Source organism: Pseudonocardia sp. DR1-2 (assembly GCF_023717215.1).
Taxonomy (GTDB): Bacteria; Actinomycetota; Actinomycetes; order Mycobacteriales; family Pseudonocardiaceae; genus Pseudonocardia; species Pseudonocardia alni.
On record NZ_JAMQOF010000008.1, the window covers coordinates 57,672 to 113,829 of the forward strand.

The 56,158-nt window shown below is 74.5% G+C and carries 56 protein-coding genes (2 of these 56 only partly in view); 31 read left to right on the forward strand and 25 right to left on the reverse strand.

The window, feature by feature from the left end; translation table 11 throughout:
• Positions 1-1,575, forward strand: the 3' portion of a protein-coding gene (locus tag ND486_RS22725) for a CdaR family transcriptional regulator (RefSeq protein WP_251786517.1). 186 nt of this gene lie to the left of the window's left edge; the window shows 1,575 of its 1,761 coding nt (coding positions 187-1,761); the start codon falls outside the window, past its left edge; its stop codon occupies positions 1,573-1,575.
• 12 nt (positions 1,576-1,587) lie between these two features.
• On the opposite strand, the gene ND486_RS22730 is transcribed toward ND486_RS22725, so the two are convergent.
• Positions 1,588-4,050: an FUSC family protein gene (locus ND486_RS22730; protein ID WP_251786518.1), complete on the reverse strand. Its 2,463-nt coding sequence runs from the start codon at positions 4,048-4,050 to the stop codon at positions 1,588-1,590.
• Positions 4,051-4,140: 90 nt separating this feature from the next.
• Here ND486_RS22730 and ND486_RS22735 point away from each other — a divergent pair, with 90 nt between their 5' ends.
• Positions 4,141-5,040, forward strand: coding sequence for an NADP-dependent oxidoreductase (locus tag ND486_RS22735; protein ID WP_251786519.1), 900 nt, complete (start codon positions 4,141-4,143; stop codon positions 5,038-5,040).
• Here the strand turns inward: ND486_RS22735 and ND486_RS22740 are convergent.
• The 10 genes from ND486_RS22740 to ND486_RS22785 all read right to left on the reverse strand — a co-directional run bounded on the left by ND486_RS22740 (position 5,037) and on the right by ND486_RS22785 (position 13,848).
• Complete coding sequence (locus tag ND486_RS22740; protein ID WP_251786520.1) at positions 5,037-6,005, reverse strand: L-histidine N(alpha)-methyltransferase; 969 nt, start codon at positions 6,003-6,005, stop codon at positions 5,037-5,039. The genes ND486_RS22735 and ND486_RS22740 overlap by 4 nt on opposite strands.
• Positions 6,002-7,024 (reverse strand): iron-containing redox enzyme family protein, encoded by a 1,023-nt coding sequence (locus ND486_RS22745; RefSeq protein WP_251786521.1) that lies wholly within the window; start codon positions 7,022-7,024, stop codon positions 6,002-6,004. The genes ND486_RS22740 and ND486_RS22745 overlap by 4 nt, the downstream gene beginning before the upstream one ends.
• Complete coding sequence (locus tag ND486_RS22750) at positions 7,021-7,236, reverse strand: CDGSH iron-sulfur domain-containing protein (protein WP_073577251.1); 216 nt, start codon at positions 7,234-7,236, stop codon at positions 7,021-7,023. Before ND486_RS22750 ends, ND486_RS22745 begins: the two co-directional genes overlap by 4 nt.
• Entirely contained in the window at positions 7,226-7,876 is a 651-nt protein-coding gene (locus tag ND486_RS22755; protein ID WP_179762242.1) for a HemK2/MTQ2 family protein methyltransferase, read from the reverse strand. The genes ND486_RS22750 and ND486_RS22755 overlap by 11 nt, the downstream gene beginning before the upstream one ends.
• 10 nt (positions 7,877-7,886) lie before the next feature.
• Positions 7,887-8,849, reverse strand: a complete 963-nt coding sequence (locus tag ND486_RS22760) for a ferritin-like domain-containing protein (protein WP_251786522.1) — start codon at positions 8,847-8,849, stop codon at positions 7,887-7,889.
• 87 nt (positions 8,850-8,936) lie between these two features.
• Positions 8,937-9,395, reverse strand: a complete 459-nt coding sequence (locus ND486_RS22765) for a GyrI-like domain-containing protein (RefSeq protein ID WP_251786523.1) — start codon at positions 9,393-9,395, stop codon at positions 8,937-8,939.
• A gap of 61 nt (positions 9,396-9,456) precedes the next feature.
• Positions 9,457-11,343: a S9 family peptidase gene (locus tag ND486_RS22770; RefSeq protein ID WP_251786524.1), complete on the reverse strand. Its 1,887-nt coding sequence runs from the start codon at positions 11,341-11,343 to the stop codon at positions 9,457-9,459.
• Entirely contained in the window at positions 11,340-11,939 is a 600-nt protein-coding gene (locus ND486_RS22775; RefSeq protein ID WP_251786525.1) for a hypothetical protein, read from the reverse strand. Before ND486_RS22775 ends, ND486_RS22770 begins: the two co-directional genes overlap by 4 nt.
• Positions 11,936-13,216: an MFS transporter gene (locus tag ND486_RS22780; protein ID WP_251786526.1), complete on the reverse strand. Its 1,281-nt coding sequence runs from the start codon at positions 13,214-13,216 to the stop codon at positions 11,936-11,938. Before ND486_RS22780 ends, ND486_RS22775 begins: the two co-directional genes overlap by 4 nt.
• Entirely contained in the window at positions 13,213-13,848 is a 636-nt protein-coding gene (locus tag ND486_RS22785; protein ID WP_251786527.1) for a DUF3159 domain-containing protein, read from the reverse strand. Before ND486_RS22785 ends, ND486_RS22780 begins: the two co-directional genes overlap by 4 nt.
• Positions 13,849-13,986: 138 nt before the next feature.
• On the opposite strand from ND486_RS22785, the gene ND486_RS22790 reads away from it, so the two are divergent.
• The 4 genes from ND486_RS22790 (at position 13,987) to ND486_RS22805 (ending at position 19,304) form a co-directional block, all read left to right on the forward strand.
• Entirely contained in the window at positions 13,987-14,712 is a 726-nt protein-coding gene (locus tag ND486_RS22790) for a MerR family transcriptional regulator (RefSeq protein WP_251786528.1), read from the forward strand.
• 31 nt (positions 14,713-14,743) lie between these two features.
• The gene (locus ND486_RS22795; RefSeq protein WP_208826080.1) at positions 14,744-14,926 is read left to right on the forward strand and encodes a DUF4177 domain-containing protein; all 183 of its coding nucleotides are present in this window, start codon (positions 14,744-14,746) and stop codon (positions 14,924-14,926) included.
• Between the two features lie 22 nt (positions 14,927-14,948).
• Complete coding sequence (locus ND486_RS29895) at positions 14,949-16,163, forward strand: DUF1990 family protein (protein ID WP_251786529.1); 1,215 nt, start codon at positions 14,949-14,951, stop codon at positions 16,161-16,163.
• Between the two features lie 69 nt (positions 16,164-16,232).
• Positions 16,233-19,304, forward strand: a complete 3,072-nt coding sequence (locus ND486_RS22805; RefSeq protein WP_251786530.1) for a DEAD/DEAH box helicase — start codon at positions 16,233-16,235, stop codon at positions 19,302-19,304.
• A gap of 73 nt (positions 19,305-19,377) precedes the next feature.
• On the opposite strand, the gene ND486_RS22810 is transcribed toward ND486_RS22805, so the two are convergent.
• On the reverse strand, positions 19,378-19,845 hold the full coding sequence (locus ND486_RS22810; RefSeq protein WP_251786531.1) for a hypothetical protein: 468 nt from the start codon (positions 19,843-19,845) through the stop codon (positions 19,378-19,380).
• Between the two features lie 130 nt (positions 19,846-19,975).
• Between ND486_RS22810 and ND486_RS22815 the strand changes: the two genes are divergently transcribed.
• Both ND486_RS22815 and ND486_RS22820 read left to right on the forward strand, forming a co-directional pair.
• The gene (locus tag ND486_RS22815) at positions 19,976-20,728 is read left to right on the forward strand and encodes a DUF1275 family protein (protein WP_251786532.1); all 753 of its coding nucleotides are present in this window, start codon (positions 19,976-19,978) and stop codon (positions 20,726-20,728) included.
• An 87-nt stretch (positions 20,729-20,815) separates the two neighbouring features.
• The gene (locus tag ND486_RS22820; protein ID WP_073577259.1) at positions 20,816-22,168 is read left to right on the forward strand and encodes an MFS transporter; all 1,353 of its coding nucleotides are present in this window, start codon (positions 20,816-20,818) and stop codon (positions 22,166-22,168) included.
• Positions 22,169-22,177: 9 nt separating this feature from the next.
• Here ND486_RS22820 and ND486_RS22825 read toward each other — a convergent pair whose 3' ends face one another.
• Together ND486_RS22825 and ND486_RS22830 are read right to left on the reverse strand one after the other, a co-directional pair.
• On the reverse strand, positions 22,178-22,777 hold the full coding sequence (locus ND486_RS22825; protein ID WP_251786533.1) for a hypothetical protein: 600 nt from the start codon (positions 22,775-22,777) through the stop codon (positions 22,178-22,180).
• Positions 22,778-22,893: 116 nt separating this feature from the next.
• Positions 22,894-23,328, reverse strand: a complete 435-nt coding sequence (locus ND486_RS22830; protein ID WP_062396533.1) for a MarR family transcriptional regulator — start codon at positions 23,326-23,328, stop codon at positions 22,894-22,896.
• A 58-nt stretch (positions 23,329-23,386) separates the two neighbouring features.
• On the opposite strand from ND486_RS22830, the gene ND486_RS22835 reads away from it, so the two are divergent.
• The 4 genes from ND486_RS22835 to ND486_RS22850 all read left to right on the forward strand — a co-directional run bounded on the left by ND486_RS22835 (position 23,387) and on the right by ND486_RS22850 (position 25,817).
• Positions 23,387-23,908 (forward strand): phenolic acid decarboxylase, encoded by a 522-nt coding sequence (locus tag ND486_RS22835; RefSeq protein WP_251786534.1) that lies wholly within the window; start codon positions 23,387-23,389, stop codon positions 23,906-23,908.
• Positions 23,905-24,780, forward strand: coding sequence for an alpha/beta hydrolase fold domain-containing protein (locus ND486_RS22840; RefSeq protein WP_251786535.1), 876 nt, complete (start codon positions 23,905-23,907; stop codon positions 24,778-24,780). The genes ND486_RS22835 and ND486_RS22840 overlap by 4 nt, the downstream gene beginning before the upstream one ends.
• Positions 24,781-24,789: 9 nt before the next feature.
• The gene (locus ND486_RS22845) at positions 24,790-25,233 is read left to right on the forward strand and encodes a hypothetical protein (RefSeq protein ID WP_251786536.1); all 444 of its coding nucleotides are present in this window, start codon (positions 24,790-24,792) and stop codon (positions 25,231-25,233) included.
• Between the two features lie 92 nt (positions 25,234-25,325).
• On the forward strand, positions 25,326-25,817 hold the full coding sequence (locus ND486_RS22850) for an inorganic diphosphatase (protein WP_062396543.1): 492 nt from the start codon (positions 25,326-25,328) through the stop codon (positions 25,815-25,817).
• Positions 25,818-25,826: 9 nt separating this feature from the next.
• Here ND486_RS22850 and ND486_RS22855 read toward each other — a convergent pair whose 3' ends face one another.
• Positions 25,827-26,684 carry an MmpS family transport accessory protein gene (locus tag ND486_RS22855; protein ID WP_251786537.1) on the reverse strand — a complete coding sequence of 286 codons (858 nt, stop codon included), beginning with the start codon at positions 26,682-26,684 and terminating at the stop codon, positions 25,827-25,829.
• A 560-nt stretch (positions 26,685-27,244) separates the two neighbouring features.
• Here ND486_RS22855 and rraA point away from each other — a divergent pair.
• The 4 genes from rraA to ND486_RS22875 all read left to right on the forward strand — a co-directional run bounded on the left by rraA (position 27,245) and on the right by ND486_RS22875 (position 30,321).
• Positions 27,245-27,742, forward strand: a complete 498-nt coding sequence (rraA, locus tag ND486_RS22860; protein WP_251786538.1) for a ribonuclease E activity regulator RraA — start codon at positions 27,245-27,247, stop codon at positions 27,740-27,742.
• A gap of 1 nt (position 27,743) precedes the next feature.
• Positions 27,744-28,835, forward strand: a complete 1,092-nt coding sequence (locus tag ND486_RS22865; RefSeq protein WP_251786539.1) for a hypothetical protein — start codon at positions 27,744-27,746, stop codon at positions 28,833-28,835.
• 96 nt (positions 28,836-28,931) lie between these two features.
• The gene (locus ND486_RS22870; RefSeq protein ID WP_251786540.1) at positions 28,932-29,933 is read left to right on the forward strand and encodes a hypothetical protein; all 1,002 of its coding nucleotides are present in this window, start codon (positions 28,932-28,934) and stop codon (positions 29,931-29,933) included.
• A 100-nt stretch (positions 29,934-30,033) separates the two neighbouring features.
• A complete protein-coding gene (locus ND486_RS22875; protein WP_251786541.1) occupies positions 30,034-30,321 on the forward strand; it encodes a hypothetical protein in 288 nt (95 codons plus the stop codon).
• Between the two features lie 6 nt (positions 30,322-30,327).
• Here the strand turns inward: ND486_RS22875 and ND486_RS22880 are convergent, their stop codons facing one another.
• On the reverse strand, positions 30,328-30,936 hold the full coding sequence (locus ND486_RS22880) for a TetR/AcrR family transcriptional regulator (protein ID WP_251786542.1): 609 nt from the start codon (positions 30,934-30,936) through the stop codon (positions 30,328-30,330).
• A 77-nt stretch (positions 30,937-31,013) separates the two neighbouring features.
• Between ND486_RS22880 and ND486_RS22885 the strand changes: the two genes are divergently transcribed.
• Positions 31,014-31,862, forward strand: coding sequence for an SDR family NAD(P)-dependent oxidoreductase (locus ND486_RS22885; RefSeq protein WP_251786543.1), 849 nt, complete (start codon positions 31,014-31,016; stop codon positions 31,860-31,862).
• Positions 31,863-31,881: 19 nt separating this feature from the next.
• Here ND486_RS22885 and ND486_RS22890 read toward each other — a convergent pair whose 3' ends face one another.
• The 6 genes from ND486_RS22890 to ND486_RS22915 are packed head-to-tail and all read right to left on the reverse strand — an operon-like array spanning position 31,882 to position 40,065.
• A complete protein-coding gene (locus ND486_RS22890; RefSeq protein ID WP_251786544.1) occupies positions 31,882-33,192 on the reverse strand; it encodes a benzoate/H(+) symporter BenE family transporter in 1,311 nt (436 codons plus the stop codon).
• 45 nt (positions 33,193-33,237) lie between these two features.
• Positions 33,238-34,479 (reverse strand): 2Fe-2S iron-sulfur cluster-binding protein, encoded by a 1,242-nt coding sequence (locus ND486_RS22895; RefSeq protein ID WP_251786545.1) that lies wholly within the window; start codon positions 34,477-34,479, stop codon positions 33,238-33,240.
• Complete coding sequence (locus ND486_RS22900) at positions 34,476-35,342, reverse strand: xanthine dehydrogenase family protein subunit M (protein ID WP_251786546.1); 867 nt, start codon at positions 35,340-35,342, stop codon at positions 34,476-34,478. The genes ND486_RS22895 and ND486_RS22900 overlap by 4 nt, the downstream gene beginning before the upstream one ends.
• Entirely contained in the window at positions 35,342-36,121 is a 780-nt protein-coding gene (locus tag ND486_RS22905; protein ID WP_208819023.1) for an enoyl-CoA hydratase/isomerase family protein, read from the reverse strand. The genes ND486_RS22900 and ND486_RS22905 overlap by 1 nt, the downstream gene beginning before the upstream one ends.
• 1 nt (position 36,122) lies before the next feature.
• Positions 36,123-38,543 (reverse strand): xanthine dehydrogenase family protein molybdopterin-binding subunit, encoded by a 2,421-nt coding sequence (locus ND486_RS22910; RefSeq protein WP_251786547.1) that lies wholly within the window; start codon positions 38,541-38,543, stop codon positions 36,123-36,125.
• A gap of 10 nt (positions 38,544-38,553) precedes the next feature.
• Complete coding sequence (locus ND486_RS22915; RefSeq protein WP_251786548.1) at positions 38,554-40,065, reverse strand: class I adenylate-forming enzyme family protein; 1,512 nt, start codon at positions 40,063-40,065, stop codon at positions 38,554-38,556.
• A gap of 227 nt (positions 40,066-40,292) precedes the next feature.
• Here ND486_RS22915 and ND486_RS22920 point away from each other — a divergent pair, with 227 nt between their 5' ends.
• On the forward strand, positions 40,293-40,859 hold the full coding sequence (locus ND486_RS22920; RefSeq protein ID WP_251786549.1) for a PadR family transcriptional regulator: 567 nt from the start codon (positions 40,293-40,295) through the stop codon (positions 40,857-40,859).
• A 15-nt stretch (positions 40,860-40,874) separates the two neighbouring features.
• Here the strand turns inward: ND486_RS22920 and ND486_RS22925 are convergent, their stop codons facing one another.
• Positions 40,875-41,168 carry a Dabb family protein gene (locus ND486_RS22925; RefSeq protein WP_251786550.1) on the reverse strand — a complete coding sequence of 98 codons (294 nt, stop codon included), beginning with the start codon at positions 41,166-41,168 and terminating at the stop codon, positions 40,875-40,877.
• Positions 41,169-41,328: 160 nt separating this feature from the next.
• On the opposite strand from ND486_RS22925, the gene ND486_RS22930 reads away from it, so the two are divergent.
• From ND486_RS22930 to ND486_RS22955, 6 genes are read left to right on the forward strand one after another with little or no spacing between them, the layout of a single operon-like run.
• Positions 41,329-42,303 (forward strand): LLM class flavin-dependent oxidoreductase, encoded by a 975-nt coding sequence (locus ND486_RS22930; RefSeq protein ID WP_251786551.1) that lies wholly within the window; start codon positions 41,329-41,331, stop codon positions 42,301-42,303.
• Between the two features lie 23 nt (positions 42,304-42,326).
• On the forward strand, positions 42,327-43,091 hold the full coding sequence (locus ND486_RS22935; protein WP_251786682.1) for an enoyl-CoA hydratase-related protein: 765 nt from the start codon (positions 42,327-42,329) through the stop codon (positions 43,089-43,091).
• A 2-nt stretch (positions 43,092-43,093) separates the two neighbouring features.
• The gene (locus ND486_RS22940; protein ID WP_251786552.1) at positions 43,094-44,233 is read left to right on the forward strand and encodes an acyl-CoA dehydrogenase family protein; all 1,140 of its coding nucleotides are present in this window, start codon (positions 43,094-43,096) and stop codon (positions 44,231-44,233) included.
• Positions 44,226-45,266: an acyl-CoA dehydrogenase family protein gene (locus tag ND486_RS29900; protein WP_251786553.1), complete on the forward strand. Its 1,041-nt coding sequence runs from the start codon at positions 44,226-44,228 to the stop codon at positions 45,264-45,266. The genes ND486_RS22940 and ND486_RS29900 overlap by 8 nt, the downstream gene beginning before the upstream one ends.
• Positions 45,263-46,855 (forward strand): AMP-binding protein, encoded by a 1,593-nt coding sequence (locus ND486_RS22950; protein ID WP_251786554.1) that lies wholly within the window; start codon positions 45,263-45,265, stop codon positions 46,853-46,855. The genes ND486_RS29900 and ND486_RS22950 overlap by 4 nt, the downstream gene beginning before the upstream one ends.
• Before the next feature lie 4 nt (positions 46,856-46,859).
• On the forward strand, positions 46,860-47,720 hold the full coding sequence (locus ND486_RS22955) for an SMP-30/gluconolactonase/LRE family protein (RefSeq protein WP_251786555.1): 861 nt from the start codon (positions 46,860-46,862) through the stop codon (positions 47,718-47,720).
• Positions 47,721-47,864: 144 nt separating this feature from the next.
• Here the strand turns inward: ND486_RS22955 and ND486_RS22960 are convergent, their stop codons facing one another.
• Entirely contained in the window at positions 47,865-48,674 is an 810-nt protein-coding gene (locus tag ND486_RS22960; RefSeq protein ID WP_251786556.1) for a GAF and ANTAR domain-containing protein, read from the reverse strand.
• Positions 48,675-48,885: 211 nt separating this feature from the next.
• Here ND486_RS22960 and ND486_RS22965 point away from each other — a divergent pair, with 211 nt between their 5' ends.
• From ND486_RS22965 to ND486_RS22980, 4 genes are read left to right on the forward strand one after another with little or no spacing between them, the layout of a single operon-like run.
• Entirely contained in the window at positions 48,886-50,241 is a 1,356-nt protein-coding gene (locus ND486_RS22965; protein ID WP_251786557.1) for an FAD-dependent oxidoreductase, read from the forward strand.
• Positions 50,242-50,284: 43 nt separating this feature from the next.
• A complete protein-coding gene (locus ND486_RS22970; RefSeq protein WP_251786558.1) occupies positions 50,285-51,607 on the forward strand; it encodes an MFS transporter in 1,323 nt (440 codons plus the stop codon).
• An 8-nt stretch (positions 51,608-51,615) separates the two neighbouring features.
• Positions 51,616-52,350, forward strand: coding sequence for an SDR family NAD(P)-dependent oxidoreductase (locus ND486_RS22975; protein ID WP_251786683.1), 735 nt, complete (start codon positions 51,616-51,618; stop codon positions 52,348-52,350).
• 31 nt (positions 52,351-52,381) lie between these two features.
• Positions 52,382-53,482, forward strand: a complete 1,101-nt coding sequence (locus ND486_RS22980; protein WP_251786559.1) for an alcohol dehydrogenase catalytic domain-containing protein — start codon at positions 52,382-52,384, stop codon at positions 53,480-53,482.
• Here ND486_RS22980 and ND486_RS22985 read toward each other — a convergent pair.
• Positions 53,431-54,171: an SDR family NAD(P)-dependent oxidoreductase gene (locus tag ND486_RS22985; RefSeq protein WP_251786560.1), complete on the reverse strand. Its 741-nt coding sequence runs from the start codon at positions 54,169-54,171 to the stop codon at positions 53,431-53,433. The two genes, ND486_RS22980 and ND486_RS22985, sit on opposite strands and share 52 nt — an antisense overlap.
• 52 nt (positions 54,172-54,223) lie before the next feature.
• On the opposite strand from ND486_RS22985, the gene ND486_RS22990 reads away from it, so the two are divergent.
• The 3 genes from ND486_RS22990 to ND486_RS23000 all read left to right on the forward strand — a co-directional run.
• Positions 54,224-54,937, forward strand: coding sequence for a nitroreductase family protein (locus ND486_RS22990; RefSeq protein WP_251786561.1), 714 nt, complete (start codon positions 54,224-54,226; stop codon positions 54,935-54,937).
• Between the two features lie 57 nt (positions 54,938-54,994).
• Positions 54,995-55,783, forward strand: coding sequence for an enoyl-CoA hydratase/isomerase family protein (locus ND486_RS22995; RefSeq protein ID WP_073577283.1), 789 nt, complete (start codon positions 54,995-54,997; stop codon positions 55,781-55,783).
• 91 nt (positions 55,784-55,874) lie between these two features.
• Positions 55,875-56,158 carry the 5' end (the start) of a phosphotransferase family protein gene (locus ND486_RS23000; RefSeq protein WP_251786562.1) on the forward strand. The gene runs 736 nt beyond the window's last position, so the window shows 284 of its 1,020 coding nt (coding positions 1-284); it begins with the start codon at positions 55,875-55,877; the stop codon falls past the right edge of the window.

A 56,158-nucleotide genomic window follows, 5' to 3' on the forward strand; every position in this document is an offset into this window, starting at 1 on the left:
GCCGACCCCGCCGAGGCGGGCCTGGTCGTGCACGCCCCGGTGACACGGCTGCGGGGACCCGACGGTGCCGGCCTGGTGCGGGAGGTGGTCGCCGCGGGGGCGGTCGCGCTGCTGGTCCGCCTCGATCCCGTCGACACCGCCGCGCCCGCGGTGCTCGCCCGCCTGCTGCCCGAGGCCAGGGCCGCCGCCGACGAGGCACGGCTGCCGCTCGCGCTGCTGCCGTCCGGCGCGGACTTCCGGTCGGTGAGCCGGCTCGTGGCGACCAAGGTGCTGGCCCAGTCGACGCACGTCCTGGAGTACAGCGACCGGGTGCACCGCTCGCTCGGCGAGATCCTGGCCCGCGGCACCGGGATCCCCGCGCTGGCCCACGGCATGTCCCGGATGGCGGGCGTCCCCGCGCTCGTCGTCGACCTCGACGGCACGGTCCTGGCCCACGAGTCCGCCGTCGGGCGGGTGGCACGGGCGCCGGAGCAGGTCGTGCAGGTGCTCCACCGCTACTCCGACACCGTCGGCGTCGCCGCCGGGGGTCACCAGCACGCGGTCTCGCTCGAACCCGTCGGCACCCCGGCGGGGGCGGTGGTGCCGCTGGTCTCACCGGTCGCGATCGGTGGGGAGCCCTGTGGCCTGGTCGCCGTCCTGGAACCGGTCGACGCCACGGCCCACGACCGCGCCCAGCGCCGAGTCGTGGTCCAGGAAGGGGCCGTCCTGATCGGCGCCGAGATGCTGCGGATCCGGTCGATGACCGAGGCGGAGGAACGGACCCGGGGCGACTTCGTCGTGGACCTGGTCCACGGACGCTTCGCCGACGGCCAGCAGCTGCTCGCCCGCGCCCGTCACCACGGCTTCGTGCCCGACGAGCGGTACGTGACCCTCGTCGTCGAACCCGACCCCCCGGTGTCCGACGACGCCCGGACCGTGCGCCGGTTCCAGGCCGCGGCCCGGGCGGCCGAGCGCATCGAGCACCGCGGCAGCGCCCCCGTGCTGGCCGCGCAGCTCGGCGGCAACCTCGTCGTGGTCGCGCCGGTCGGCACCGGAGCCGACGGGAACGAGCCGCGCGCGCTGGCCGGTGCGGTCGCGACGGCGGTGCAGGCGAAGCTGTCCGGCACCGCACGCGTGGCGTTCGGCGCCCCCGGTCCCGGTGCGAGCGGCACCGCGCAGAGCTACCGCGAGGCCCGGACCGCGCTCTCACTGGCCCGGCGGGTCGATGCCGCCCCGGTGATCGGCTACGAGGACCTGCGGATCTTCGTCGCCCTGCGCGAGGTCGCCGACTCCGAGAACGGACGGCGGTTCGCCCGCGAGGTGCTCGCCCCGCTGCGCCGCGCGGACGGGCACAACCGCAGCCTGGAGAGCGTGGTGCTCGCCTACATCGCCGAGTCGGGCAACCTCAACGCGGCCGCGCGACGGCTGGGCCTGCACCGCAACACGACCCTCTACAAGCTCGACCGGGTCTCGCGGGCGATCGGGATGGACATCCGGTCCTCCGACACCCAGTTCATGGTGTGGCTGGCCCACCACGTGGACACGCTCGCGACCGTGAACGACGGGCTCGACGCGGAGCTGGCCCCACCGCCCTGAGCCCGCCCGCGCTCAGGCGTGCCGGACGCACGCCCGCCCGACCGCCCGCGCCGGTCCGCGCAGCGGGGCGCCGACACCGGCCGGCACGGGCAGCGGCACCGGACGGGCGAGGGGCGCGGCCAGCACCACGTCCGGCAGCACCGTCCCCGGCCCGACGTGCACGTGCTCGCCGAAGGGCGCGGGCCCGGCGACGGCCGGTGCGACGACGAGCAGGTGCGTCCCGGCCGGCACGCGGACGGCGAACCCGCCGTCGTCGCCGGTGGTGACGCGGTCCAGCTGACGGCCCGCCCCGTCGACGACGGTGACCGTCGCCGCGGCGGGTGCGCCGTCGGGTCCGCGGACCCGCCCGACCGTGGCCGGGGCGGGCCCGTCGTCGCCGGTCTCCAGCAGCGCCGGGAGCTCGGCGGCCAGCAGCCCGGCCTCGCGGGCGAGCGCGGCGCCGCGTCCGGTCCCGCCGGCCGGGCCGATCAGCAGGTCGAGCACGGCCGCGCAGCTGCCCGCGGGCACCGGCCGCCCGGCGACGGCGTCCGCGGTGAGCTGCGCGAGGCGCGCACAGCCCGCGGTCAGCGCCGGGGTCCCCGACACCCCTTCGGCGGAGCGGGCCAGGCGCCGCGCGTGTTCGGCGACGGCGGTGCAGGCGGTCAGCCCGTGCACGACGTCGCGGTGGGTGGAGCCCAGCCAGGTCCGGGTCAGCGGACGCCCCAGCAGCAGCGTCTGGTGCAGCGCGGCATCGAGCGCGCGCGCCCCGGCACGCAGGTCCTCGCACGGGCCGGGCCGGCGCAACGCCCGGTCGACCGTGCCCAGCAGCTCGGCCAGCGCGTCGAGCAGCCCGCGGCGGGCCTCCTCGGCGGCGGACCGGGTGCGGGTGGGCAGCACGAGCACCGACACCGCGCAGCCGATCAGACCGCCGACCACGGTCTCCTCCAGGCGCAGCACCATCAGGTCCACCGTGAAGGTGCCGAGCAGCGCGTAGAGCTCGCCGAGCATCAGCGTGATGAAGAAGATCATCAGCGCGTAGGAGAGCCGGAACAGGTAGAGCGCGCCGAAGATGCTGAGCAGGATCACCGGCAGCACCACGGCGACGTCGGGTCCCAGCACCGGCACCAGCGCGATCGCGCCGACCAGGCCGATCATGGTGCCGACGATGCGGTGCGCGGCCTTCCGCACCGTCTCGGCGACGGTCGCGGTGCCGGTGAAGGCGATGAACGCGGCCAGCACCGCCCAGTAGTAACGCTGCTCGGACAGCGCGTCGCCCACCGCGATCGCGACCGCGGTGGCCACCGCGACCTGCACGGCCTGGCGGGTGGTCAGCGACAGCCGCGAGGCGGGACGGCCGGGGTCCGGCGGGCGGTGCAGCCGGGTCACCGTGCCCGCCGAGCCGGGCAGGTTGCCTGCGAACAGCTGGACCGCGGGGGCGAACGCGGCTGCCTCCCCGACCGTCGCGGGACCTCCCTCCGGCGCGGTGTCGAGGGCGGCGGTCCAGTCGGCGCGGGCGTCGGCGAGCACCGTGGCGTCGACGGCGAGCCGGCGCGGCCCCGGGGCCGCCACCCGGTCGGCGACCCGTCCGGCCCGCTCGCGCACCGCGTCCCAGCGGCCGCCGTGCAGCGCGGTGAGGACCGCGCGGGCGTCGTCGCAGTCCAGGGCGCCGGGGCCGACCCGGGTCAGCGCGGTGACGGCCAGCTCGGCGTCGAACACCGCCCGGCGGACGATCCGGGCGGCGTCGTCGTCGGCGACGGCGGCCGGGGTCCCCAGCTGCCCGTCGATGACCAGCGCGGCCTCGTTCACCCGGACCAGAAGGCTCGCCAGCCGGGCCTCGGCGCGCTCCCGCTCCGCGGTGCCGGGGGCGTGCCCGTCGAGGGCCAGCACGGTCCCGGCGAGACCGGCGAGCCGCGCCTCGAACGAGCGCAGCATCCGGCGCAGCACCCGGTCGTTGCGGATCGGGAGCAGCACCAGCGTCAGCAGCATCACCCAGACGATCGCGACCGCGACGACGAACGCGACCCCCGGCAGCATCTCCGGACGCAGGCTCAGGAACAGGGCGAAGAAGTAGCCCATGAACCCGCCCATGCCGCAGACGAAGTACCGCAGCCCGAAGCGGCGTACCCAGACCGCGACGAACACGACCACGACGAACGCGGTCAGCGACGCGAGCCGGTTCCGGTCGACGAGCAGCGCCACACTCATCCCGGCGAGCATCGACAGGGCCAGGAAGCACAGCGTGACCGCCTGCCCGGCGCGGGTGGCGTCGAAGATCCCGAACGAGGCCAGCATCGCCACCACCGCCCCGAGCATCATCGGCACCAGTGGCGGGGTGCCCGTCGTCGTCGCGACGAGGTACTCCACGCCCAGCGTGCTGGCGATCGCCAGCACGGCGCGGACCGCCGAGACGAGCCGGACGAGGCCGGGGTCGGAGGCGACGAACCGGTCACGGGCCCGGAGGAGGCGGTCGGACGCGGTCGGCACAGTCCGTTGCATATGCTAACGGTATACCGGATCGTGATCTTCGCGCATCCCGGGCCCGCCGGACGTAGCGTGGGCGCCCAGGACCGATCACGGAGGTGGCGGGTGCGCGGGTACGGGTTCGTGGCGGCGGGTGGCCCGGAGCAGCAGGCGTTCGTCGAGGTCGCAGAGCCGCGGCCCGGGCCGGGTGAGCTGCTCGTGCGGGTCCGGGCGGCCGGGGTCAACCCGGGCGACTGGCGGATGCGCGACGGCGACTACGGCGTCGCCGGGCCCGCGGTGCTCGGCCGCGAGGTCGCCGGGACCGTGCTGGAGGTCGGCGACGGCGTCACCGGGTTCGCCCCCGGCGACGAGGTGTTCGGCGGCTGCCCGGACATGCAGGGCGGCTGGGCGCCGCGGGCTCGGGTCACCGCCGGGTTCGCCGCGCACCGCCCGCCGGAGGTCTCGCCCGAGCAGGCGGCGGCGCTGCCGGTCGCCGCGGGCACCGCCTGGGACACCCTCACGAACCTGGACCTGCCCGCCGGGGCGACGCTGCTGGTCAACGGGGCGGGCGGCGGGGTCGGCCTGCCGCTGGTGCAGCTGGCCCGCCGCCGCGGGCTGACGGTCGTCGGCACGGCGAGCCCCGGCAAGCACGCCCTGCTCGCCGGGTTCGGCGCCGTCCCGGTGGCCTACGGCGACGGCGTCGCCGACCGGATCCGCGCGGCCGCTCCCGGCGGCGTCGACGGCGCCCTGGACCTGGTCGGCGGCGACGCCCTGCGCGCGGTGGCCGGGCTCGTCCCGCCCGCGACGCTGTACTCGATCGCGGACAAGCCGCTGGTCGCGCAGCTGGGCGGCCGCGACGTCACCCGCGACCGCAGCACCGCGGTGCTCGACGCGCTCGCCGCACTCGTCGTGGCCGGGGAGCTCGACCCGCTGGTGCGCGAGGTCCGGCCGCTGGCCGAGGCCGGTGCGGCGCTCGCCCTGGTCGAACAGGGTCACGTGACCGGCAAGGTCGTCCTGGTGCTCTAGTCCCGACGGAACAGGAACAGCCCGTAGCGGTGCTCGTCGTCGACCCACTCGGCCTCGGCCCGCAACCCGTGCCGGGCCACGTCGGTGCGCAGCCGGTCGGTCTCGAACTTCGCCGAGAACCCGACGTTGACGCTGTCACCGCGACGCAGCTCCAGCGTCCGGTCCAGGCCCGGCAGCACCACGGTCTGGTCCCGGCGCGCCCACAGCCGCCCGTCGACGACGTCGGCGGCGGCGTCGTAGTGCGCCGCCGGGTGCAGCGCGTCGAGGGCGACGCTCCCGCCGAACCGGCGTGCCAGGTGGTCGAGGTGGTTGAGCCGGAACCGGGCGAAGGCGTCGTACCCGGGCGGGTCGTTGTAGCAGGACTCGAACACCGCGGCGGGCTTGACGAGGTCCGCGGACAGCAACAGCGCGTCACCGGGGCGGAGCGTGGCGCCGATCCGGGCGAGCAGTGCGGAGCGCTCGTCGGCCGTGGTGTTGCCGATGTTGGCGCCGAGGAACAGCACCGCCACCGGAGCGCCGCCGTCGTCGCGCAGCCGGTCGAGGCCGGCCTCGTAACGCCCCCGCAGCCCGGTGACGGTCAGCCCCGGCAGGTCCGCCATGCGTTCGGCGCTGAGCACGAGCATCTCGCGGCTCACGTCGATCGGCAGGTAGGTCGTCGGCCGGGCCGCCGAGCAGTGTTCGAGCAGCAGCCGCGTCTTCTTCGCGCTCCCGGACCCGAGCTCGGCGACACGTGGGCGGCCCAGCCGGGCCGCGATGTCGGTGCCGTACCGCTCCAGGAGCGCCCGCTCGCACCGGGTCAGGTAGTAGGTCGGCAGCTCGGTGATCTGTTCGAACAGCTCCGAGCCGAGCGCGTCGTAGCCGAACCAGGGCGGGATCCGCGGCAGCGGCTCGGCGAGGCGGGCGCGCAGCTCGTCGGTGTCGTCCCAGAAGGAGCCCTGTTCCAGCTCGACCGGGGCGGCGGTCACCGGCCCGGCCCGTCGTCGAGCGGCCGGCGCAGGCTCGGCTCCCCCGCCGCCCAGCGGGCCAGCACGTGCCCGCCGAGCCGGTCGCCGAGCAGCCCGGCGGCCCGGATCCCGAACACGACGTCGGCGGCCAGGCCGGGCTCGGTCCGCAGCAGCGGGGCGAGGACGTCGCGGCGCACGACCTGCTCGTGCACGGCGTCGGCCTCCACGTGCTCGTCGTAGAAGCGGAGGGCGGCGGGGCCGCAGCCGAGCCGGCGCATCGCGCGGACCAGGCGCTCCGACCCGGGCGAGGAGGTCAGCTCGACCAGCGCGAACTGCCCGACCAGCGCGCCGCGCAGGCTGCGCCGCAGCCCGCACAGCGACATGAAGTTGACCTCGGCGAGGGTCTCGGCACCGACGGCGTCGACGTGCGCGCCGTAGGCGTCGGACAGGCCGAGGTCGCGCATCATGCCGGCGAACAGCACGGCGTGCATGCCCGCGGCGTCGCCCGCGCCGTACTCGTCGTGCTCGACGGTGACCAGGCCCGCCTTGGCGGCCGGGGGCAGCCGCGGGATCACCCAGGCTTGCGGGTCGGCCTCCTTCAGGTGGTAGATCGAGCGGTGCACGACGTACTCGCGCAGCTGCCACAGCTCGCCGCGGCGCAGCAGGTGGTGGGTCACGCCGGTCTCCGCGCCCGGCCCGACCGGCTCGACGAGCAGCTCGGCGACGGTCGCGTCGACGTCGTCGCCGGGCGGGACCGCAGCACGCAGGGCGGCCAGGAACCGGTCCTCCAGCGCCACGCGCAGGCCGAGCAGCGCCACGTCCCACTCGTGCTCGTCGCCGACCCCCGCGAAGCCGCGGTAGTGCAGCTCGTAGCAGCAGTGCAGGGCCAGGTGCAGGTCCTCGCCCCACGGGTCGGCATCGCCCGCGGCGGGCAGCGCGGCGGGGTCGCCGCCCAGCCGGGCCAGGACGGCGCCGGACAGCGGGCCGCGCGCCGCCGGCAGCGGCGCGGTCCCGGTGCCCGGGTGCGGGGGTGCGGTCACGTCGGGTCCTCCTGTCGCACGCGGGTGCGGTGGCTGGTGTCGCAGAACGGCGGACGGCGGGTGCGCCGGCAGGTGCACAGCGCGGTGACCGGGCGCCGCGACGTCACCCGGGTGCCGTCGGGCAGCTCGACCTCCACCGGGCCGGTCACCAGGACCGGGCCGTCGTCGGTGAGCCGCACCCGGGCGGGGCCGGCGCCGGTCTCACGACCCACGGACGGCCTCGATCACCACGAGCTCCTCGTCGGCGGCGCCGGGCTCGACCAGGCCGCGGGCCTCGTGCAGCGCGGTGCGGGCCCGCATCACCGGGCCGAGCGGGATCCGGGACCGGTCGGCGACCCGCACGGTGAGCCCGGCCGCGGCGAGCCGGTCCAGCGAGGCCTGCACCCCGGAGACGGCGCTGTGCACCATGAGCAGCGCGCCGCCCGGTCCGAGGTGGGCGGCGACGCCGTCGCAGATGCGGTCGATCACGGCGCGGCCGTCGCGGCCGCCGTCCCAGCTGCGGGCCCGGCGGTACCGGACGAGCCGGTCGGTGTGCGACGGCACGTACGGCGGGTTGGCGGTGACCAGGTCGAACCGCCGGCCGTCGACGGGGCCGAACAGGTCACCGCGGTGCACCGTCAGCGCGGTGCGGTGCAGCCGGGCGTTGACCCGTGCCGCGAGCACGGCGCGCCGTGACAGGTCGACCGCGGTGACCGCGCCGGCACCGCAGCGGGCCGCGGCGAGCGCCACGGTCCCGGTGCCGGTGCCCAGGTCGAGCACGGCCCCACGGGCCCGCCCGGAGACGGCGACGGCGCGGGCCAGCATCTGCGAGTCCGACTGGGGCCGGTAGACCCCGGGCGGGGTCAGGAGCATGGGCGCCACGTCAGTGCGCGACCGTCTCGCGGGCCACCTCGGCGTGCCGGGTGCGGGCCGCGGTGAGCACGCCCGCCCGGTTCTTGTGCTGCTCCTCGTAGCGCAGCACGGCCTGCACGTCCTCGGGCGTGTCGAGCTCGCGGACGGCGCGGGCCGCGTCGGGGACGGACAGGTCGTCGTAGCCGTCGACCGGGAGCTCGCCGGCGCCGAGCGCGCCGCGGGCCCGGCGGGTGCCGTGCAGCGCCCGGGCGGCGTCGCCGGCCCGCTCGCGGCGGGCGATGTCCTCGGCGCGCTCCAGGGCGGCGTCCAGCCCGGAGCCGAGGACGTCGGCGGCGTCGCGCCCGGCGCGGTCGGCCCCGTCGCCGAGCGCCGACGCGGTGCGCCGCACCCGTTCCCCGGCCCGGGACAGCTCGTGCCCGGCCCGGTTCAGGCCGACGGCGCCGAGGCGGGCCGGGAGCCGCACGACGTCGGTGACGGCGCCGCGCACGACCTGCAGCGGGGTGGCCCGCAGCGGCGCGGGCCCGCCGACGGCCTCCTCGGCGAGCACGGTGGTCAGCCACTCGACGGTCTCGGTGTGGGCCTCGACGAGCTCACCGGCGAGGCGGTGCACCCGGTCGGGCCCCGACGCGGTCAGCGCCTGCAGATAGCGGGCGCGGTCCTGCAGCTGCCGCTCCAGCGCGAGGTCGCCGAGCAGCGCCTCGTCGAAGCGCTGGGCCTGCTCGACCTGGCTCTTCACGAACGCGAGGATCCGGCCGCCGACGGCACCGACCAGATCGGGTACGGCGTCGAGCTCGCGCAGGGCGTCCTGGATGCGGCCGAGGCGGGCCTCGGCGCGGCGGGCGTTGTCGGTGAGCTCGCGGCGGGTCTCGTCGGTGCGGGCCTGCACGGTGCGCAGGCCCGCGATCCGGTTCTCGGTGCGGGTCAGCTGCTCCAGCACACGGAGCTGGGCGACCACGGCGGCGGTATCGGTCACGAACACGTCCTCTTGCGGCGGCGACAGGATCGGACCGCGCCTACCCGCGATCCGCGGTCCCACTCCTGCCCACCGGTGCCGCTTCGGTCAGACCACCGGCATGTTCAGCTCGGTGCGCAGGTCGGCGGGGTCCATGTCCGGCGACGGCTCGGTGAGGTAGACCTCCCAGAACACGTCGCCGCCGCGCAGGCCCTGGCCGGCGAGCCACTCCCCCAGCCGCTGCCAGGCGGCGCCGAGCCCGTCGAACGAACCGGCGTGCACCACGCGGGCCACCCGGCAGGCGGGCAGCGCGCCGGCGACGACGTCGCCGTCCGGGGTGACCTCGCGGTCGGTGGGGAACCCCGTCTCGAGGTCGGCGGTCGCCGTCAGCGGCCCCCGGTACAGCGCGAACGCCGGGCCGGTGACCGTCACGCCCTGCCCGGAGACGGTCCCGGGGAGGACGGAGAAGGCGCGGTCGAAGAACGCGGGCAGGCCGGTGACCGGGACCGTGCCGCGGACGACGGCGGTGGGGCGGGCGGTGACCTCGACGAGCTCGGGGGTGGTCATGGACGGGTCCTTCCGGCGGGGTGGGTGGTCCACCGGGGTGGACCGCGCCGGGCGGGCGGACTCATCGGTCCGCGCGAGGCGCCAGGTGGGTGGCGAGGAAGCGGTCGGCGGCCTCGAACATGGTGGCCAGGTTCTCCGGGTTGACGATGGCGTGCCCCTCGTCGTCGAACACCAGGTAGTCGACGTCGACCCCGCGTCCGCGTAGCGCCGCGACGAGGTTGTCGGACTCGGCGCGCACCACCCGGACGTCGTTGGCGCCCTGCACCACCATCAGCGGGGTGCGGATGTCGTCGACCCGGGTGATCGGCGAGCGGGCCAGCATGTCGGCCTCCTGCGCCGGGTCGGCCGGGTCGCCGACGTAGCGGTACCAGTTGTTGACCAGGCCGGGCCGGGTGAACTCCGGCACGGTGCGCAGGAAGTCCGCCAGGTTCGAGATGCCGACGTACTCCACCGCCGCGGCGAAGCGGTCCGGGGTGAACGCGACCCCGACCAGGGTCGCGTAGCCACCGTAGGAGCCGCCGAACATCGCGACCCGGTCCGGGTCGGCGTACCCGCGGGCGACGGCCCAGTCGACGGCGTCGATCAGGTCGTCGTGCATGGCGCCGGCGAACTCCCCGACCGCGGCCTCCATGTGGGCACGGCCGAACCCGTAGGACCCCCGGAACTGCGGCTGCAGCACCGCGTAGCCGCGGTTCGCCCACAGCTGCACGCTCGCGTCGAAGCCCCACCAGTCCCGAGCCCACGGCCCGCCGTGCGGCATCAGGACCAACGGGAGCCCCTCGGGTGCGACGCCGACCGGCAGCGTCAGGTAGGCGAGCATCTCCCGACCGTCGCGGGCGGTGATCGTGACCGCCTCGACCGGCGCCAGCGCGGCCGGGTCCAGGTCGGGGCGCGCGCGGAACAGCAGCCGCGACTCCCCCGTGACGCGGTCGTGGAACCAGGTCTGCGGGTCGCGGTCGTGGGCGAACGTCGCCACCCACCGACGGCCGTCGACGTCGCCGGAGACACTGGACAGGTCGCCGTCGCACAGGGCGCGCAGCGCGGTGAGCACGTCGGCGAAGTCCGGGTCGACGGCCCGGATCTCCTGACGCGCACCGAGGTAGCGCACACCGAGCAGCTCCCCGGTACCGCGGTGACGGATCAGCGCCGACGGGAGGCTGGGGAAGATCTGGGCACGGATGTCGATGTCGTGCTCGGGGTGCCGGTCGATCTCGGTGACCTCGCCGGTCCTGGTGTCGAGCCGGCCGAGGTGCAGCCGGTCGCCGTCGCCGTAGGTGCCGATCCAGATTCCGGTGCCGTCGGGGGTGGGCTCGTAGGGGTACGCGCCGAGCGGATGGGCGTCGCCGTCGAAGGTCGCGACGAGCTGGTCGCCGCGCCACACCTGCGCCGTCCCGTCGTCAGTCAGCGTCTCGCGCAGCAGCTCGTCCCCGACGAGGGTCCAGCCGTCACCGGGGCCGGGGCTCTGCGCGAGCACCGTCATCTCCCCGGTCGCGACGTCGAGCTCGCACAGGTCGAACTCGACGGGGTTGCGGGCGTTGCTCTGCAGCAGCAGCGTCCCGGGCCGCTCCGGGCGCTGCTCGAGGCCGAAGGTCGTCGCGCCCTCGAACGGGGTGAGGTCCACCGCGGGCGCGTCCGGCGCGGTCAGGTCGACACGGAACACGTGCCAGTTCTCGTCGCCGCCGGTGTCCTGCAGATAGAGCAGGTAGCGGGGATCGTCGGTCCAGAGGTAGCGCAGCACGGTGCGGGTCTCGTCGGCGGTGACACAGCGCTCGTCGCCGCCATCCACATCGGACACCCACACGTTCAGGCGTCCCCGCCACGGGGCCAGGAAGGCGATGCGGGTGCCGTCCGGGGAGATCGTGGCGGCGGTGCGGTCGGGCATGCGCAGCAGGTCACGCGCGGGGATCGGGTCGGGCAGGGCCATGGTGGTCTCCGGGGTCGGGGTCACAGCGCGGTCCAGATCGTCTCGGCGTCGACGACGCGGTTCCGGCGCCAGGTGAGGGCGCGCTCGGCCGCGGCGACCACGCCGGCGACCAGGAGGCCCGTGCTGAGCCAGCCGGGCAGGGTGACCGGTGAGGTGAAGGTCCCGAACCGTGCGGCGACGGCGTCGATGCCGGTGAGCATCTCCAGCGCCACCGGGACGGCCAGGACGAGGTTGACGAGCAGCACGACGACGGCGACCGCGGCGATCGTGCGGCTCACCGCGGGTGAGCGGCGGGCGAGCCGCGCGCGGCGGTACTCGAGCGTGCCGGGCACCGGGGGCAGCCGCCGCTCCCCGCCGTCGTCGGTGACCAGGTGCATCCGGGTGATGCCGTAGAGGCCGGCGTCGACCTCGATCCGGCCGCCCGGCACCGGCAGCGACGCCGGCATCTCCGCCCGCGCGACCTGCTCGCCGTCGCGGTACAGGCGCGCGTCCCAGTCCTGTGCCTGGTCGACCTCGACGGTCCACATCGCACCGGGCCCGCCGGGCTCGGGGAGAGGGGCCGCGTACAGCGAGCGGGTCAGGATCTGGTGGCGGCGCAGCGGCCGCAGCCGCCGGCTCACCGGGCACCCGCTGTCGCCGGGGCCGGGGCGGCGGCGTCGGCCGCACCCGGTTCGCCGAGGTCACGGAACGCGGGCGCCACCAGCGCGACGAGCGCGGTGCCGACCGCGACCGCGGCGAGCGCGATCCCGGCGGCGCCGAGGCCGACCGCGGAGGCCAGCGCCGCGACCGGCGCCGCGGTCAGTGCGGGCGCGGCGAGCAGCAGGGTGTTCTGCGCCCCGAGGACGCGGCCGCGCAGGGCGTCCGGGGTGGCCTCGATGGTGAGGACCCCGAGCACCGCGCCGACCGGGGCGTTGGTGAACCCCACGAGCGCGGCGGCGCCGAGCACCACCCACGGTGAGGCCAGGCTCCCGACCAGCGCGAAGCCGGTGCCGAAGCCGAGCATCCCGACCACGAACCAGGTCCTGCGCCGCACCCGGTTCACCAGCGCCGCGTACAGCACGGAGCCGGCCAGCCCGCCCGCGGCGAGCGCGCTCAGCGTCAGCCCGGCGAGCGCGGGCAGGTCCAGCGCCGTGAAGTAGGCGGGCATCAGCGTCGTCTGCAGGGCCGCGATGACGGCGACCAGCACCGCCGACACCAGCGTCGCCCCGAGCACCAGCCGCTGGCCGGCGAGGAACACCCACGACGCCGCGAGATCCCGCACGGCCCTGCGCACCGCACCCCCCGGAGCGGTGCGCAGAACCCCCTCGACCCGTCCGGCCCGCGGGTCCAGCAGCGCCGCGGTCAGCGCCGCGAGCAGGCTCGTCGACGCGGTCACCACCAGCACCGTCGACGCCGGGCCGACCAGCGCGACCAGCAGGCCGCCGATCGCCGGGCCGGCCAGCAGCAGCACGTTGGCCACGTTCTCGCGCAGCGCGATCAGCCGGTCGAGGCGGCCCGGCCGCGGGTCGAGCCGGACCAGCGCCGGGAGCAGGACCTCCTGCGCGGTCATTGCGGGCACCCGCACGACCGCGCCCAGCACGCCGAGCACCAGGAAGGCGGTCATCCCCAGCCCCCACAGCGCGTCGACGACCGGCAGCGCCGCGACCACCGCGGCCCCCAGGACCCCGGCGACGACGGTCACCAGCCTGCGGTCGACGCGGTCGACGACCAGCCCGGACACGAGCCCGGTCAGCGCGGACGCCGTGGTCGTCACCGTCGCCAGCACGCCCGCGGCCAGCACGTCCCCGGTGCGCTGCAGGACCAGCAGCGGCAGGACCGCCGCCATGATCCCGCCGCCGAGCAGGGTCAGCCCGTAGGCGGCGAGCCACAGTGCCGGGCTGCGTCGCAGCGTGCTCACCGGACCAGGGCCTTGGTGCTGCGCCGGAACGCCCAGAGGACCACCAGCGCGGCCAGCACGGTCAGCGGGGTGCCCATGGCGACCCGGGCGATGCCCAGCCCGCCGGTCGCCTCGGCGACGTAGAGCCACTGCTGGATCCCGAACCGCGCGCCGAGCACCAGCGCCGCGGCACCGGTGGCGAGGTCGTGGGCGCGCAGGACCGCGGGCGTCGAGCGCCAGGGGTGCGTGCCCCCGTGGACGGCGTTCCAGATCACGCCGGTGATCGGCCGGCGGGCCAGCAGCGACCCGGCCGTGACGACGAACCCGGCCAGGGAGGCCCAGATGCCGATCACGAAGAAGTCGCGCGCCGACCCGGTCCAGGCGACGATGCCGGCCGCCAGCGCGACGCCGAGCAGGCTGCCGACCGCCGAGCTGAACTTCTCCCGCTGCAGCAGCCGGTACCCGAACAGGGCCAGGCCGGTCGCGACGGCGATGCCGATGGTCAGCGGCAGGGACAGGAACGCGTTCGCCGTCACGAACACGATCACCGGGATCGTCGAGTAGACGAACCCCGCGGTCCCGCCCATCTGGTCGAGCAGGCTCGGGGTGGCGCGGTCGCGGGTCCGGTCGTGCTGCGGCTCGGTCATGGTCATGCCGTCCTCCCTCGTCGTGATGTGCTGCAACGAGGGAAGGCCGTGCCGCCACGGCACACTCAAGCCCGAGGACCCGTCGTGTGGTTCAGGTCACTGCCGGCTTGACCGTGCCGCGACGGCACGGTGTGGGCTCACCCCATGACGTGGAGCACCCGGGAGGTGGCCGAGCTGGCCGGCACCAGCCTGCGGGCGGTGCGGCACTACCACGAGGTGGGGCTGCTGGCCGAGCCCGCACGACGGGCGAACGGCTACAAGCAGTACGGGGTCGAGCACCTCGTGCGGCTGCTGCGGATCAAGCGGCTGGCCGACCTCGGCTTCTCGCTGCCGCAGATCGCGGACACCCTCGACGAGGGCGACCATCCCGAGCAGGCGCTGCGCACGCTCGACGCCGAGCTCGCCGCCACGATCGAACGGCTGCAGCGGGCCCGCCTCGAGCTCGCCACGATCATCGACCGACGTGCTCCGGCGGACCTGCCGGTGGCCATGGCGCCGGCGCAGGCGGCCGCGCTGACCGAGTCCGACCGGTCGGTGATGCTGCTCATGAGCCGGTTCATGGGGCCACGCAAGCTGACCGCCTACGGCGAGCTGCTGCGCGACCTGCCGGCCGACCCGACCGACGGCGAGTTCGACCGTCTGCCCGCCGACTCCGGTGAGGAGGTCCGCGCCGGCCTCGCCGAGCGGATGGCGCCGCACGTGCGCCGGATACGGGAGGCCCATCCGGGCCTGGTCGGCCCGGACGACGACGCCCCGCGGGGAGCACAGGTCCTCGCGGAGACGACGAGCGCGGCGATGCGGGAGCTCTACAACCCGGCCCAGGTGGACGTCCTGGTCCGCCTCGCGGCGCTGCTGCGGACCACCCCCTGACCTGACCACCCCTGAACGGAGAGGACGACCGATGTTCGAACACAAGGTGCTGAAGTACAAGCTCGGCTGGAAGGGCTTCGACTACCCCGGGATGGAGCAGGAGCTTAACGAGCTCGGCTCGCAGGGGTGGGAGGCGGTCGGGACCCTCGTGCCCTCGACGGGCAACGGGCAGGCACTCGAGGTCGTGGTGATCATGAAGCGGGCGCGGGGCTGACGGACGACCGGCGTCGATCCGGGTGCAGCGGGTACCCGCGGGCGTGCCCGACTTCGCCGCGTCGCCACGACGCCACCCGTTCGACCTCGACCCGCGCTTCGGCGCGGCGCTGCTGCCGTTCGGGGTGTGCGACCCCACGGACGCCCACGTCGACCTCGACGACGACGGCCTGCGGGTCCGTTTCGGCCACTTCTCGCTGGTCACGCCGGTCCGCAACCTCGCGGGCGCCCAGGTCACCGGCCCGTTCCGGGCGGCCAAGGCCCTCGGGGCTCGGCTGTCGCTCGCCGACCGGGGCGTGACCTTCGGCAGCGCCACCGAGCGCGGGGCGTGCATCCGGTTCCACCGCCCCGTCCCGGCGCTCGACCCCCTCGGTGCGCTGCGCCACCCCGGGGTCACCGTGACCGTCGCCGAGCCGGAACGGCTGGTCGACGCGGTGGAGCACTACGCCGGGCGGACCCGGCTCACCACCGCGCGGCGCTCGGAGCCGACCCCCCAGCCGGGCCCGGTGGCCCGCGCCGGGGCCGTGCTCCGCTACCCCGCGGGCCTCGCACTCACCGCCACCCGCTACCTGCGACGCCTCCCGCACGTCGACCGCGCCGAGGACACCGGCGACGCCTCCGATCTCCCGCCGGCGCTGCCGGAGGAGTTCGTCGACGCGCACCTCAAGACCGTCGGCGAGGGCTCGGGTCCCCTGCTGCACCGGGTGTTCACCGTCGACGTCCGGGACAGCGGCCTCGACGCCGCCGCGCTGATGGACCGGGTGTGCGCCGACCTCGACCGTGCCGCACCGTCGGAGGTGGTGACCTTCCGCAAGAAGCGCGGGCGGCTCGGCGAGGTCGCGGTCGGTGACGAGTACGTCGTGCACATGCCGGCGCCGTGGAACGGGCCGGTCCGGGTGGTGCACCGCGACGCGACCTCGTTCCGGTTCGCGACGCTGGCCGGGCACCTGGAGGCCGGGCAGATCGAGTTCTCCGCCCACGACACCGGTCGGGACGTCGCGTTCCGGATCGAGACGTGGTCGCGGCCCGGGGACCGGCCCTCGGCGCTGGTGTTCGACGTGCTGCGTGTCGGCAAGGAGATCCAGCTGCACATGTGGACCCACTTCTGCCTGCGCGCGGGGGACCTGTCGGGCGGCCGGGTCACCGACGGGGTGCGGGTGCGGACGCGGCGTGCCTCCTGGCCCCCGCGGGTGGGCGGCGGGACCGGCGTGCGGGCCGGGGAGGGGACGACGGGATGACACGCCGGCTGGCCGGCGACGATGCGCGACGGCCGCGTGTCCGCCGGGGTCACCCGGCACGCTGACGGCGTGAGCGAACCCCTGCGCGCCGGGGCGCACGAACGTCTGCGCACCGCCCGGCTCGACACCGCCCTCGCCGCCGTCGGCGACCTGACCCCGCGCTGGGACGAGGTCGAGGAGGCCACCCAGCCGCGGGTGCTGTCCCGGCACGTGGCCGGGGTCGTCGAGCAGGCGCTGGCCGACCGGGATCCGGAGCAGCGGGTCGCGCTGGTCAACCGGCTGCTCGCCCAGGTCGAGCGCGAGGAACAGCTCTCCGCCGACCTGCAGCAGCTCATCGCGCTCACCCGCGAGATCGCACCCGGGGTGCACGAGGTCCGGCGCCCCCTGACCCCGCTGTCGGACGCGGCGCTGTTCACCAACGCCGCCGGCGAACCGACGCTGCACACCGCGCTGCAGTCCGAGCTGTCCAGCGCCGACCGGGTCGACCTGCTGTGCGCGTTCATCCGCTGGCACGGCATCCGGCTGCTGGAGACCGAGCTCGACGTCCTGCACGAGCGTGGCGTCCCGTTCCGGGTCATCACCACCACCTACATGGGCGCCACCGAGCAGCGGGCGGTCGACGAGCTCGTCCGGCGGCACGGCGCCGAGATGAGGGTCAGCTACGCGAGCGCGACCACCCGGCTGCACGCGAAGGCGTGGCTGTTCCGCCGGGAGTCCGGCTTCGACACCGCGTTCGTCGGGAGCTCGAACCTGTCGCGGTCCGCGCTGGTCGACGGTCTGGAGTGGAACGTCCGGCTGTCCTCGGTGGCCACGCCGGAGCTGATCCGCAAGTTCACCTCGACGTTCGACTCCTACTGGGCTGCGCCCGACTTCGTCTCCTACGACCCGGACCTGCCCGCCGACTCGCAGCGTCTCGCCGACGCCCTGGGCCGTCACCAGGACGACACCACCCCGTTGTCCGGGCTGGAGGTCCGCCCGTTCCCGCACCAGGAGCAGATCCTCGAAGCCCTCGCGACCGAGCGCGAGGTGCACGACCGGCACCGCAACCTCGTCATCGCCGCGACCGGGACCGGCAAGACCGTCGTCGCGGCGCTGGACTACGCGCGGCTGCGCCACGCGCACCCGAGGCTGCTGTTCGTCGCGCACCGCAAGGAGATCCTCGACCAGTCCCGGCGCACCTACCGCACCGTGCTCGCCGACGGCGCCTTCGGCGAGACCTACGTCGGTGGGGACCGCCCGCAGCGCTGGAACCACGTGTTCGCCTCGGTGCAGTCACTGGCGTCCTACGGGGTGGAGAACATCCCGCCCGACCACTTCGACGTCGTCGTGATCGACGAGTTCCACCACGCGGCCTCGCCCACCTACCGCGCGTTGCTCGACCACCTGCGGCCCGCCGAGTTCCTGGGTCTGACCGCGACCCCCGAGCGCTCCGACGGCGTCGACGTCCGTGACCTGTTCTTCGAGGGGCGTACCGCCGCCGAACTGCGCCTGTGGGATGCGTTGTCGGCGGACCTGCTGGTGCCCTTCCACTACTTCGGGGTCGCCGACGACGTCGACCTCACCGGGATCGAGTGGAAGCGCGGCAGCTACGACACCGTCTCCCTCGACGGCCTCTACACCGGTAACGACGCCCGCGCCGCCAAGGTCGTCCGCGAGACCCGTGCCAAGGTCACCGACGTGACCGCGATGCGGGCGCTCGGGTTCTGCGTCTCGGTCGCGCACGCCGAGTACATGGCGCGGGTGTTCGCCGCGGCCGGCATCCCCAGCGAGGCGGTCACCGGGCAGACGGCCCGCGACGACCGTGACGGCGCCCTGCGGCGGCTGCGGGACCGTCGGGTGAACTGCCTGTTCGCCGTCGACGTGTTCAACGAGGGGCTCGACGTGCCGCAGGTCGACACCGTCCTGCTGCTGCGCCCCACCCAGAGCGCGACCGTGTTCCTCCAGCAGCTCGGCCGCGGGCTGCGACGCGCTCCGGACAAGGCGGTGCTCACCGTCCTGGACTTCATCGGCCAGCACCGCCGCGAGTTCCGCTTCGACCTGCGCTTCCGGGCTCTGACCGGCAGCAGCCGGGCCGGGGTCGTCCGCGACGTCGAGGAGGGCTTCCCGTTCCTGCCGTCGGGCTCGGCGATGGTGCTGGACCCGGTCGCCCGCGACATCGTGCTGGACAACGTGCGCAGCCGGCTACGCCTGTCCCGCAGGGACCTCATCGCCGACGTCCGTTCGCACGGCGAGTCGGCCCTGGCCCGCTACCTGCACGAGTCCGGCGGCGAGCTGGCCGACGTCTACCGCGGCAAGGGTTCCTGGACGGCGCTCCGCCGGGACGCGGGCCTGGCCGTCCCGGCCACCGGACCGGACGAGACCGCGCTGCTCCGGCGGCTCGCCATGCTGACCCACGTCGACGACCCCGAGCGGGCCGCCGTCTACGCCCGCGTCGCCGACCCGGCCGGTCCGGGCTACGCCGAGCTGACCGCGCGCGAGCAGCGGCTGGCCCGGATGCTGTTCTTCCAGCTCTGGCCCGACCGCGGCGGGTTCGACAGCTACCAGGCCGGGGTCGACCATCTGCGCCGCCACCCCGCGGTCTGCGCCGAGATCCGCGAGCTGACCGCGTACACGCTCGACCAGGCCCGGCACCTGCCGCGCTCGCTGGGCGAGGGGCTGCAGAACGTGCCGCTGCAGAGCCACGCGCACTACCGGCGCGAGGAGATCCTGGCCGCCCTGGACTGGGCCTCCTTCGACCGCAAGGCATCCGGGCATGCGACCGGCGTGGTCTGGGCCGACGTCCCGCGGGTCGACGCGCTGCTGGTCAACCTGCAGAAGACCGAGCGGGACTTCTCCCCCACCACGATGTACCGGGACTTCGCGCTGCAGCCCGACCTGTTCCACTGGGAGTCGCAGAACGCGGCCTCCCCGGAGACGGGGACGGGCCGGCGCTACCTGACCCACGCCGAGCAGGGCAGCCACGTGGTGCTGTTCGTCCGGGACTCCCCCGGCGACGACATCGGCCCGGGCGCGCCGTTCCTGTGCCTCGGCGCCTGCCGGTACGTCTCCCACCAGGGCAGCAAGCCGATCGCGATCACCTGGAAGCTGCGCCGCGCGATGCCGGGCGAGACGTTCCGGGCGGCGAGCGTCGTGGCGTCCTGACCCGGAGCGGGCAACGTGCCGGAGGCGGGATCGCCGGCCGGGGACAGATCCGTCCGGACACTCGCCCTCCGGTTCAGCCTCCCCCACTCGACGCGGCGGCCGCGTTCTGCTGCTCCCACACCGAGAGCACGACCGCGACGACGAACAGCTGCGCCGGCAGGCTCAGACCCGGCAAGGTCGCTTCGGCCCCGCCGCGCCACCAGCTCGACTTCCGGATCGTCCCGGCGGTCCGGTCGCCCTCGACGAGGTGCTGCTCGGAGCTCCACACCGAGGCCCGGCGGAAGCGGTAGGACCGGCCGTCGGCGGTGACGGTCCAGTGCTTGCGACCAGCCCGCTCCGCCGTGGCGACGACGGTCCCCGCGGAGTCGGTCATCGTGTAGGTCCTGCCCCAGACGGTCGATCCGATCCGGTACTCGCGGCCCTCGACCTGGATCTGCCCGCCGGAGCGCCACCAGTGCGAGCTGAAGGTGCTGACCGGCGTGCCGTCCAGTGTGAACTCGTAGTCGCGGCGCCATACGCTCGTCCGCTCGGCACGCAGCATGGGGTGATCGAACCATCCGAGTCCTCGGCACACCGCGCAGGCCGGGTGGGCGGGGACTCGGCCGGGCGGCGAGCTGATCATTGCCCGCCGCTTAGCGTCCCCTTAGGCCGAACGGCCGAATGCTGCCGCCGTGCTCACCACAGATCATGACAAGCGGACGACCCGGATCTTCGCGGCGGTACCGCTGCTGCTGGCCGCGGCGGCGGGCGCCCTGGACGGGGCCTCGTTCACGGCGTTCCACGACGTGGTCGTCAGCGCCATGACCGGCAGCTTCGTCGCGCTCGGCCGGGGGCTGGGGTCGGTCGCGGCGCTCGCCCCCGCGGCCTGGGCACTGGGCGGCTACGTGCTGGGCCTGGTCGCCGGCACCGTGACGGCGGGTCTGGCCGAGCGGAGGCTTCCGGCCCGGGGCGCCGTCGGTGTCACGCTCGGCCTGGAGCTCGCGGTCCTGTCCGCGTTCGGCCTCGCGTGGCTGCTCGGCGGGCCGGGACACGCCTTCCCCGTCGAGCCGATGATCGGGACGGCGACGCTGGCGATGGGGCTGCAGGGGGCGGCGCTGCGCCGGATCGGTCCGGCCGGCACTCCCACCAACTACTTCACCGGGGTCGTCACCAACTGGGTGTCGGGCATGGTCGACCCGGCCGGGCGCAGCTGGAACCCCGGCGCCGGAGCCCGCATCGCGGTCTTCGTGCTCGCCGTCGCCGCGACGGGCTCGCTGCACCGGGTCCTCCCGGCCGGAGTGGTCGCCGTGCCGGTGGCCCTGGTCGCCGCCGCGACGGTGCTCGCCCTGGCCTCGGCGCGCTCCCGGCGCGCCGTCGGGCTGCGCCCGGCCGGCCACACCGCGGCCCGGACCCGGTCGATGGTGGTGACTCCGACCAGGGCGTGAGCCGCGGACGGTGACGGATTCGTCCCCGTCGGGCAGTCTGACCGGCGTGGCCGCAACGACGCGTCCACGCCGAGGACCGGGGGTCACATGACGACCGAACGGGAACGTTTCCTGCCCACCGGGCAGGGCGAACAGGCCCCCAACGCCGGCCGGGTGCTGGCGCTGCTGTTCGCCGCCAACACGTTCAACTTCTACGACCGGGCCGTCCCGGCGATCGTCGCCGAGCCCGTCAAGCTCGAGTTCGGGCTCTCCGACCTGCAGATCGGCGTCCTGGCCGCCGCGTTCACCGTCGTCTACGCCCTGTGCGGGCTCCCCCTCGGGCGCCTCGCCGACCACCGCTCGCGGGCCCGGATCATGGGGTGGGGCATCGTCGCGTGGAGCCTGCTGACGGCCGCGAGCGGCGCGGCCTGGAACTACGTCTCGCTGCTGCTGATGCGGGTCGGCGTCGGTATCGGCGAGGCCAGCTACGCGCCCGCCGCGAACTCCACGATCGCCGACCTCTACCCGGCGGGGAAGCGGGCGCGGGCGTTCGGGCTGTTCCAGCTCGGGCTGCCGGTCGGGCTCGTGCTCGCCTACTTCTCGGTCGGTGCGATCGCCGAGGCGTTCGGGACGTGGCGGGCCCCGTTCGTGCTGGCCGCGATCCCCGGGCTGCTCATCGCGGCCGGGTTCTTCCTGGTGCGCGAGCCCCGCCGCGGGGCGTCCGAACCGGCGTCGACGACCACGGTCGAGGCGACACCGGCACCGGTCGACCGGCCGTTCCGGCGGATCCTGGCCGTCCCGACGATGTGGTTCCTGATCGTCGCCGGGATCGGCGCGAACCTCGCCGCCTACTCGGTCAACACGTTCACCGTGCCGCTGTTCCAGCGCTACTTCGGTGCGTCCCTGACCGGGGCGGCGGTGCTGACCGGCGTCGTCGTCGGCGTGACGGGGCTGGCCGGGCTGCTCGTCGGCGGCTGGGTGTCGGACCGGGCCGCCCGCCGCTCGACGGGTGCGCGGGTGCTGGTCGGCGCGGTGGCGACGCTGGTGTCGGTCCCGCTGACCTGGTTCGCGCTGTCCGTGGGGCCGGAGGCGACGGGCACGTTCGTCGTGCTGTTCGGCGCCGGCTGGCTGCTGCAGTACCTGTACTACACCTCGGCCTACCCTGCCGTCGCCGACGTCGTCGGGCCGCGGCTGCGGTCGACGGCGACGGCGGTGTTCTTCGCCGCGTTCTACCTGCTGGGCGGCGCGGTCGGGCCGGTGATCGCCGGTGCCCTGTCGGACGCGTTCGCCGCGGACGCCCTCGCCGCGGGCGCGAGCCCGGCCGACGCGGCGGCGAACGGGCTGCGGCAGGCCCTCGCCGTGATCGTGCCGCTGTCGATGGCGATCGCGTCGGCGGGGCTGTTCCTCGCCGCCCGCACGGTGCGCCGGGACAACGAGCGGATGACCGCGGCCGCCGGCTGACCCGGGCTCTCAGCCGGGCAGCCGGGTCCAGTCCCGGTCGTCGACGTCGGTGCCGAACGCGTCGAGCGTCACCGTCGTCGAGTCCTGGCGCTGCTCCGGCAGCCGGATCCGGCGCACGTGGGCGCCGTCGAGCCACACCTCGCCCGGCTCGCCGTCGCCGGTGGTGACGGTCAGGCGTCGCCACCGCTCGCCGCGGTCGGCGACGACGCCGTGGTCGTGGGCCTCGGTGACGTCGGCGAGCCGGTCGAACGCCGCCAGCGGGGTGACGATCCGGCCGGGATCGGTGAGGCCCAGCCGGTCGAGCCTGCGGCCGGGCCGCCCGCTCCAGACCCGGTCCTCGATCTGCACGAACGCGATGTGGTCGTGGCCGACCATGGCGCGGCGCCGGGGGAGGTCGAGGACTCCGCTGGTGACGACCTGCCGCGGCACCCGGCGCAGGACGGCCCGCGCCAAGGCCGGGAGCGGGCGCAGGCGCCGCGGGAGCGCCTCGCCCACGGCGCGGGTCCCGGACATGTCCATCAGCAGGGTGGCACGGGCGGTGCCGGCCGCGACGGTGCGGCCGACGGCGTCGCGCAGGCGGACCATGGCCGGGCTCTCGGTGGTGGTCATCGTGGGGCCTTTCGCCGGTGGCTCGGGGACGGACACCTGCGAGCCTGCCCGTCGGCGCGGCCCGGCGAATCGGTCCGGAGGACGATCCGGGTCTCCACCGCAGGGAGGAGGCCGGGTCAGCCGGCGTCGAGCGCGCCGGTCAGCCGGGCCAGTACAGGAGCGGCGGCGGCCAGGGCGGCGCGTTCGGCGGGGGCGAGGCGGTCGAGCGCCGCACCGAGCAGGGCCTCGGCCGCCGCGTCGTAGCGTTCCAGCGCCCCGGCCGCCCGCGCGGAGACGGTGACGACCACCGTCCGCTGGTTCGCCCCCGCCCGCCGCTCGACGAACCCGGCGGCGGTCAGCGTGCGCAGCAGGTTGCTCACCGTGGACCGTGCCAGACGCAGCGCCGCCGCCAGCTCGCTCGGCGCGAGCGGTCCTTCCGCCGCCAGCGTGCGGAGCAGCTCGATCTGGGCCTCGGACAGGTCCGGCAGATCGGCGGCGATGCGGGTGCGGCGCAGCAGGGTCCGGCGCAGCGGGCCGAGCTCGCGGCCGATCAGCGCGGCGGTCGTCGTCACCGGGGCAGTGTCGCACGACGCATTGCCCACAAAATAGTTTTGAGGCAGTACTATCGTCATGGACGAAGAGGATCTGACCGCCCTCGTCGGGCACCGGTTCATCTACACCTACGACACCGGCTGGCAGTACGAGATGTACGTCAAGAACGACCACACCATCGACTACCGGATCCACAGCGGTCACGTCGGCGGGCGTTGGGTGCGCGACCAGGAGGTGGACCTGGTCCGGCTCGACGAAGGCGTCTACAAGCTGTCCTGGAACGAGCCGACCGGCACCTCGGTCGTGGTCTGCGTGATGCCGGCCCGGCGGCGTCTGCACGGCACCATCTTCTTCCCGCGCTGGGTCGCCGACGACGGCACGGAGACCGTCTGCTTCCAGAACGACCACCTCGACCGCATGCGGGAGCTGCGCGACGCGGGGCCGACCCACCCGATCGAGACGATCCCCGAGTTCGCGAAGATCACCCTGTTCGAGTTCGTCGGCGTCGACGACGAGACCGTGGTCGCCGTCGGCCCCGACGAGCTGCCCCCCGGCTTCGCCGCGCGCACCGATCCCGGATCCGACCGGGTACACGCGTGAACCCGCTGCTGGTGCGGGCCGCGATCGGGCTGCTCCGGCACGCGCCCGGTGGGCCACGGTCGCGGGTCGCGCCCGCCGGGACCCGCACGCTGAGCGCGCCCACCCGGCACGGTGCGGCTCCGGTGACGGTGTACCCCGGCGGGGACGGGAGCCCGGTGCACGTCAACCTGCACGGCGGCGGCTACGTTCTGCCGGGCCGTCACCAGGACCAGGAATGGTGCCGGACACTCGCCGCGACCGGAGTGACCGTGCTCGACGTCGAGTACGTCCTCGCTCCCGAGCATCCGTTCCCGGCTGCGGTCGAGCAGACGCTCGACGTCCTGGCCTGGGCCGCGGCCCCGGAGACGGCGCACGGCGGCGACGGAGGCCGCCTGTCGGTCGGCGGACAGAGCGCGGGCGGCGGTCTGGCCGCCGCGGCCGCACGCCACGTCCTCGCCACGGGCCGCGGACCCCGGATCGCACTGCAGGTGCTGCACTACCCGCCACTCGACCTCGCCAGCGAGCCCGGGACGAAGCGGGCGCGGACCGCGAAGCCCCTCATCGGACCGCGGATCTCCCGGCTGTTCAACGCCGCCTACCTCCCGGCGCCGGAGGCCGCGCGCAACCCGCTGGCCTCCCCGGCCGCTCCCGGCGACGACGCCGACCTCACCGGAATCACGCCGGCCGTCGTCGTCACCGCCGAGCTGGACACGCTGCGCGACGAGGCCGTCCGGTACGCGAACCGTCTCCGGGCGGCCGGTGCGCTGGTCGAACACATCGACGTCCCCGGCGCCGACCACGCCTACGACCTGCGCGGTGGCCCTCCGGGCGTCGTGGCGGACGTCCGGGCCCGGCTGGCAGCGCACATTCGGGGGGCGCACCAGGGCGCCTAGGCTCGTCCCATGGCGGAGGACGCGGTCCTGTTCCGGGACGTGGTGGCCGACCTCATCGGCGGACGGGCGAACCGGGACACCGCGGTGGCCCGGTTCGCCGCGCCGTTCCGGGCCCGGCGGGACGACCCGGAAGACCGTCTGGAGGAACTGGCCTGGACCGGGTTCGGCGAGGTCGCCGCCGCGGCCCGCACCGTCGCCGTCCACGACGCCCTCGTCGCGCTGCTCACCGGAGTCCGTGATCTCGGCCCCCTGACCGGTGCCGACGACGCCGTGCGCACCGTGTGGACCCGACGACTGTTCACCGACCTGCCGTGCCTGGGGCCGCAGCTGCGCGAGTCCCTGGACGTGTACCCGGACGACTGCCCGGCGCTGTTCGCCTTCGCCCGACGGTTGACCCGGGCCGGGCTCGGCGACTTCTCCGCATGGGAGTCGTGGGAGCGGAATCGCTCCTGACCCGGCCGTCCGGCGCGCCGGGACGTGCATCGGGGCGGCCGACCGTGTACTGACTGAACCTGCCGTTCCGCCGCCGCGTCGAGGAGGACCCCGTGGAGTTCGACATGCTGGTCGAGGTGCCGAAGGGCAGCCGCAACAAGTACGAGGTGGACCACGAGTCCGGGCGCATCCGGCTCGACCGGACGCTGTTCACCGCCACGCAGTACCCGGGCGACTACGGCTTCGTCGAGGACACCCTCGGGGAGGACGGCGACCCGCTCGACGCCCTGCTCGTCACCACCGGCGAGCCGTTGTTCCCCGGCGTTCTCGTGCTCGTGCGCACCATCGGCATGTTCCGGATGACCGACGAGGCGGGCGGCGACGACAAGCTGCTCTGCGTCCCGGCCCACGACCCCCGCCTGGAGAACCTGCGCGACATCCACCACCTGCCCGAGTTCCACCGCCGGGAGATCCAGCACTTCTTCGAGATCTACAAGGACCTGGAGCCGGGCAAGAGCGTCGAGGGCGCCGACTGGGCGAACCGGGCCGCGGCCGAGGCCGAGCTGGAGGCGTCGCGGAAGCGGTTCCGGGAGACGCCGCACTGAGCACCGCCGTCAGCGGCGTCCGTTGCAGGACACCGCGGAGTAGTCGCCGTCGGCCGACTCCTCGGAGATCACGGCGCCGTCGACGAGGATCCGGCAGGAGAGCTCGCCGGACCCGCCTGCGGCGGTGACCGAGTAGTCGGTGGGCTCGCCGGCGGCCGGGGCGGTGCGCTCCCACGGCAGGTCCGCGCCGGAGACCTGGGCGACCGAGGTGCCGCGGCCGAACGTGATCGTGACCCCCGAGCCGGACCCGGTGACCTCGTAGGTGATCTGGGCCTCCGCGGGTGCCGCGGGTGCCGCGGACACCTCGGTGGCCGGGACGACGCCGGGCTGGCCGCCACCGGTCGACGCACCGAACGCGACCGAACCCTCGCGCCACGCGGCCGGGGTCTCGTCCTCGGTGCCACCGAACACGGCGAGCCCGATCGGCACGGCCGCGGCAGCCGCCGCGGCGACCCCGACGACCCACGGCCATCGGCGGCGACGGGCGCCCTCCTGCACGGCGCGGCGGCGTCCGCGGCGCGGCGGGTCCTCGACGTCGTCGGGCCCGGGGGCCGGGTCGGGTTCCGCTCCGTCCCCGTCGGGATCGAGGTCGAGGTCGCGCGGGTCGTACCCGAGGTCGTGCGGATCCATCGGCCGGGGCCGGCCGTCGCGGGGGTCGGGGCCCGGTCCGGCCTCCGGGCCGCCCCACGGGGCGGGGGCGTCGCCGGGACCGGCGACCGCGAACCCGTCCACGCCGTAGGGCCCGGCGTCGCGCTCCTCGGCCCGACGCCGTCCGCCGTGCCGGGGACGCCCGCCGTGGTCGTACCCGGGCGGCGACGCGACCGCCGGCGGCCGGCGCACCGGGAACGGCCGAGGCGGAGTCGTCACGCTCGGGCGCGGCTCGCCGGCATACGGGCTCTCGGGGTACGGATCGGCCGAGGGCGCGTCCGGTCCGGGAGCCTCCGGTGCGCGACGACGCCCGCGCCGGGAGCCGTGGTCGGTCCGGTCCGCTCCTGGCCGGGCCAGATCGTCACGCTCCGTCATCGACCGGGGACGTCCGCGGGGCGCGACCGGCCGGGGCTCGGGCTCCCGGGCGGACGGGAAGACGATCCCGGCGACGAGGTCCTCGGGCGAGAGGTCCCGAGCCGCCGCCTCGACGACGTCGTCGGACCGGTCCATCACCTCGACCGATCGGCGTCGTCCACGTCGGGTCACCGGGGACGACTGGTCCCCGAGCACCCAGCGACCCGAGTCCGGGTCCCATCTCGGTCCTGGCACGACGCCCCCCTTTGGTAGCCGTGCCGATTCAACGATTCGGACGCGCGCCGGTTACGGAGCGCGGTCACGGTCACAGAGCGGGGGTCCCGTTCGGCCGCTCCGTCGCCCCGTTCGGACGCGCCGGGACCCGCACGCTGACACCGGGCCCGGTCCGGACGAGAGTGGGCACCATGTCGATCGACCCGCAGTTCCTCCTGGGCCGCCGTACCACCGCCGACCTCGCCGACGACCTCGGCGACGCCGTCCGCTCCTGCGACGTCCAGTTCCGCTCCTTCGGCGCACACTCCCGTTTCGCCGGTCCCGTGCGGACCGTGCGGTGCGAGAACGACAACGCCCTGCTCCGCGCCACGCTCGACGGCCCCGGTGACGGAGCCGTCCTGGTCGTCGACGGCGGCGGCTCGACCCACTGCGCGCTCATCGGCGATGTCATCGCGGGCCTGGCGGTGGCGAACGGCTGGGCCGGGATCGTCGTCAACGGGGTCGTCCGCGACACCGTGGCGCTCGCCGCGCTCCCCCTCGGCCTCAAGGCGCTGGGCACGAATCCCCGCAAGAGCAGCAAGACCGGGGCCGGGGAGGTCGACGGCACCGTGACGCTCGGCGGGGTCGACTTCACCCCGGGCGAGATCCTCTACTCCGACGAGGACGGGATCGTCGTCGTCGCGCGGTGAGGTGCCGACTGTTCCGGCATCGGCCGCCGACATCATCAGAGTTGATGAGACTTCGCAGCCTCGTGCGGAATCAGGCTCGGCGCCCGCCAAGATCGGCATCGCGACGTCCTCCGGGCGCCGCATCGGGCGCGGCGGTGAGGCGAATGCAGTGACGATGCATCCTCGGGAACGAGCATGGTGGTCGGAGGACATTCCTGAGCGGGAGACGGTCCCCTTCTTCCCCTGTCTCGCGCATTTCCGCACCCCCGGGAACCAGCGCGGTTGGTTCGTGGTGGCGGATCCGACGCTCGGTCTCGGCGTACGGTCCGACGGAACGGCCTCTCTTCCCCCGTATCGGACGGGCGTCACGGAACGGGCCGCGGTGGCTCTCGGATGGATCGCACTGATCGGTGTCGTCCTGGTGATGATCACAGGGACGGGACCGGGTCCCTTCCTCTTCGGCGTGGTCGTCCTCCTGATCGCGGTGCCGTTGCTGATGCGCCCCAGCATTCGCGGAATCCACCGGATCGCCGACCAGCGCGCCCTCGCACGAACCAGACGGCTACGTGAGCCGCGGTCGTATGTCGTGACACCCGACGACGCCGCGGCGTGGCGGCTGTGCATCCTCGCCGGAAAGATCGCTGTGACCGCGCCGTGGCAGGACCGGACGATCGACATCGCTCGACAGCTGCCTGTCCTGCTCTGGTCGGGCGCCGGACGCTGCCTCACAGTGGATCGGCGGCGTCGCGATGCCGAGGCCGCACTGGAGCACGAGGCGCTGCAGGACATCGCCAGAACGACGCTGGCCGATGTCGCGGACGAGGCGCGGCGACTCGACGCAGTCGAAGGCCACCTGACCGAGATCCTCGGCGCATCAAGACGGCTGACGCAGCACCGGGAGCGGATGGCTGCGGAGGACGCGATCGAGAGGAGCCGCCGGGCGGAGGAACGACGGTTGCGGCAGAAGCTGCTCCACGACGCCCCGACCGGCCTCGACCCGGGAGCAGACGACGAGGTGGACCGCATCGCCGGTCTCTCCGCCGAGGTCACCGCGGTGGCGAATCTCCTCACCGCTTCCGAGATCGCTCTGCGCCGTACCTCCACTCGCGACTGACGTGTTCTGCTCAGGTGCCGACGCGCCGAGCCGTGACCTGTGCCCGTGACCACCGCTGGGCTACCGCCGGAAGGTCCCGTCCGATCTACTACGCGCATGGTGAGGCGGGACGTCCTCGATGCGCACCGGGCCCGTATCCGCGGAGACAACCCGTGGCAGCAACGGGCACGCCTGCATCAGGCACTGTGGCGGGAGGAGCAGTCGCTCCCGATCGGCCGACACGATGGGGAAGAGCTCGGCTCCCGCCTGCACACCTCCGTCGCCGATCCACCGGAGCTGCACAACTTCCTCTCGCCGCAGGCCCGGGAACAGGTGCAACAAGCTGTGGCGGACGCACCCCGCACCGGCGCACTACTGTCCCGGCCACGGCTGTGGGTCGACCTGCTCTCGAGCCAACCGTTGTGCTTCAACTTGTTCGGCCCCCTGGCATCGGATCCGACACTGGCGACCGCGACGCTGCGCCTGATCTGGCCCGACATCCGCAGAGTCCGCGACATTCGCTTCGAGTGGTCGCCCGGCCGCGGCAACCCCGCCTACACGGCGAACCGGTCCGCATTTGACGTCTTCGTCGAGTACGACGGCGACCGGGGCCGCAGCTTCCTCGGCATCGAGGTCAAGTACCACGAGGACCTCGCCGGGACGCCGGCGTCGGACAAGGACGGCTTCTACCGCACGATCGCGGGACGCACCGCCGTGTTCGACGAAGCGTCGTACCCCAGTCTGTCGACACTCCCCCTCCAACAGATCTGGCTGGACCACCTGCTCGCGCTCCGGATGCTCGACGAGCCGGAGGATCGCTGGGACGCGGGCACCTTCGTGCTCCTGTACCCGGTTGGCAACGAACGCTGTGCCACCGCAGCCCGTGCCTATCGGCAGTGCTTGACCGACGGCCGGACCTTCGAGGCCCACACCCTCGACGCGCTCGTGCAGGCGGCCTCGCTCGCGACGACGGACTCGTGGCCGCGCGACGTGTACCGCCGGTACCTGGACCCCGACCTGGTGAACACGGCATCGACGGCATCACGCGATCCCGTTGATCGGCCGGCACGCCCGGCTGATCCCGGACCACGTCCATCCGGCCGATCTGGGCCCGGGTGATCATGAGCGGCACGGGTACGGCGGGTGCGTGGGCTCTCGGCGGGGACCTCCGTTCGACCGGTGGTCCCCGCTACACCCTGCCGACGGCTACCGTCGACCCATGAGCGCCAAGTCCGACTCCCGGCTTGCCGAGTTCCTGCGCCGGGTGGAGGCGAGCGGCGACGACGCCGCTCCGGCCGCCGTCGTCTTCGGGACGGGCGAGGTCTCCGAGGTGCAGGAGTCGATCGCGCTGCAGTTCGCCGCGACCGTCCGGGAGCTCGGCCACGTGGAGCCCGCCGGCGGGCCGGACGGCGACCTGCGACGGGTGCGGCTCACCCCCGCGGGCCGGGACTGGCTCGCGGAGTACGACCGGACGGCTCCGACGCTGCACCCCCGCTTCTCCTCCTAGGGGTGCTCAGGGCGAGAGCGCGCGACAGCCGCGCCGGACGACGGCGTCGGCGTAGGCGTGGTCGAGCGCCCCGGTCCGCAGCTGCCACCGGTGGAAGAGCGGCGCGACGAACAGCTCGAACGCCTCGACGTCCCCCACGGAGCCGTCGATGTGGCCGGTGGCCCTCGCCGTCACGAACCGCCGGGCGAACAGGGTGATCTGCGGGGCGAAGACCTCCTCCAGCACCTGCGCGCCGACCGCGGTGTCGACGAGCGCCTCGACGCACAGCGCCCGCAGCAGCGCGTCCCATGCGGGCACCGCGAGCTCGTCGACGACCGCGCGCAGCACCGCGGAGAGGTCGGCCTGCAGGTCACCGGTGTCCGGGATCCCCCCGTCGCCGACGGCCGCGCGCGCGTTGCGGTGGGCCACGGCGTCGACCAGCAGGGCCCCCCGGTGGCGCCACCGCCGGTAGAGCGTGGCCTTGCCGACGCCGGCACGTGCCGCGATCGCCTCCATCGTCACCTGCGGGTACGGCAGCTCCACCGCCAGTGCCAGGGCCGCCTCGAGTGCGGCCGTACGCGCCCGTTCGGAGCGGCCGGTCGGCACCGGCGGTCGGTCACGGCCGTCGTCGTCCACGCGATCAGGATAGCAATCGAAACGGAACGTTCCGTATCGTAGGTGTCATGAGTGTGCGTCGCGACGAGGAGAGCCCCGTGACCGAACGACCCGTGTGGTTCGTGACGGGCGCCGGCCGCGGGCTGGGCCGGGCCCTGACGCAGGCCGCGCTCGCCGCCGGCGAGCGGGTGGTGGCGACCGTCCGGCAGGCCGACGCGCTCGCCGACCTGCGGACGGAGTTCCCGTCGGCGTTGCACGTCGCGACGGCGGACGTCCGCGACCGGGACGCGGTCCGGGCCGCGGTCTCGGCCGGTGTCGCGCGGTTCGGGCGTCTCGACGTCGTCGTCAACAACGCCGGCTACGGCCTCGTCGGAGCGGTCGAGGAGGCCGGCGAGGCGGAGGCGCGCGACATCGTGGACACGAACCTGCTGGGACCGCTGTGGGTCGCCCAGGCGGTGCTGCCCCATCTCCGCGCCCGCGGTGCGGGACACATCGTCCAGATCTCCACGACCGGCGCGGTCGGCGCCATGCCGACCCTGGGTCTGTACAACGCGGGCAAGTGGGGGCTGGAGGGCTTCTCCCAGGCGCTCGCCGGTGAGGTGGCCCGGTTCGGCGTCCGCGTCACCGTGGCCCAGCTCGGCGGGTTCGACACGGACTGGGCCGGCCCGGGGATGCACTTCGCGACCCCGTCGCCCGCCTACGACGACCTGCGACGCGAGCTGTTCGGGACGGCCGAGGTGCCGTGGCGGGCCGAGGGGCCGCTCGGGGCGCCCGTCGCGGAGGCGGTCGACGCCCTGCGCCGGCACGTCCACGCGTCCGACGGCCCGTTCCGGCTCCTGGTCGGGGCGGACGCCCCCGACCAGGTCACCGCCGCGCTGCGGGCCCGGTGCGAGGACTACGCCGAGGACGACCGATTCGTCTGGCCGGCTCCGGCCGTCACCGCCTGACCGGGCCGCGTCCCGGGGCTCATCCGGCCGCGGCCCGCACCCTGAAGTCACCCGGCTCGACCACCGCAGAGATCGCGACCCCCGCGACGAGCGCCCAGAACGGGCTGGAGATCCCCAGCGGCGCGACCCCGCTCATCGCCACCACCAGGGCCGTGAGCGCACCGGTCCGGAACCGGCCCTCACCGAACGCCCCCCGGAACGACGACACCAGCACCCCGATCATGGCGAGCCCCGCGACGACCGCCACCAGCTCGGTCGGCAGCGCCGTGACCGCGGTGACCGCGATCCCGGCGAGGACGCCGAACGCGATGAACAGCACGCCGTTGACGACGCTCGCGGCGTACCGGGCCTCGGGGTCCGGCCCGGCCTGCGGGCCCGAGCAGATCGCGGTCATCGGGCCCGCGACGTTGGCGTTGTGGCCGCCGGTCAGCGGGGCCAGCAGCCCGCCCACTCCGCTGACGACCGTCATCGCGTTGATCGGGGGCCGGTAGCCCTGGCTGAGCAGCACACCGTAGGCCTGGGCGTTCTCCGCGGCGATCACCAGGACAGCGAGCGGGATCCCGACGGCCAGGATCGCGGCGAGGTCGAACGTCGGCGCCACGAGCACCGGTGCCGTCCAGCCGTCGACGGCGGTGGCCTGCGAGGCGAACCCGCCCGTGACCGCGGCCGCGGCCAGCCCGGCGACCAGCGCGCCGAGCGCGCCGGGCACCGCCGGCACGAACCGGGACAGCAGCAGGAACCCGGCGACCGCGGCCGCGACGACCCAGGGCGCGGACTCGGCCGCGGTCACCACCCCGGTGCCGAACCGGATCAGCGCCCCGGCGATCATCGCCATCACGATCGGCTGCGGCAGCCACCGGGACACGGTGCCGATCAGGCCGGACAGCCCGAGCACGAGCACGACCAGCCCCGCGACGAGGAACGCCCCGACGACGGCGGAGAACGGGAACGTCCCCAGCGCCCCCACCACCAGCACCGCGCCCGGGATGGAGTACGCGCCGACGACCGGCATCCGGTAGCGCAGGGCGAGGAACAGCGAGATCAGGCCACCGAAGACGTAGATCCCGAAGATCCATGACGCGATCAGCCGGCCGTCCAGCCCGTTCGCGGCGGCGCCGTCGATCACGATCAGCGCCGGGCCGGTGCAGCCGAAGACGGCCGCGACCACGCCGGCCCCGATCGTCGCGGGGGTGAGCCGCCGGGGCAGGCCGCGCAACCCGGACCGGATGCCCGGACCGGGCTCGATGCGCCGGGTCGGCCGCGGCTCGGCCGGTGGGGTGGGCGGTGCGGCGGTGGAGCCCTCGGCGGGCTCGTCGGTCGGTGCGGTCATCGTGTCGCCTCCTTGCGATCACTCACCGGACAGGGGGCGGGACGGCTACCGGCGCCGCGGCGCGCGGACGCGGGCGAACCCGCGGCGGACGAGTGCGCGGACGGTGTCGCGGACGGTGCCCGCCACCAGGCGGAGCTGCGCGCCGCGGCCCGGCTCGGTGACCGACCCGGTCTCGGCGGCCTCGTCGACGCTCGTCGCGAACTGCTCGAACAGCCGCCGCGAGACGTCGCCCGCCAACGCCCGGCCGAACTGCGCGACCCGGCCGGTGAGGTGGACGTCGGCGTGCGCGGTCAGGACCGTGCCACCGTCCGGCCCGGCCTCGGCCGCGAGCACGACGTCGGCCTGGGTGGCGCTGCCGCCGGCGTCGGCGCCCTGGGCGTGGAACCGCAGCCGGTGGGCGGCCGGGTCCCGCTCGACGACCTGGGCCAGGCCGTCGAAGGACAGCTTCACCGGGCCGAGCGCGACGACGGCGCGGCCCCGGTAGCGGTCGCCGTCGAGCACCTCGGTGAGCCGGGCACCGGGCAGGCAGCGGGCGAGCAGGTCGAAGTCGTCGAGCACCGCCCAGACCCGCTCGACCGGCTGCCGGAGCGCGCTGGTGACGTCGACGACCGCGGACGGCGGACCGGAGGGCAGGCGCACCTCCTGCGCGAGCGCCGCCGCCGGCATCTCCTCGGCGGGGGCTCCGGCGCCGCTGCCGCCACCGGTCCCCCGCCCGACCAGGGTGCGCGTGCCGCACGCCCGGGGCCCGGGGACGCCGTCCGGGTGGCGCTGCCGCACGTCGTCGACGGCCGCGAGGATCCCGCGGTAGCCGGTGCACCGGCAGAGCACGCCGGACATCTGCTCGGGCAGCTCCTCGCTCTCGACCTCCGGGGTGTTGCTGAGCAGGTCGTAGCTGCTCATGAGCATCCCGGGGGTGCAGAACCCGCACTGCAGCGCGTGGTGGGCGGAGAACGCCTGCTGCAGCGGGTGCTGGTCCTCGGGGGTGCCCAGGCCCTCCACGGTCACGATCTCGGCGCCCTCGCACTGCACCGCGAACAGCAGGCAGGCGCGGGCGGCCTCGCCGTCGACGAGCACGGTGCACATGCCGCAGACGCCGTGCTCGCAGCCGAGGTGGGTACCGGTGAGGCCGAGCTGCTCGCGCAGCACGTCACCGAGGTGCGCGCGGGGCGGCACGGTGACGGTCGTCCCGGTGCCGTTCACCGTCATCGTGATCCCGACGGTCTCGTCGGCGGCGACGCGCTCCCGCGGCTCCGCAGTACGTGCCCGCCTCGGCTCCACCGTGGTCATGAACGCTCCTTCCGGTCCCGGGCGCGGTGCAGCGCACGGGACAGCTCGCGGGCGGCGAGGACCCCGAACAACCGGCGCCGGTAGCCGGTGGATCCGTGGGTGTCCCCGCCGGTGTCGACGACGTCGTCGGCCAGCGCGGCGGTGGCCGGGCGCAGATCGTCCTCGTGCTCGGTGAGCAGCGGTGTCACGTCGCGGGTCACGGCGCGGTCGGAGATCCCGAACCCGGTCAGCCGGGCCTCGGTCACCGCGCCGTCGTCACCGACCCGGACCCGGGTGACCACGCCGGCGAGGGCGAAGTCGCCGTGCCGGCGGGCGATCTCGGCGAACCCGAACCCCTCCCCCGGCCGGGCGTGCGGGAACGTCACCGCGACGACGACGTCCTCCGGCCCGGCCGCGGTGGTCATCGCGCCGGTCACGAACTCCTCGGCGGGCATGCTCCGCCGCCCGGCCGGGCCGGCCAGCTCGACCGTCGCCTGCGCGCAGCAGGCGACGGCGGGCAGCTCGGCGGCCGGGTCGGCGTGGGCGAGGCTGCCGCAGACGGTGCCCCGGCTGCGCAGCTCCCGGTGCCCGACGAACGGCATGGCCATCCCGATCAGCGGGACGGCGTGGGCGGCCCGGTCGTGCTCGACCGCGCGCTGCCGCACCGCCGCGCCGATCCGGTACCCGTCCCGGTCCGGTCCCGCCGACGTCAGCTCGGGCACGGCGGTGATGTCGACCAGGGTGCCGGGGCGGCCCAGGCGCATCGCGAGGACCGGCACCAGGGACTGGCCGCCGGCCAGCACCTTGCCGTCGCCGCCGGCGAGCTCGCCGAGCACGTCGTCGAGCCGGCCGGGGCGGACGTAGGCGAACGGTGCGGCCTTCATCAGCGGCCCGTGAAGTTCGGGGTGCGCTTCTCCCCGAAGGCCTTCACGCCCTCGGCGAAGTCCTCGGTCGCCCGCAGCATCGAGTAGGCCTTCCGCTCCAGCTCGATGCCGGTGTAGAGCGGGCCGTCGACGCCGCGGTCGAGGACCTCCTTGGCGGTGCGCAGCGCGGCCGGGGAGAAGCCGGCCATCTTCAGCGCCAGCGCGTCGACCTCGGCGTAGAGCGCGTCGCGGTCGTCGTACAGGCCGGCCAGGATGCCCCAGTCGAGCGCCTGCTGGGCCTGGATCCGGGTCGCGGTCATGATGTGGAACTTCGCCCGGGACAGGCCGATCAGCCGGGCCAGGCGCTGGGTGCCGCCGGAGCCGGGGATCATGCCGAGGTTCATCTCGGGCAGTGCGAGCTGGGTGCGGCCGGTGCCGAGCCGGATGTCGCAGGACAGCGCCATCTCCAGCCCGACGCCGAAGCAGTAGCCGTCGATCGCGGCGATGACCGGCTTGGTGCTGCGGGCCGGGGCGGTGACGTCCTGGCCGAGGTCGGTGAGGTCGATCGGGTCGACCTCCATGAACCCGGCGATGTCGCCGCCGGAGGTGAAGTGCTGGCCGTCGGAGCGGACCACCACGACACGGACCTGCGGGTCCCGGTCGATCTCGGCGAAGCGCTCGGCGACGAGCCTGCGCATCTCCATCGTGACGACCGTGTACTTGCCGTGGGACAGGGTCAGGTAGGCGACCCGCCCGTCGTGCTCGCGGGTCAGGACGACGTCGCCGCCGGTGAGTGCCATGTCAGGAGTTCTCCTTCTCGGTGAGCAGCTGGTGCAGTACCTCGCCGTGCAGCGGCAGGCGGGTGATGTCGATCCCGCGGGGTGCCAGCGCGTCGGCGACGGCGTTGGCGTAGGCCACGGGAAAGCTCATGGACGACCCCTCGCCGCAGCCCTTGGCGCCGAGCGGGGTCAGCGGTGACGGGGTCACCACGTGGTCGGTACGCAGGTCGAACCCGGCCTCGGCGCTGGTCGGGCACAGGTAGTCGAGGAACGTCGCCGCCGTCGGCTGCCCGGAGTCGGCGTGGGTGAACTGCTCGTAGGCGGCGCCGCCGAGGCCGTGCACGAGCGCGCCGTAGACCTGGCCGTCGAGCAGGGTCTGGTCGAGGACGGTCCCGGCGTCGTGCACCGAGGACACCCGGTCGACCTCGATCTCCAGGGTGTCCGGGTCGATCCGGACCGCGACGATCTCGGCCACGAAGCCGTAGCAGAGCGAGGAGTTGATCCGGTCGTCCGCCGTGGCCGCGCGGGTCTCCCGCGGGGAGAACTCGGCCTCGGCGTAGAGCCGGGCGGGGACGCCGTCGGGCAGCGACGCCGGGTCCCAGTGCACGACGCCTGCGGCGTGCCGGAAGGCGACCGAACGGCCGTCCGGGTGGACGACCTTCCCGTCGAGCAGGGTCAGCTCGCCCGGGTCGGCCCCCTCCAGCAGCGTGGCCCCGGCCGCCTTCACCGTGGCGGCGATGGTGTCCGCGGCCGCGACGACCGCGCTCGTGACGAGCGGCGCGAACCGCGACGAGTACGACCCGGACGTGACCGTCCACGGGGTCGTCGCGGTGTCCATGTCGACGACCGCCCGCACCTGCTCCGGGGGCAGACCGAGCCGTTGCGCCGCGACCTTGCGCGCCACCGTGGCGTGGCCCTGGCCCTGCGGGACCGACCCCAGCAGCACGGTCACGATCCCCTGCAGGTCCACCGACATCCGGACGTGCTCGGTGGAGCCGGACTTGTCCCGGCCCGGCCTGCGGTCCTCGGCGGGGGTGGCCAGCCCGACGTAGCCGATGTTGGTGCCGGACGGGTCGACGACCAGGGCGGTGCCGATGCCGTAGAAGGCGCCCTCGGCCCGGGCCGCCTCCCGCCGGCGCTCCAGCTCGGCCAGGTCGGCGTTCTTCACGGCCAGGTCCAGCGCCGCGGCGTAGTCGCCGGAGTCGTACACGCCCCCGGTCGCCGTCTCGTGCGGGAACGCCGACACCAGGTTGCGGCGCCGCACCTCGACGACGTCGAGCCCGGTCGCCGCGGCGACCGCGTCCATCAGCCGCTCCAGCCCGAAGTAGAGCTGCTGGCCGCCGAAGCCGCGGTTCAGCCCGGTCGGCATGGTGTTCGTGACCACGGCGCGGGCCCGGATCTCGACGGCGTCGATGCGGTAGGGCCCGGTGATGTTGCCGTAGCAGCGGTAGAGCGTGGACGGCTCCGGCGGGCGCAGGTAGGCGCCGACGTTGTCGATCAGGTCGGTGCGCAGGGCCGTCACGGTGCCGTCGGCGTCGACCGCGGCGGAGAAGGTCATCGCCCGGTCCGCACCGGTGGAGCTCGCCATCAGGTGCTCGACGCGGTCCTCGGCCCACCGCACCGGCGTGCCGGAGTGCTTCGAGGCCAGCGCCATCAGCACCACGTACGGGTAGATGCCCGCCTTGATCCCGAAGCTGCCGCCGATGTCGGCGGGGACGTGCAGCCGCACCCGCGACGTCGGGATCCCGAGCGCGCCGGCCATGACCGGGACCATCGAGAACGGTCCGTGGAAGTTCGCCCAGGCCTCGACCGAGGGGCCGGCGTCGCCCTCGTTCCACTGCGCGATGACCGAGTAGCACTCCATCGGCACCGAGGAGTAGCGCGGGAAGTCGTAGCGGCCGGTCACCACGTGCGCGGCGTCGCGGAACCGCTCCTCGACGGGGCCGAAGGAGAAGGTCCGGTCGGTGGCGACGTTGGACCCGGCGTCCTCGTGCAGCAGCGGCGCGTCCGGCTCCAGCGCGGCGCGGGCCGCGGTGACCGCACCCAGGTCGTCGTACTCGACGGCGACGAGCTCGGCGGCGTCCTCGGCGACGTAGCGGTCCGAGGCGACGACGACGGCGATCGGCTCGCCGACGAAGCGCACCTTGTCCACACCGGTGGGCAGGTAGGGCATCACCGCGCCGGTCGACAGGGGGAAGGGCCGCAGCGCGGCGCGCACCTCGTCGGGGCCGATCACCGCCGCCACCCCCGGATGGGCCCGGGCGCGGCTCAGGTCGACCGAGCGCAGCCGGGCGTGCGGACGGGTGGAGCGCACGACGGTGGCGACCAGCGTGCCGGGCAGCGGGTCCAGGTCGTCGAGGAACGCGCCCCGGCCGGTGACCAGCGCGGCGTCCTCGTCCCGGCTGGGGACCCAGGTGCGGGCGGCCTCACCTACATCAGACACATCGGACCCGTCAGACACGTGCTTCTCCCCTCAGGTCGTACTCGCCGGCGACGAGCGTGCGGCGCAGCGTCTTGCCGACCCCGGACCGCGGGATCGAGTCGACGGCGATCACCCGCTTCGGCCGCTTCAGCGACGGCAGCTGCTCCCGGGCCCAGGCCAGGGCCTGCTCGGCCGCGGCCAGCGGGTCGGTCCCGCGGACGGGGACCACGAACGCGGTCACCGCGTGTCCCCAGCGCTCGTCGGGCAGCCCGACCACGCAGACGTCGTCGATGGCGGGACAGCGGGTCAGGACCGACTCGATCTCGTCCGGGTAGATGTTCTCGCCACCGGAGTTGATCATGTCGTCGGTGCGGCCGGAGACCCAGAGGTCGCCGTCGGAGTCGGCGACGGCGAGGTCACCGGTGTGGTACCACCCGTCCCGGATGGCCTTGGCGTTCGCGTCCGGCCGGTTCCGGTAGCCGCCGAAGGCCTCGGGCGAGGCCATCGAGACGATCACCTGGCCCTGCGTCCCGCGCGGGACCTCCTCGTCGACGGGGGCACCCGCGTCGGGCGCGATCAGCCGGACCCGGGAGAACAGCCCGGCCCGGCCTGCGCAGCCGGGCTTGGCGGCGACGTCGGGCCCGATGGTGAAGGTGTAGATCTCGGTCGAGCCGAAGTGGTTGACGAACGAGGTGGGCGCGACCTGGTCGACCAGCTTCTCGGCGAGCGACGGGGTCATGGCGGCGCCGGCGTAGGCGAGGTTGTCGAGCGCACGGGCGTCCCCGAGCCGTCCGGTCCGCAGCAGCGACCAGTAGATCGTCGGCACCAGGTACAGGGAACCGACGTTCTCCTCGAGGATCAGCTGCATCGACTCGTCGGCGTCGAAGGCGGGCTGACCCACCCACGTGCCGCCGACCACGACGGAGGCCAGCAGCGTGCGCAGGCCCATCGTGTGGAACAGCGGCATCACCCCGAGGGTCGCGACCCCCTGCCGCTGCCGGGTCTGCATCACGTGCGCGACCGCTGCCAGATGCTCGGCCCGGTGGGTACGCGGGACACCCTTCGGCTTCCCCGTGGTCCCCGACGTGTAGAGCATGACGCTGAGGTCCGACTCGTCCGGGGCGACGCAGACGGGGCTGTCGAGCCGCTCGGCGCGCTCGTCGACGGACGCCACGTCCCGCAGCAGGTCCCCCAGGCCGGCGGCGGCGACCCGCTCGGCGTGCGCGGCGTCGGCGACCACCAGGCGGACGTCGGCGTCGCCCAGGCAGTAGCCGAGCTCCTCGACCCCGAACCGGGTCGAGAGCGGCACCGAGACCGCGCCGAGCTTCTGCACGGCCAGGTGCAGGCTCGCGAGCTGCTCGCCGCCGTGCATCACCAGGCCCACCCGGGCCCCCCGCTCCACGCCGAGGCTCCGCAGGGCTCCGGCCAGCCGGTCGGTCCGCGCGTCCCACTCCCGGTAGGAGAGCCACCTGCCGGTTCCGCGTACCGCCGGCCGATCGGGGTTGCGCTCGACCGCCCATCGCAGCGTCGTCACCAGGTCCATCCGACCCCCTCGTCGTTAGTCTGTTTCAGACCATACGGTTCAGACTGTCAGAGGGGAAGCCCCGGATTCCCCCGGCGTCGGGAGCGACCCCGTCCGGCGGCATCCGACGGGAGGAGGGGCGGTCGTCGGTGGCGGGACGCACGTGCGAGGGTCGAGCCGCATCCGCGGATCGACGACCCGCCTCGTCTAGAGTCCGCGGAGCACCGGCCGGCACGAGAGGAGCGCGGATGCGACTGTCCACGACGTCGTATCTGGTCCTGGGCATGATCGCGTTGCGCGGGCCCTCGACGCCGTACGACCTGAAGCGCGCGGTCAGCCGCTCCGTCGGCTACTTCTGGCACTTCCCGCACGCGCAGCTGTACTCCGAGCCGGACCGGCTCGCCGACGCCGGCCTGCTCGCCCTCGACACCGAGGAGCACGGACGGCGGCGCAAGACCTACTCCCTGACCGACGAGGGCCGGGCGGCCCTGCGCGAGTGGCTGGCGGCGCCCACCGCCGAGCACTTCCAGATGCGCGACATCGCCGAGCTCAAGCTGTTCTTCAACGAGGCGGGATCCCCCGACGACGTCGGGAAGCTCGCCCGCGAGCAGATCCGCCAGCACGAGAGCCGGATCGCCGACTACGAGGACATGGTCGCCCGGCACGGTCGCGAGGAGTGGGCCGAGCCGCGCATGATCACGATCGAGCTGGGCCTGGAGATGGAGCACGCCGCGCTCAGGTTCTGGAGCGCGCTGGCGAACGACGACCTCGACCGGCTCCGCCGCGAGCGGACCGAACGCGACCCGCGCGACTGACCCGCCCGCCCCGGGTCAGCCCGGGTCGGTCACCAGGAACTGGACGCTGTGCACGGAACGGACGTGGTCCCGGGGTACCGCGAGATGGGCCGGGTGGGCCAGGTAGGCCCGGAAGTCCTCGGCGTTCGCGAACTCGGAGACGACCGCGTAGTCGGCGTTCGCCGGGCGCTCACCCAGGTCGGCCCCCTGCCGGGTGCGCAGGGGGACGCCGACCTGGTCGGGCAGCCGCGCGATCGCGGCCCGGAACGCCTCGACGTCGGCCGCGGTCGCGGACTCCGTGAACGTGAGCGTCAGGCAATGGACCAGCATGTCGACCTCCCTGTCGAGCAGTGAGCATTGATGGACATCACTGCCCAGGAGCACGCTCCAGGCGCAGTCGCACCATGCTAGCCAGTTATCGACGATTGACAAGATATGTCCATCACCCCTAACTTCCAGCTCCCGACACCTTCGACCGGGAGACCCGACAATGAAGCTGGGATGCTCGTTCGCCACGTCGCTGGAGACTCCGGAGCACATCCGCATCGCGGAGGAGCTGGGCTACGAGAGGGCGTTGTGCTACGACTCGCCCGCGCTGTACCCGGACGTCTGGATGATCCTGAACCAGGCCGCGGAGCGGACCGACCGGATCGTGCTGGGGCCGGGGGTGCTGATCCCGAGCCTGCGTCACCCGATGGTCACCGCCTCGGCGATCACCACACTGGTGCACACCGCCGGACCGGACCGCGTCCTGATCGGGATCGGGAGCGGCTTCACCGGCCGCCTCGCCATGGGCAGGCCACCGGTGCCGTGGGCCCGGGTCGAGCACTACACCGAGGTCGTGCGGGCCCTGCTGCGCGGTGAGCAGGTGGAGTGGGAGGGCGCGATCATGCAGCTGATCCAGCCCGACGAGCGCTTCGGCCCGGCCCTGCCGATCACGGTCCCCTGGGGCGTCGCGGGCGAGGGTCCGAAGGGGACGGGGGTCGCGCGGACCCTCGGCGCGGAGCTGTTCCGGATCACCGCGCCCGAGCCGGGCTTCGGGCCGCAGATGATGATGCTCATCGGCACCGTGCTCGACGAGGGTGAGGACCCGGGCTCCGAGCGCGTGATCGATGCCGCGGGCCACGGCGCGGGACTGTTCCTGCACTGGGCCGTCGAGCACGGCGTCATCGACGAGCTGCTCGGCGAGGCAGGCCATGCGTGGGCCGCGGCCTACGACCACGTTCCCGAGAACGTCCGCCACATCGCCCTGCACGACCGGCACGTGGTCGGGGTCAACGACGTCGACCGGCCCTTCGTGACCGGCCCGGTGATGGCCGCGGCCGGGCTCGCGCTGACCCGTGACCAGTGGCGGGACCGGTTCGCCGAGCTGGAGAAGGCCGGCTGCGACTGGGTCCACTTCCAGCCCGCCGGCAGCGACGTCCCCCGCGAGCTCGAGGCGTTCGCCGCCGCCTACCACCGTTGAGCAGAGGAGACCCTGTGAGCGACATGCAGTTCCTGACGTGGGAGACCGAGGGTCCGGTCGCCACCGTGTGGCTCGACCGTCCGCCGGTGAACGCGGTCGACCAGCAGTTCTACCGTGAGATCCGCGCGTTCTTCGGCGACCTCGACCATCACCTCCCCGGGGCACGCGTCGTCGTGCTCGCCGGGCGGGGCAGGCACTTCTGCGCGGGCAACGACCTCGCCGCCTTCCGGACCCTGGACCCGGACAACGCCCCGGAGCAGCTGGAGCAGGCCCGGGAGGCGTTCTGGGCGATCTACGACTCCCCCTGCCCGGTCATCGCGGCGGTCCACGGGGCCGCCGTGGGGACCGGTCTGGCCATCGCGGCCTCGTGCGACCTCGTCGTCGCGGCGGAGGGGGCCCGGTTCGCCACCCCCGAGGTCACCGTCGGGGTGCTGGGCGGGGCGAAGCACCTGTCCCGGCTCGTGCCGCAGGGCGTGGTCCGGCTGATGCACTACACCGGCGACCTCTACCCCGCCGAGACGCTGCTGCCCTACGGCGGCATCGTCGAGATCGTCCCGGAGGAGCAGCTGCTCGGGACGGCCCGGGAGCTGGCGCGGTCGATCGCCCGGCACAGTCCCGTCACCCTCCGGCTGGCCAAGCGCAGCCTCAACGGCATCGAGTACCGCGACCTCAAGTCCGGCTACGAGTTCGAGCAGGACCGGACCCGTGAGCTGTCCGGCTACGAGGACTCCAAGGAGGCCGTGAACGCGTTCCTCGAGCGCCGCGAACCGGTCTACACGGGACGGTGACCGTGGAATCCCTGGAGGACTTCCGGGCCCGGGCCCGGGCCTGGCTCGCCGCGACCGGGGCCCCCGAGGTCCCGCTCGACCCCGACGAGCGGTTCGCCGTGCTGCGCCGCTGGCAGAGGACCCTGTCCGACGCCGGCTGGGTCGGTCTCGCCTGGTCGCGGGAGGCGGGCGGTGGCGGGCTCACCCACGCCCACCAGCTCGTGTTCGTCGAGGAGCTCGTACGGGCCCGCGCACCCCAGCCCGTCGGCCTCATCGGACTGGAGGTGGTCGGGCCGTCCATCGACCGCTACGGCACCGATCGGCAGCGCCGCGAGCTGCTCCCCCGCATGCTCTCCGGCGAGGACATCTGGTGCCAGGGCTTCTCCGAGCCCGACGCCGGCTCCGACCTCGCCTCCCTGCGCACCCGCGCGGTCGCCGACGGCGACGACTTCGTGGTCAGCGGTCAGAAGATCTGGACCAGCTGGGCACACGAGGCGCAGTGGTGTGCGCTGCTGGTCCGCACCGACCCGGCCGTGCGCAAACAGGCCGGGATCAGCTACCTGCTCGTCGACATGTCGAGCCCCGGCATCACGGCCCGGCCCATCCGTCAGATGACCGGCGACCGGGAGTTCTGCGAGGTCTTCCTGGACGAGGTCCGGGTGCCGCGGGAGAACCTGCTCGGCGCCGAGAACGACGGCTGGGCGATCGCCACCCACACCCTGGGCAGCGAGCGCGGGGCCGCCACCCTGCGCCGCCGGGTGGAGCTCGAGGTCGCGCTGGAGGACGCCGTCGGCGAGCTCCGCGCGCACGGGGTGTCCGGCGACCGGGCCCGGGCCGCTCTCGGGCGGGCCCAGGTCGCCATGCGGGTCCTCGACGCGCAGACCCGGCAGACCACCGCCCGGCTCGTCGCCGGGGCGGGCCCGACTCCGCTGGACTCGGTGGACAAGCTCGTGCTCAACGACGTCGAGCAGACCGTGTTCGCCGAGATCGCCGGGCTGCTCGGCGCCCTGCGTGCGGTGCCCGGCGCGCGGCCCGGCGGCCTGCGGTCCGACCGCTGGGCACGTGAGCACCTGTACTCGCGGGCCGCGTCCATCTACGGCGGCTCCGCCCAGATCCAGCGCACCATCGTGGCCGAACGACTCCTGGGGCTGCCCCGTGGCTGAACACGACGACGACTTCGCGTCCGCGGTGGACGACTACCTGACCCGGTCCCATCCCGGTGACCGCCGGCGTGCGCTGCTCGACGGCGGGGGCTGGGACGCGGGCCTGGCCTCCGAGCTCGCCGAGCTGGGCTGGTACTCCCTGGCCGTGCCCCGGGTCCGGGGTGGGCTCGGCGCCCCACCGGCCGGTCTCGGCCCGGTGTTCCTGCAGTACGGGCGGCACCTGCTCCCCGGGCCGCTGCTGGAGAACAGCCTGCTCCCGGCACTGGTCGAGGAACTCGCCCCGGCCGCCGACGGGACACCTCCCGCACTCGTCGACCCCGGGGCGTCGGTCACCGGCGACCTCGGGTCCGTCACGCTCACCGGACGCGAGCTCGCCGGGTCCGTCGCCGCCGTCCGGTTCGCCGCACAGGCGGGCGTGCTCGTCGTCGTCGCCGGCGCGATGGTGTGCCTGGTCGACCCCGCCGCGCCCGGAGTACACGTCGAGCCGCTGGCGAGTGCCGATCCGGGGGTCGCGTTCGGGTCCGTCTCCTTCGACGGCGCCGTGGCGCACACCCTGGTCCCCGACGACGGGCTCGGGGACCGGATCCGGTCGTGGGCCCGGCTGCTGCTCGCCTGTGAGCTCGGCGGCCTCGCCCGTGGCGCACTGGACCGGACCGTGGCCCACGTCGGCCGGCGCGAGCAGTTCGGCAGGCCGATCGGCGGTTTCCAGGCCGTGAAGCACCTCGCCGCCGACATGTCCGCCCGGTCGACCGGCCTGCACAACCTCTGCCTGGCCGCTCTCGACGACGCCGGCGGGGCGTCCCCGCCGGAGCTGGACCTCATCGCGTCGACGGCCAAGGCACACGCCGCGGACGCCGCCGTCCGGGTCTGCGAGGACGCGATCCAGCTGCACGGCGGCATGGGATTCACCACCGAGACCGACGTCAGCTGGTACTACCGGCGCGCCCTGGCGCTGCGCGGCTGGTACGGCGACGAGACCGAGCTGCGGCACCACATCGGCGCAGCGCTCCTGGCCCCCGGGAGGCAGCCATGAAGGCGACCAGGCTCGACGACGAGCACGCCCGGCGGAACACCGAGGCGGGGCACTGGGCGGGGAACCTCGTCGACGGCTATCTGGCCGCCGCCGCGGCGCGCAGCCCCGGGGCGACCGCCGTTGTCGACCGGGACCGGCGCTGGACCTACCGTGAGCTCGACGAGGCGGTGAACCGGTTCGCCTCCGCCCTGCGCGGGCGCGGTGTCGGCCCCGGGGACGTGGTGTCCTGGCTGCTCCCCAACCGGGTCGAGGCCGTCGTCGTGCACCTCGGGGCGATCCGGCTCGGCGCGGTCAGCAACCCGATCATCCCGATCTACCGGCACCGGGAGACGGCGTTCATCCTGCGCCAGGCCGGCTCGAAGGTGGCCGTGGTCCCGCGGCTGTTCCGCAACTTCGACTACCCGGCCATGCTCGACGAGATCCGCGGCGAGGTCCCCGGGCTGGAGACCGTCGTCGTGGTGGACGGCGGGGACGGCCGGCTGGGCTTCGACGACCTCCTCGACGAGGGCCGGGCGGAGGCGGTCCGGACGCCCCGCACCGCGGGGGACATCGCCCTGCTGCTCTACACCTCCGGCACAACCTCGGCACCCAAGGGGGCGTTGCACAGCCACGACACCCTCGACCACGAGAACCGCAGCATGATCGAGTTCTTCGGGCTCTCCGACGCCGACGTCGTCTTCATGCCCTCCCCGGTCGGCCACATCATCGGTGTCCTCTACGGGTTGCAGCTGCCGTTCATGCTGGGCGGTGCGGTCGTCCTGCTCGACGTCTGGGATCCCGGCCGGGGTCTGGAGCTCATCGAGGAGCACCGGTGCACGTTCACGGTCGCGGCCACGCCGTTCCTGCACGGGCTCGTCCACCACCCGTCCCTGCCCGGACGCGACGTGAGCTCGCTGCGCGTGTTCGCCTGTGGCGGCGCCGACGTCCCGCCGGAGCTGGTCCGGGCCGCGACCACGGCGCTGGGCTGCACCGTGGGCCGGGGATACGGGTCCACCGAGTACCCGACGGCGACGGCCTGCAACGCCGACGACCCCGTCGCGAAGCGTGCGCGGACCGACGGCAGGCCGATCGGCCCCGCCGAGGTCCGGCTCGCCCCGGACGGCGAGCTGCAGGTGCGCGGGCCCGAGCTGTTCCTCGGCTACCTCGACGCCTCGCTCAACGCCGCCGCCTTCACCGACGACGGCTGGCTGCGCACCGGCGACCTCGCCCGCATCGACGACGACGGCTACGTCGAGATCACCGGGCGGCAGAAGGACATCATCATCCGCGGCGGCGAGAACATCAGCGCCAAGGAGATCGAGGACCACCTCTTCGAGCATCCCGACGTCGCCGACGTCGCCGTCGTCTCCTCCCCCGACCCGGTGCTCGGCGAGCGGGTCTGCGCCGTCGTCGTCCCGGAGACCGGTCGCGAGGTGACCCTGCCCGGGCTCGTCGCATGGCTCACCGCGCGGCGGACGGCCCGCCAGAAGCTCCCCGAGCGCCTGATCCTGCTCGAGGACCTGCCCCGCAACCCCAGCGGCAAGATCCAGAAGTTCCGGCTCCGCGAGCTGGCGCGCGAGCACACCACCCTCGAATCGACACGGAAGTGACGCGATGAAGCAGCACACCCCGACCGGGTTCGCCACCGGACACCAGTTCCTCGAAGGCCTCCGCTGGCACGACGGTGCCCTCTGGGCCAGCGACTTCTTCGCCGGCACGGTGCTGACCTTCGCCCCCGACGGGGACGCCGCGACGGTCGCCCGGGTCCCGGGCGCGCCGTCGGGGCTGGGGTTCCTGCCCGACGGCACCCCGCTGGTGGTCTCGCAGGGCGACGCGACGATCCAGCGGATCGGGACGGACGGCACGCTGAGCACCTACGCCGACTTCAGCGCCATCGCCGGAGGTCCCGGCAACGACCTGCTCGTCACCTCCGACGGGCACGCCTACGCCGGCAACTTCGGGTTCGCCGTCGGGACCGAGGACCCCCGGCCGACGGCGCTGGCCCATGTCGACCCGCACGGCGCCGTCCGGCGGGTCGAGGGCGACGTCCTGTTCCCCAACGGCATGACGCTGGCCCCCGACGGGCGCCTCCTGCTCGCCGAGACCTTCCTGCACCGGATCACCGCCTACGACCGCGCACCCGACGGGACCCTGTCGAACCCGCACGTCTGGGCGCAGCTCCCCGAGACGTTCATGCCGGACGGCATCGCGCTCGACACCGAGGGCGGGGTGTGGTTCGGCAACGCGCTCACCACGGGCGACGACGCCGGCTTCTACCGGGTGGTCGAGGGCGGCGAGCTCACCGACAAGGTGGCCGTGACCGGGGCGCAGGCCGTCGCGTGCGCGTTCGGCGGCGACGACCTCGCCACCCTGTACCTGAGCTGCAACGCCACCACACTCGAGGAGTTCGTCCAGGGCCGGTCGACGGGTGAGATCGCCACCGCGTCGGTGGGACGGCAGGGCGTGCCCGCCTGAGACCCGGCCGGGCAGGAGCGTTCGGCCGGGACGGCTGTACCAACTCAACCGCCCCGGCCTGGCCCTCGCACCGCCCCGGGGTCGATGCTCGGGATGCGGCGCGTCTGCCCGCTGCACGGGCGCCCAAACGCCGGTCCGGGGCCGCTAGAGGGAGTCGATGTCCTGGGGACGCTCGGCGACGGTGCGGGCCAGGCGCGCCAGCTTCACGTTGATGTCCTGCGAGGTCCGGCGCAGCAGGTCGAACGCCTCGTCGGCGTCCAGCCCGCGGCGGGCCATCAGGATGCCCTTGGCCTGACCGATGACGTCACGGGTCTCGATCGCCGTCCGCAGATGTGCCTGCTTGAGCTCCGCGGCCGAGATCGCGTCGGTGGTCGCCAGCGCGAGCGAGGCGTAGCCGGCCAGGATGGTCAGGCGGTCGAGGTCGGCGCGGCCGAAGGCCTGCGGCTCGGAGGCGTACACGTTGAGCGCCCCCGGCAGCCGGGGCGGCCGGGCGTCGGGGAGCAGCTCGACCGCGGCCACCGAGAGGAACCCGTGACCCACCGCGGTCCCGGCCAGCTCGGGCCACCGCTCCTCGCGCCGCAGGTCGTCCGACACCGCGGACGCGGGGCCGTCCTCCCGGGCGGCGTCGACGCAGGGACCGCGACCACTGCGGTACTGCACGACGTCGATCTCCTCGGCCGGCCCGCCGGTGGACGCCGGTGTGTAGTAGTGGCCTTCGTCGTCGCGCATCGTCACGCTCGCCATCGCCGCCACGGGCACGACGCGTGTCACGGCGTCGAGCACCCGGTCCAGCACCTCGGCGACCGTCGCGCAGTCCAGCAGCGCCGGTGCGAGACGCCGGAACTGGTCGACGACGTCGGCGTCGTCGACCGTGGCGGCGTACGGGGTGGGGGACGCGCCGTCGGTGCTGCGCTCCGACTCGTCCGGCGTCCCGATCGGCTCTGGCCGTGTCAACTCCACCCGTCGGGGTGACCCGTCGTGGGCGCGGATAAACCCCGCGAGGCGATGCCGCCGTACGCGTCCGCCCATCGCATTGCGCCCGGTCCCGTAGCTGCGCGGACGCGGGCGTCCGTCGAGCCCGACCGCTTGACGCCCCCTCCTCGGACTCCTAGCCTAACTGAAGTCAATTCATCTGGACTCGCTACGTTGTGCCGACGGGGGGACCATGGACGAGCCGCGGACCGCATCCCGGGCCGATCTCCTGGTCCTCGGCGGCGGCATGGCGGGCCTGTCGGCGGCGGCGCGTGCCGCCGGGCACGGGCTGCGGGTGGTCCTGGTCGACCGCGCCCCGGACCTGGGCGGGTCCGCGCGGTACGCCGGCTACCTGTGGACGGCCGCCACCCCCGAGGTCATGGCGGAGGTCAACCCCGGCGGCTCCCCCGAGCTGCGGGACGCCGTGGTCGCGGGGTTCCCCGCAGCTCTCGACTTCGTCCGTGGTCTCGGGGTCGACCTCGGGCCCGCGGTGCCCGTGCTGCGCTACGGCACCGGCCACCGGGTCGACACCGGCGCGTTCGTCGCCGCCTGCCGCCGACGCGTCGCGGGTGCCGGTGAGATCCTCCTGGGCGCCCGCACCCAGCGGCTGCTGACGCACCCCACCGGCCGCGTCGACGGCGCACGGATCGTGACCGCGGACGGCACCCGGCAGGACGTCACCGCGACGACGACGCTGCTCGCCACCGGCGGGTTCCCCGCCGACCCGGACCTGCGGGCCGAGCTCGTGCACCCGCGGGCCCGCGACATCGCCGCACGGTCCACCCCGTGGAGCACCGGGGACGGCCTGCGTCTCGCGACGGCCGCCGGCGCCCGGGTCACCGGCTCCGGCGGCGGCTTCTACGGCCACCTCGTGCCGGCCGGCGTCCAGCTCACGCCCGAGCTGTACGTCGAGGCGGCCCTGTACTACAGCGAGCACGCCCTGCTGTTCAACCTCGCGGGCGACCGGTTCGTCGACGAGAGCCTCGGGGACCACCTGACCACGATCGCGCTGGTGGACCAGCCGGAGTGCCGGGGCCTGCTGGTGACCGACGCCCGTGGTCACCGCGAACGCGTCCGGGCGCCCTACGTGGCAGGCGGCCCGGCGAACGACAAGTTCGAGCTGGCCCGGCGGCGCGGCGCCCGCTGCGTGGTGGCCGGGTCGGCGGAGGACTTCGCCCACGTGCCGCCGGAGTGGGGCTACGACGGTCCGCGGATCGCGGCCGAGATCGCCCGGCTCGCCTCCGGCGGGCGCCCGAGCCCGGCGCGGTCGGTCCTGCCCCGCCCGCTGGACGAACCGCCGTACTACGTCGTCGAGGCGACCGCGGCGATCACCTTCCCGTTCGCCGGGATCGACACCGACGGACGCGGGCGGGTCCGGTCCTCCGGCGGCGGTGTGATCGACGGGCTGTACGCCGCGGGCGCGGACGTGGGCGGCCTCTACCGCAACGCCTATGCGGGCGGGCTCGCACCGGCCGTCGTCCTCGGGCTCGCCGCCGCGGACGCCGCCCGCCGGCGGACCGGCCTCCCACCGGGCACCGCCCCGCACTGACCGCACCATCACCCCGGATCCCTCCAGCGCGCAAAGGAGCGCCATGTCGAGCACGACCTCCCAGGACGCCGCCCGGATCGGTCGCCGGGCCAGTACGGCCGCGGCCGTCGGCACGGCCATCGAGTACTACGACTTCGCCATCTACGGCTACCTCGCGGTGGTGCTCGCCCCGCTGTTCTTCCCCTCCCAGGACGGGCTCATCGGGGTCCTGGCGACGCTGACGGTCGTGGCCAGCGGCTTCCTCGCCCGGCCCATCGGTGGGCTGTTCTTCGGCCGCCTGGGTGACCGCCGCGGTCGCCGCACGGTACTGATGGTCACCGTCGCCGTGATGGGCGTCGCCACCGTGCTCACCGGGCTCCTGCCCACCTACGCACAGGTCGGGGTACTCGCCCCGATCCTCCTCACGGTGCTGCGGATCGGGCAGGGCTTCTCCGCCGGTGGCGAGATCGGAGGGGCGGCCTCGCTGGCCACCGAATCCGCCCCGTCGCGACGACGGGGCCTGTTCGGATCGGCCACCTCGGTGGGCATCGCGCTCGGTCTCGCCGGGGCGGCGGCCGTCGTGGGCACCGTGACCGCGCTGACCACGCCCGAACAGCTGGCGGCCTGGGGATGGCGCATCCCGTTCCTCATCGCCGGGCCGCTGCTGGTCGGCGCGGTCCTGTACCGGATGCGGGTCGAGGACTCGCCGCTGTTCCAGCAGATGATCGACACCTCCGAGCCGCCCAAGGCGCCCATCACCGAGGTCGTGCGCGACCACCGGCGGTCGGTGTTCGGTGTGATCGGCGTCGCCTACGCGACGATGACGGCCGGCGGGCTCAGCTCGGTCTACCTGCTCGTCCACCTCTCGGCCGTGCTCGGGTACTCGCTCACCGGGGCGCTGTGGCTGATCGTGCTCATCGTGCTGCTCCCGATCGGGCTCATCCCGTGGGCGGGCGCGCTGAGCGACCGCTTCGGCCGGCGGACCGTCCTGACCGCCGGACTCGTCGGTTTCGCCGTACTCGCGGTGCCCTGCTACTGGGTGATGCAGCAGGGGTCGATCGGGCTGGCCGTCGTGGCCGCCCTCGTGCTGAACGTGCCGTTCGGGATCTGCCAGGGCGTGATCTACACGCTCTACTCGGAGCTGTTCCCCACCCGGGTCCGCTACACGGGTGTCTCGATCGGGTTCAACATCGGTGGTGTCATCGGGTCCGGACTGGTGTCGGTCATCGCGACCTCGCTCGTGTCACTGAGCGGCAACACCCTGGCCCCGGCGTTCTACCTGGTGTTCGCCGCGCTCGTCGGACTCGGCGTGATCGCGGTCCTGCGGGAGACCTCGGGAGGCACCCTCGCCGAGGACGCAACCGGCCGGGCCGCGGAGCCGGCGTGAGCCTGCCGATGGCGGGTCGCAGAGTGGTCGTCACCGGCGCCGGGAGCGGTATCGGGCGCTCCGTCTGCGACCGGCTCGGCGCCGCAGGTGCCTCCGTGGCCGGCCTGGACCTCGACGGCGACGCCCCGGCGGTCGGCGGGCGCCGGCACATCGGGTGCGACGTCCGCGACGAGGACGCGGTGACGCGGGCGTTCGACCGGGCGGCGCGCGAGCTGGGCGGGATCGACGGCCTGGTCACCTGCGCCGGCGTCACCGACGGGACGCCGACCGGCGAGACCACGCTCGCCACCTGGGAGACGGTCGTCGGCGTCAACCTGACCGGCACGTTCCTCGCCGTGCGCGCCGCAGCGGGTCACCTCGTCCGGGCGGGCGGGGGCGCCGTCGTCACCGTCGGCTCGGTCGCGTCGCTGGTGGCGGCGGGCCGGTCGGCGGCCTACGACGCGTCGAAGGGCGGCGTCCTGGCCCTCACCCGGTCGATCGCCACGGAGTACGCCGACCGGGGTGTGCGGGCCAACTGCGTCTGCCCCGGCCCGGTCGGGACCGGGCTCGCCCGCAACAGCACCCGGCACCCGGGGCTCGCCCCGGAGTCCCGTACCGGCGTGCCGGGCCGGGTGACGCCGCCACAGGCCCGTACCGCCGAGCCGCGGGAGGTCGCCGACGTGGTGGTGTTCCTCCTGAGCGACGCCGCCGCCTTCGTCACCGGGGCGGCCGTCCCGGTCGACGGCGGGTACACCGCGATATGACCGACCACCACCGATCACCTCAGGAGCCACCGTGCGTGCCTACCGGATGACGGCGACGGGGACGGCCCGGCTCGTCGAGCTGCCGCCCCCGCCGATCGGTCCCGACCAGGTCCGGCTGCGGGTCCTCGCCGCGGGCGTCTGCCACAGCGACCTGCACGTCCTCGACGCGCCGGCCGCGATGTGGGAGCCCCCGTTCACCCTCGGGCACGAGATCTGCGGGACGGTCACCGATCTCGGCGCCGGGACCGACCCGGGACTGCTCGGCCGGCAGGTGGTCGTGCACGCCCCGTACGGCTGCGGGCGCTGCCGCCGGTGCGCCTCGGGGGCCACGAACGACTGCGACCGCCGCCGGGAGCTACCGGCGGGGCTCGGGCTCGGCGTCGACGGCGGGATGGCCGACGAGATCGCCGTCGACGCGGCCCGGCTGGTCGACGCCGACGGGCTCGACCCCGCCGAGGCGGCGGCGCTCACCGACGCCGGCCTGACGTCGTACCGGGCGGTGGCCGGCTCGGTGGACCTCCTGGGCGGTCCCGGGGCGGTCGCGGTCGTGGTCGGGGTCGGCGGGCTCGGGCACCTGGCCGTCGGCGTGCTGCGCGCCCTGACCGGCGCCCGGGTCGTGGCGGTGGACACCCGCGCCGCGGCGCTCGACCTCGCCCGCGAGTGCGGCGCACACGCGGTCTGCGGGCCGGCCGAGGTGGCGTCCGTGGTGGACGTCGTCTCCGACGGGCGCGGCGCGGACGTCGTGCTGGACTTCGTCGGCGCCCAGGCGACCCTGGACGGGGCCGGGCCGCTGCTGCGCACCGCGGGCGAGCTGGTGGTCGTCGGCGGGGCGGGGGGCGTGCTGCCGGTGAGCAAGCCGGGGCCGCTGCCGTCCGGGGCCCGGCTGCGCCTGCCGTTCTGGGGGTCGCGCGACGAGCTGGTCGCGACCGTCGGCCTGGCCCGGGAGGGCCGGATCCGCTCCCGGACGACCACCTACCCGCTCTCCGACGTGACCCGCGCGCTGGACGACCTGCGCGCCGGGCGGGTGCTCGGGCGGGCCGTGCTCGTGCCCGACCGGCCCGGGCCGGACCCCGCCACCGGTCAGCGGGCCGACCACCCGCCGTCGACCACCAGCTCCGACCCGGTCGTGTAGCCGGACTCGCGGCTCAGCAGGAACGCGACCGCGGCGGCGACCTCCTCCGGCCGCCCCAGCCGGCCCATCGGGGTGTTCGCCAGCATCGCCCGGTGCCGGTCGGTGCCGGCGAAGCGACCGAGGAGCTGGTCGGTGCCGACGAAGCCGGGGACGACCGCGTTGACCCGCACCCCGGCCCCGGCCCAGTGCAGGGCGGCGTTGCGGGTCATCGACCGGACCGCTCCCTTGGCCGCGGCGTAGGCGAAGCTGTTGCCGAGGCCGCCGGTGGTGCCCAGGATCGACCCCACGTTGACGATCGATCCCCCGCCGGACCGCTCGATGACCGGCCCGCAGTGCCGCATGCCCAGCCATGTGCCGAGCTGGTCGACGGCCACGACCTCGTCCCACCGCGTGCGGGACTCGTCGACCACGGTGCCGAGGCTGCCGATCCCGGCGTTGTTCACCAGCCCGGTGAGCGGTCCCGCGCCGGCCACGACGCGCTCCCAGCCGCTCTCGGAGGAGACGTCGAGCGCCGCCGTCCGGGTCCGGCCGCCCAGACGCCCGGCGAGCGCGACGCAGCCGGCCTCGTCGACGTCGGTCAGCACGACCTCCGCCCCCTCGCCGACCAGCCGCTCGGCGACGGCCGCGCCGAGACCACCGGTCGCCCCGGTCAGCAGCACCGTCGAGCCCTCGAACCGACGCTCGGTCATCCGTTCCCTCCGCACGCTTGACACACAACCTGAACTGATATTGGTTCAAGGTATGCTCATCGACGAGGCACTGTCCACCACCCGAGCCGTGCGCCGGAGACTGGACACCACGCGCGACGTCCCGGTGGCACTCGTCCGGGAGTGCGTCGCGCTGGCGATGCAGGCCCCGGCCGGGTCGGCGGTGGCGCGGACCCGGTTCGTGGTCGTCCGGGACGGGGAACGTCGCCGGGCGGTCGCCCGGATCTACTCCGAGGTCTACCGCGACAGCTACCGGGAGTCGGCCGGGTACATCGGCCGGGTCTCCCGCGCCGATCCCGCCGAGCAGCGGATGCAGGAGCGGACCGCGCGCTCGGCCGACGCCCTCGAACGCGCCCTGCACGAGGTCGGGACGATCGTGATCGGCTGTCTGGACGGGGCACGGCTGGACGGGGCGTCGGCGATGACGAGCAGCTCGCTGCTCGGCGGGGTGCTCCCGGCGATGTGGAGCTTCATGCTGGCCGCCCGCGCCCGCGGCCTCGGCACCTGCTGGACGACGATGCACCTGGCGCGCGAACGGGACGTCGCCGAGATCCTGGACATCCCCTTCGACCGGGTGCAGCAGGTCTGCCTCACGCCGCTGGCGTTCACCGTCGGAACCGACTTCCGGCCGGCCGTCCGCCCCGGACCCGACGAGGTCGTGCACTGGGACGGCTGGAACACGGGCCGACCAGGTCCGGAACCGGTCCGAGGGCTGCTGGACCCCGACCGGCCGGACCCGACCCCTTGACACGACCAGATCGGTCACGCAACCTTAACTGAGTTCAATTCAACTACGGAGGACGGCATGACGGTCGAGGACGACATCCAGTTCGAGCGTGACGGTCACGTGGCGCGGATCTGGCTCAACCGCCCCCACAAGCGCAACTGCATCACGGTCCCGATGCTGCACCGGCTCGACGAGATCATCACCGAGATCGAGGCGGACCCGGAGCTGCGGGTGGCCGTCGTGCGCGGGCGCGGCAACACCTTCTCCTCCGGCTTCGACCTCGACAGCCTGCAGGCGGACTTCATCGGGACGAGCACCGCGATGGACGTCGCCGTCGTCTCGGCGAAGGTCTGCGACCGGCTCTACAACATGTCCACGCCGTCGGTGGCGGTCCTGGAGGGCTACGTCACCGCGGGCGGGTTCGAGGTCATGATCTCCTGCGACTTCGCGATCGCCGAGGACACCGCGCAGATCGGTGACTTCCACATCCGCCGCGCCCTGTTCGGCGGCGCCGGCCCGATCTACCGGCTGCCGCGGATGCTCGGCATCCGCAAGACCAAGGAGCTGATGCTCACCGGCAAGCTGCTCAGCGGCACCGAGGCCGCGGACTTCGACCTGGTGAACGCCAGCGCTCCCGCGGACGAGCTCGACGCGACCGTGGAGGAGTTCATCAGCCACCTGACGGACAAGAGCCCGTTCCAGATGAAGCTGACCAAGATGGCGGTCGACCGCGGCCTCGACGCCGACATCGCGTCCCTCATGGTGCTCGAGCACCTCGCGGTCGGCGTCACCCTGAACTCCGACGACGCCGCCGAGGGCGTCGCCGCGTTCCTGGAGAAGCGCGAGCCCAAGTGGACGGGCCGCTGACCCGCACGCGAGTGGTGTCGGCGGTCCGGCGCACCGCGCTGGTCGTCGGCGCCCGTGTCCCGGTGGACCGACCTCGAGGAGGAGGACAGCGATGCCCCGGACCCACACCCCGGCGGACGCCGATCCGCAGCTCGCCGCCCGGGTGCGCGCCGAGCTCGGCGCGGGCGCCGCAGGCCCCCTGACGGCGCTCGAGGGCGGCCGCTCGGGCCTGACCTACCGCATCGACGCCGGCGGGATGCCGCTGGTGGTCAAGGCGGTGCCGCCCGGCCGCGAACCGGTCGGGCGCCACGACGTCCTGCGCCAGTCCCACGTGCTCTCGGCGCTGGCCGGCAGCGGGGTACCGGTGCCGGCCGTCGTCGCCCACGGCGACGAGGC

Excerpts from the sequence above, each read along its gene's own strand:
- ND486_RS22730 (WP_251786518.1), bottom strand. The coding sequence starts at position 4,050 with ATGCAACGGACTGTGCCGACCGCGTCCGACCGCCTCCTCCGGGCCCGT.
- ND486_RS22755 (WP_179762242.1), bottom strand. The coding sequence starts at position 7,876 with ATGCTCCTGACCCCGCCCGGGGTCTACCGGCCCCAGTCGGACTCGCAG.
- ND486_RS22765 (WP_251786523.1), bottom strand. The coding sequence starts at position 9,395 with ATGACCACCCCCGAGCTCGTCGAGGTCACCGCCCGCCCCACCGCCGTC.
- ND486_RS22785 (WP_251786527.1), bottom strand. The coding sequence starts at position 13,848 with ATGACCATGACCGAGCCGCAGCACGACCGGACCCGCGACCGCGCCACC.
- ND486_RS22790 (WP_251786528.1), top strand. The coding sequence starts at position 13,987 with ATGACGTGGAGCACCCGGGAGGTGGCCGAGCTGGCCGGCACCAGCCTG.
- ND486_RS22795 (WP_208826080.1), top strand. The coding sequence starts at position 14,744 with ATGTTCGAACACAAGGTGCTGAAGTACAAGCTCGGCTGGAAGGGCTTC.
- ND486_RS22810 (WP_251786531.1), bottom strand. The coding sequence starts at position 19,845 with ATGCTGCGTGCCGAGCGGACGAGCGTATGGCGCCGCGACTACGAGTTC.
- ND486_RS22820 (WP_073577259.1), top strand. The coding sequence starts at position 20,816 with ATGACGACCGAACGGGAACGTTTCCTGCCCACCGGGCAGGGCGAACAG.
- ND486_RS22825 (WP_251786533.1), bottom strand. The coding sequence starts at position 22,777 with ATGACCACCACCGAGAGCCCGGCCATGGTCCGCCTGCGCGACGCCGTC.
- ND486_RS22835 (WP_251786534.1), top strand. The coding sequence starts at position 23,387 with ATGGACGAAGAGGATCTGACCGCCCTCGTCGGGCACCGGTTCATCTAC.
- ND486_RS22845 (WP_251786536.1), top strand. The coding sequence starts at position 24,790 with ATGGCGGAGGACGCGGTCCTGTTCCGGGACGTGGTGGCCGACCTCATC.
- rraA (WP_251786538.1), top strand. The coding sequence starts at position 27,245 with ATGTCGATCGACCCGCAGTTCCTCCTGGGCCGCCGTACCACCGCCGAC.
- ND486_RS22870 (WP_251786540.1), top strand. The coding sequence starts at position 28,932 with ATGGTGAGGCGGGACGTCCTCGATGCGCACCGGGCCCGTATCCGCGGA.
- ND486_RS22875 (WP_251786541.1), top strand. The coding sequence starts at position 30,034 with ATGAGCGCCAAGTCCGACTCCCGGCTTGCCGAGTTCCTGCGCCGGGTG.
- ND486_RS22890 (WP_251786544.1), bottom strand. The coding sequence starts at position 33,192 with ATGACCGCACCGACCGACGAGCCCGCCGAGGGCTCCACCGCCGCACCG.
- ND486_RS22895 (WP_251786545.1), bottom strand. The coding sequence starts at position 34,479 with ATGACCACGGTGGAGCCGAGGCGGGCACGTACTGCGGAGCCGCGGGAG.
- ND486_RS22900 (WP_251786546.1), bottom strand. The coding sequence starts at position 35,342 with ATGAAGGCCGCACCGTTCGCCTACGTCCGCCCCGGCCGGCTCGACGAC.
- ND486_RS22905 (WP_208819023.1), bottom strand. The coding sequence starts at position 36,121 with ATGGCACTCACCGGCGGCGACGTCGTCCTGACCCGCGAGCACGACGGG.
- ND486_RS22915 (WP_251786548.1), bottom strand. The coding sequence starts at position 40,065 with ATGGACCTGGTGACGACGCTGCGATGGGCGGTCGAGCGCAACCCCGAT.
- ND486_RS22920 (WP_251786549.1), top strand. The coding sequence starts at position 40,293 with ATGCGACTGTCCACGACGTCGTATCTGGTCCTGGGCATGATCGCGTTG.
- ND486_RS22925 (WP_251786550.1), bottom strand. The coding sequence starts at position 41,168 with ATGCTGGTCCATTGCCTGACGCTCACGTTCACGGAGTCCGCGACCGCG.
- ND486_RS22930 (WP_251786551.1), top strand. The coding sequence starts at position 41,329 with ATGAAGCTGGGATGCTCGTTCGCCACGTCGCTGGAGACTCCGGAGCAC.
- ND486_RS22935 (WP_251786682.1), top strand. The coding sequence starts at position 42,327 with ATGCAGTTCCTGACGTGGGAGACCGAGGGTCCGGTCGCCACCGTGTGG.
- ND486_RS22950 (WP_251786554.1), top strand. The coding sequence starts at position 45,263 with ATGAAGGCGACCAGGCTCGACGACGAGCACGCCCGGCGGAACACCGAG.
- ND486_RS22955 (WP_251786555.1), top strand. The coding sequence starts at position 46,860 with ATGAAGCAGCACACCCCGACCGGGTTCGCCACCGGACACCAGTTCCTC.
- ND486_RS22965 (WP_251786557.1), top strand. The coding sequence starts at position 48,886 with ATGGACGAGCCGCGGACCGCATCCCGGGCCGATCTCCTGGTCCTCGGC.
- ND486_RS22970 (WP_251786558.1), top strand. The coding sequence starts at position 50,285 with ATGTCGAGCACGACCTCCCAGGACGCCGCCCGGATCGGTCGCCGGGCC.
- ND486_RS22975 (WP_251786683.1), top strand. The coding sequence starts at position 51,616 with ATGGCGGGTCGCAGAGTGGTCGTCACCGGCGCCGGGAGCGGTATCGGG.
- ND486_RS22985 (WP_251786560.1), bottom strand. The coding sequence starts at position 54,171 with ATGACCGAGCGTCGGTTCGAGGGCTCGACGGTGCTGCTGACCGGGGCG.
- ND486_RS22990 (WP_251786561.1), top strand. The coding sequence starts at position 54,224 with ATGCTCATCGACGAGGCACTGTCCACCACCCGAGCCGTGCGCCGGAGA.
- ND486_RS22995 (WP_073577283.1), top strand. The coding sequence starts at position 54,995 with ATGACGGTCGAGGACGACATCCAGTTCGAGCGTGACGGTCACGTGGCG.